The organism is Amycolatopsis sp. NPDC051102 (assembly GCF_040682815.1).
Classification (GTDB): Bacteria; Actinomycetota; Actinomycetes; order Mycobacteriales; family Pseudonocardiaceae; genus Amycolatopsis.
The window spans coordinates 1-56541 of sequence record NZ_JBFBBT010000032.1; the positions used below are offsets into that span (position 1 = coordinate 1).

At 71.5% G+C, this 56541-nt stretch carries 53 protein-coding genes (1 of these 53 only partly in view); 23 read left to right on the top strand and 30 right to left on the bottom strand.

The window, feature by feature from the left end:
- Nucleotides 1-92 precede the first annotated feature (92 nt).
- The 5 genes from AB0M93_RS44875 to AB0M93_RS44895 all read right to left on the bottom strand — a co-directional run bounded on the left by AB0M93_RS44875 (nt 93) and on the right by AB0M93_RS44895 (nt 5998).
- Nucleotides 93-2471: an excinuclease ABC subunit UvrA gene (locus AB0M93_RS44875; RefSeq protein WP_364286299.1), complete on the bottom strand. Its 2379-nt coding sequence runs from the start codon at nt 2469-2471 to the stop codon at nt 93-95.
- The gene (locus tag AB0M93_RS44880) at nt 2468-4012 is read right to left on the bottom strand and encodes an MFS transporter (protein WP_364286301.1); all 1545 of its coding nucleotides are present in this window, start codon (nt 4010-4012) and stop codon (nt 2468-2470) included. Before AB0M93_RS44880 ends, AB0M93_RS44875 begins: the two co-directional genes overlap by 4 nt.
- A 32-nt stretch (nt 4013-4044) precedes the next feature.
- Nucleotides 4045-4455, bottom strand: coding sequence for a VOC family protein (locus tag AB0M93_RS44885; protein WP_364286303.1), 411 nt, complete (start codon nt 4453-4455; stop codon nt 4045-4047).
- 10 nt (nt 4456-4465) lie between these two features.
- On the bottom strand, nt 4466-4909 hold the full coding sequence (locus AB0M93_RS44890) for a helix-turn-helix transcriptional regulator (RefSeq protein WP_364286305.1): 444 nt from the start codon (nt 4907-4909) through the stop codon (nt 4466-4468).
- Nucleotides 4910-5107: 198 nt separating this feature from the next.
- On the bottom strand, nt 5108-5998 hold the full coding sequence (locus tag AB0M93_RS44895) for a LysR family transcriptional regulator (protein WP_364286307.1): 891 nt from the start codon (nt 5996-5998) through the stop codon (nt 5108-5110).
- A 156-nt stretch (nt 5999-6154) separates the two neighbouring features.
- Between AB0M93_RS44895 and AB0M93_RS44900 the strand changes: the two genes are divergently transcribed.
- A complete protein-coding gene (locus tag AB0M93_RS44900) occupies nt 6155-7561 on the top strand; it encodes an MFS transporter (protein WP_364286458.1) in 1407 nt (468 codons plus the stop codon).
- Nucleotides 7562-7925: 364 nt separating this feature from the next.
- On the opposite strand, the gene AB0M93_RS44905 is transcribed toward AB0M93_RS44900, so the two are convergent.
- Genes AB0M93_RS44905 through AB0M93_RS44925 form a run of 5 tightly spaced genes read right to left on the bottom strand, consistent with a single transcriptional unit; the run spans nt 7926 to nt 11586 of the window.
- On the bottom strand, nt 7926-9368 hold the full coding sequence (locus AB0M93_RS44905; protein WP_364286308.1) for an FAD-dependent oxidoreductase: 1443 nt from the start codon (nt 9366-9368) through the stop codon (nt 7926-7928).
- Complete coding sequence (locus AB0M93_RS44910; protein WP_093953060.1) at nt 9361-9591, bottom strand: ferredoxin; 231 nt, start codon at nt 9589-9591, stop codon at nt 9361-9363. The genes AB0M93_RS44905 and AB0M93_RS44910 overlap by 8 nt, the downstream gene beginning before the upstream one ends.
- Before the next feature lies 1 nt (nt 9592).
- Entirely contained in the window at nt 9593-10210 is a 618-nt protein-coding gene (locus tag AB0M93_RS44915; RefSeq protein WP_364286310.1) for a ferric reductase-like transmembrane domain-containing protein, read from the bottom strand.
- A complete protein-coding gene (locus tag AB0M93_RS44920; RefSeq protein WP_364286312.1) occupies nt 10203-11003 on the bottom strand; it encodes a DUF4142 domain-containing protein in 801 nt (266 codons plus the stop codon). Before AB0M93_RS44920 ends, AB0M93_RS44915 begins: the two co-directional genes overlap by 8 nt.
- Complete coding sequence (locus tag AB0M93_RS44925; protein ID WP_364286314.1) at nt 10987-11586, bottom strand: hypothetical protein; 600 nt, start codon at nt 11584-11586, stop codon at nt 10987-10989. The genes AB0M93_RS44920 and AB0M93_RS44925 overlap by 17 nt, the downstream gene beginning before the upstream one ends.
- A 239-nt stretch (nt 11587-11825) precedes the next feature.
- Between AB0M93_RS44925 and AB0M93_RS44930 the strand changes: the two genes are divergently transcribed.
- The 4 genes from AB0M93_RS44930 (at nt 11826) to AB0M93_RS44945 (ending at nt 15833) form a co-directional block, all read left to right on the top strand.
- Entirely contained in the window at nt 11826-12383 is a 558-nt protein-coding gene (locus AB0M93_RS44930) for a sigma-70 family RNA polymerase sigma factor (RefSeq protein ID WP_364286316.1), read from the top strand.
- 7 nt (nt 12384-12390) lie between these two features.
- Nucleotides 12391-13179, top strand: a complete 789-nt coding sequence (locus AB0M93_RS44935) for a zf-HC2 domain-containing protein (protein WP_364286318.1) — start codon at nt 12391-12393, stop codon at nt 13177-13179.
- Nucleotides 13180-13449: 270 nt separating this feature from the next.
- The gene (locus AB0M93_RS44940; protein ID WP_364286319.1) at nt 13450-14841 is read left to right on the top strand and encodes a DUF1996 domain-containing protein; all 1392 of its coding nucleotides are present in this window, start codon (nt 13450-13452) and stop codon (nt 14839-14841) included.
- Between the two features lie 47 nt (nt 14842-14888).
- On the top strand, nt 14889-15833 hold the full coding sequence (locus AB0M93_RS44945; RefSeq protein ID WP_364286321.1) for an SCO0930 family lipoprotein: 945 nt from the start codon (nt 14889-14891) through the stop codon (nt 15831-15833).
- A 665-nt stretch (nt 15834-16498) separates the two neighbouring features.
- Here the strand turns inward: AB0M93_RS44945 and AB0M93_RS44950 are convergent.
- On the bottom strand, nt 16499-17563 hold the full coding sequence (locus tag AB0M93_RS44950; protein WP_364286323.1) for an AsnC family transcriptional regulator: 1065 nt from the start codon (nt 17561-17563) through the stop codon (nt 16499-16501).
- A gap of 68 nt (nt 17564-17631) precedes the next feature.
- Between AB0M93_RS44950 and AB0M93_RS44955 the strand changes: the two genes are divergently transcribed.
- From AB0M93_RS44955 to AB0M93_RS44970, 4 genes are read left to right on the top strand one after another with little or no spacing between them, the layout of a single operon-like run.
- Nucleotides 17632-18825: a M20 family metallopeptidase gene (locus AB0M93_RS44955; protein ID WP_364286325.1), complete on the top strand. Its 1194-nt coding sequence runs from the start codon at nt 17632-17634 to the stop codon at nt 18823-18825.
- Nucleotides 18826-18830: 5 nt separating this feature from the next.
- Nucleotides 18831-19028: a hypothetical protein gene (locus AB0M93_RS44960; RefSeq protein ID WP_364286327.1), complete on the top strand. Its 198-nt coding sequence runs from the start codon at nt 18831-18833 to the stop codon at nt 19026-19028.
- A complete protein-coding gene (locus AB0M93_RS44965) occupies nt 19025-20440 on the top strand; it encodes a sodium:solute symporter family protein (RefSeq protein ID WP_364286329.1) in 1416 nt (471 codons plus the stop codon). The genes AB0M93_RS44960 and AB0M93_RS44965 overlap by 4 nt, the downstream gene beginning before the upstream one ends.
- Nucleotides 20437-21639, top strand: a complete 1203-nt coding sequence (locus AB0M93_RS44970) for an amidohydrolase family protein (protein WP_364286331.1) — start codon at nt 20437-20439, stop codon at nt 21637-21639. Before AB0M93_RS44965 ends, AB0M93_RS44970 begins: the two co-directional genes overlap by 4 nt.
- Before the next feature lie 14 nt (nt 21640-21653).
- Here AB0M93_RS44970 and AB0M93_RS44975 read toward each other — a convergent pair whose 3' ends face one another.
- Both AB0M93_RS44975 and AB0M93_RS44980 read right to left on the bottom strand, forming a co-directional pair.
- Nucleotides 21654-22451, bottom strand: a complete 798-nt coding sequence (locus tag AB0M93_RS44975) for an alpha/beta hydrolase (RefSeq protein WP_364286333.1) — start codon at nt 22449-22451, stop codon at nt 21654-21656.
- 107 nt (nt 22452-22558) lie between these two features.
- On the bottom strand, nt 22559-23716 hold the full coding sequence (locus AB0M93_RS44980) for a steroid 3-ketoacyl-CoA thiolase (protein WP_364286335.1): 1158 nt from the start codon (nt 23714-23716) through the stop codon (nt 22559-22561).
- 231 nt (nt 23717-23947) lie between these two features.
- On the opposite strand from AB0M93_RS44980, the gene AB0M93_RS44985 reads away from it, so the two are divergent.
- On the top strand, nt 23948-25174 hold the full coding sequence (locus AB0M93_RS44985; RefSeq protein WP_364286337.1) for a cytochrome P450: 1227 nt from the start codon (nt 23948-23950) through the stop codon (nt 25172-25174).
- Here AB0M93_RS44985 and AB0M93_RS44990 read toward each other — a convergent pair.
- Complete coding sequence (locus AB0M93_RS44990) at nt 25146-25727, bottom strand: dienelactone hydrolase family protein (RefSeq protein ID WP_364286339.1); 582 nt, start codon at nt 25725-25727, stop codon at nt 25146-25148. The genes AB0M93_RS44985 and AB0M93_RS44990 overlap by 29 nt on opposite strands.
- A gap of 35 nt (nt 25728-25762) precedes the next feature.
- Between AB0M93_RS44990 and AB0M93_RS44995 the strand changes: the two genes are divergently transcribed.
- Both AB0M93_RS44995 and AB0M93_RS45000 read left to right on the top strand, forming a co-directional pair.
- On the top strand, nt 25763-26554 hold the full coding sequence (locus AB0M93_RS44995) for a transglutaminase family protein (protein ID WP_364286340.1): 792 nt from the start codon (nt 25763-25765) through the stop codon (nt 26552-26554).
- A 49-nt stretch (nt 26555-26603) separates the two neighbouring features.
- Entirely contained in the window at nt 26604-27626 is a 1023-nt protein-coding gene (locus AB0M93_RS45000) for a YhjD/YihY/BrkB family envelope integrity protein (protein ID WP_364286342.1), read from the top strand.
- A 28-nt stretch (nt 27627-27654) separates the two neighbouring features.
- Here AB0M93_RS45000 and AB0M93_RS45005 read toward each other — a convergent pair whose 3' ends face one another.
- From AB0M93_RS45005 to AB0M93_RS45020, 4 genes are all read right to left on the bottom strand, one after another.
- The gene (locus AB0M93_RS45005) at nt 27655-28821 is read right to left on the bottom strand and encodes a thiolase domain-containing protein (RefSeq protein ID WP_364286344.1); all 1167 of its coding nucleotides are present in this window, start codon (nt 28819-28821) and stop codon (nt 27655-27657) included.
- Nucleotides 28818-29831 (bottom strand): thiolase domain-containing protein, encoded by a 1014-nt coding sequence (locus AB0M93_RS45010; protein WP_364286347.1) that lies wholly within the window; start codon nt 29829-29831, stop codon nt 28818-28820. Before AB0M93_RS45010 ends, AB0M93_RS45005 begins: the two co-directional genes overlap by 4 nt.
- A gap of 7 nt (nt 29832-29838) precedes the next feature.
- Nucleotides 29839-30816, bottom strand: coding sequence for an OB-fold domain-containing protein (locus AB0M93_RS45015; RefSeq protein WP_364286350.1), 978 nt, complete (start codon nt 30814-30816; stop codon nt 29839-29841).
- A 90-nt stretch (nt 30817-30906) separates the two neighbouring features.
- Nucleotides 30907-31695 (bottom strand): crotonase/enoyl-CoA hydratase family protein, encoded by a 789-nt coding sequence (locus AB0M93_RS45020; RefSeq protein WP_364286353.1) that lies wholly within the window; start codon nt 31693-31695, stop codon nt 30907-30909.
- A gap of 61 nt (nt 31696-31756) precedes the next feature.
- Here AB0M93_RS45020 and AB0M93_RS45025 point away from each other — a divergent pair, with 61 nt between their 5' ends.
- Both AB0M93_RS45025 and AB0M93_RS45030 read left to right on the top strand, forming a co-directional pair.
- A complete protein-coding gene (locus AB0M93_RS45025; RefSeq protein WP_364286356.1) occupies nt 31757-33373 on the top strand; it encodes an acyl-CoA synthetase in 1617 nt (538 codons plus the stop codon).
- A gap of 13 nt (nt 33374-33386) precedes the next feature.
- Nucleotides 33387-34487 carry a nitronate monooxygenase family protein gene (locus tag AB0M93_RS45030; protein ID WP_364286359.1) on the top strand — a complete coding sequence of 367 codons (1101 nt, stop codon included), beginning with the start codon at nt 33387-33389 and terminating at the stop codon, nt 34485-34487.
- 57 nt (nt 34488-34544) lie between these two features.
- Here AB0M93_RS45030 and AB0M93_RS45035 read toward each other — a convergent pair whose 3' ends face one another.
- The gene (locus AB0M93_RS45035) at nt 34545-35351 is read right to left on the bottom strand and encodes a serine protease (protein WP_364286362.1); all 807 of its coding nucleotides are present in this window, start codon (nt 35349-35351) and stop codon (nt 34545-34547) included.
- A 124-nt stretch (nt 35352-35475) separates the two neighbouring features.
- Nucleotides 35476-36687 carry an APC family permease gene (locus tag AB0M93_RS45040; RefSeq protein WP_364286365.1) on the bottom strand — a complete coding sequence of 404 codons (1212 nt, stop codon included), beginning with the start codon at nt 36685-36687 and terminating at the stop codon, nt 35476-35478.
- A gap of 80 nt (nt 36688-36767) precedes the next feature.
- Between AB0M93_RS45040 and AB0M93_RS45045 the strand changes: the two genes are divergently transcribed.
- The 4 genes from AB0M93_RS45045 to AB0M93_RS45060 all read left to right on the top strand — a co-directional run bounded on the left by AB0M93_RS45045 (nt 36768) and on the right by AB0M93_RS45060 (nt 39640).
- Nucleotides 36768-37544 (top strand): GntR family transcriptional regulator, encoded by a 777-nt coding sequence (locus tag AB0M93_RS45045; protein ID WP_364286368.1) that lies wholly within the window; start codon nt 36768-36770, stop codon nt 37542-37544.
- 124 nt (nt 37545-37668) lie between these two features.
- Nucleotides 37669-38172: a hypothetical protein gene (locus AB0M93_RS45050; protein WP_364286371.1), complete on the top strand. Its 504-nt coding sequence runs from the start codon at nt 37669-37671 to the stop codon at nt 38170-38172.
- Nucleotides 38173-38287: 115 nt separating this feature from the next.
- A complete protein-coding gene (locus AB0M93_RS45055) occupies nt 38288-38797 on the top strand; it encodes a hypothetical protein (protein WP_364286461.1) in 510 nt (169 codons plus the stop codon).
- Nucleotides 38798-38977: 180 nt separating this feature from the next.
- Nucleotides 38978-39640: a hypothetical protein gene (locus AB0M93_RS45060; RefSeq protein WP_364286374.1), complete on the top strand. Its 663-nt coding sequence runs from the start codon at nt 38978-38980 to the stop codon at nt 39638-39640.
- A 48-nt stretch (nt 39641-39688) separates the two neighbouring features.
- Here AB0M93_RS45060 and AB0M93_RS45065 read toward each other — a convergent pair whose 3' ends face one another.
- The 4 genes from AB0M93_RS45065 to AB0M93_RS45080 all read right to left on the bottom strand — a co-directional run bounded on the left by AB0M93_RS45065 (nt 39689) and on the right by AB0M93_RS45080 (nt 45238).
- A complete protein-coding gene (locus AB0M93_RS45065; protein WP_364286377.1) occupies nt 39689-41341 on the bottom strand; it encodes a fumarate hydratase in 1653 nt (550 codons plus the stop codon).
- A 651-nt stretch (nt 41342-41992) separates the two neighbouring features.
- Nucleotides 41993-43024, bottom strand: a complete 1032-nt coding sequence (locus AB0M93_RS45070; RefSeq protein ID WP_364286380.1) for a sigma-70 family RNA polymerase sigma factor — start codon at nt 43022-43024, stop codon at nt 41993-41995.
- 289 nt (nt 43025-43313) lie between these two features.
- Nucleotides 43314-43739 carry a D-aminoacyl-tRNA deacylase gene (gene dtd, locus AB0M93_RS45075; RefSeq protein ID WP_364286383.1) on the bottom strand — a complete coding sequence of 142 codons (426 nt, stop codon included), beginning with the start codon at nt 43737-43739 and terminating at the stop codon, nt 43314-43316.
- Nucleotides 43736-45238 (bottom strand): methyltransferase, encoded by a 1503-nt coding sequence (locus tag AB0M93_RS45080; RefSeq protein WP_364286386.1) that lies wholly within the window; start codon nt 45236-45238, stop codon nt 43736-43738. Before AB0M93_RS45080 ends, dtd begins: the two co-directional genes overlap by 4 nt.
- A gap of 28 nt (nt 45239-45266) precedes the next feature.
- Between AB0M93_RS45080 and AB0M93_RS45085 the strand changes: the two genes are divergently transcribed.
- Both AB0M93_RS45085 and AB0M93_RS45090 read left to right on the top strand, forming a co-directional pair.
- Nucleotides 45267-46532, top strand: coding sequence for an amidohydrolase (locus AB0M93_RS45085; protein WP_364286389.1), 1266 nt, complete (start codon nt 45267-45269; stop codon nt 46530-46532).
- A 38-nt stretch (nt 46533-46570) separates the two neighbouring features.
- On the top strand, nt 46571-46885 hold the full coding sequence (locus AB0M93_RS45090; protein WP_364286392.1) for a DUF3099 domain-containing protein: 315 nt from the start codon (nt 46571-46573) through the stop codon (nt 46883-46885).
- Nucleotides 46886-46936: 51 nt separating this feature from the next.
- Here the strand turns inward: AB0M93_RS45090 and AB0M93_RS45095 are convergent, their stop codons facing one another.
- The 4 genes from AB0M93_RS45095 to AB0M93_RS45110 are packed head-to-tail and all read right to left on the bottom strand — an operon-like array spanning nt 46937 to nt 50126.
- On the bottom strand, nt 46937-47809 hold the full coding sequence (locus tag AB0M93_RS45095; RefSeq protein ID WP_364286395.1) for a carbohydrate kinase family protein: 873 nt from the start codon (nt 47807-47809) through the stop codon (nt 46937-46939).
- The gene (locus AB0M93_RS45100) at nt 47806-48711 is read right to left on the bottom strand and encodes a pseudouridine-5'-phosphate glycosidase (RefSeq protein ID WP_364286398.1); all 906 of its coding nucleotides are present in this window, start codon (nt 48709-48711) and stop codon (nt 47806-47808) included. Before AB0M93_RS45100 ends, AB0M93_RS45095 begins: the two co-directional genes overlap by 4 nt.
- 9 nt (nt 48712-48720) lie before the next feature.
- The gene (locus tag AB0M93_RS45105; RefSeq protein WP_364286400.1) at nt 48721-49338 is read right to left on the bottom strand and encodes an HD domain-containing protein; all 618 of its coding nucleotides are present in this window, start codon (nt 49336-49338) and stop codon (nt 48721-48723) included.
- Nucleotides 49338-50126 carry a sporulation protein gene (locus AB0M93_RS45110; protein ID WP_364286403.1) on the bottom strand — a complete coding sequence of 263 codons (789 nt, stop codon included), beginning with the start codon at nt 50124-50126 and terminating at the stop codon, nt 49338-49340. The genes AB0M93_RS45105 and AB0M93_RS45110 overlap by 1 nt, the downstream gene beginning before the upstream one ends.
- Before the next feature lie 68 nt (nt 50127-50194).
- Between AB0M93_RS45110 and AB0M93_RS45115 the strand changes: the two genes are divergently transcribed.
- A complete protein-coding gene (locus tag AB0M93_RS45115) occupies nt 50195-50437 on the top strand; it encodes a DUF3039 domain-containing protein (RefSeq protein ID WP_034284335.1) in 243 nt (80 codons plus the stop codon).
- A 165-nt stretch (nt 50438-50602) separates the two neighbouring features.
- A complete protein-coding gene (locus AB0M93_RS45120; protein ID WP_364286406.1) occupies nt 50603-51439 on the top strand; it encodes a hypothetical protein in 837 nt (278 codons plus the stop codon).
- 151 nt (nt 51440-51590) lie between these two features.
- Here AB0M93_RS45120 and AB0M93_RS45125 read toward each other — a convergent pair whose 3' ends face one another.
- Both AB0M93_RS45125 and AB0M93_RS45130 read right to left on the bottom strand, forming a co-directional pair.
- Nucleotides 51591-54734 (bottom strand): efflux RND transporter permease subunit, encoded by a 3144-nt coding sequence (locus AB0M93_RS45125; protein ID WP_364286409.1) that lies wholly within the window; start codon nt 54732-54734, stop codon nt 51591-51593.
- Nucleotides 54735-54823: 89 nt separating this feature from the next.
- A complete protein-coding gene (locus tag AB0M93_RS45130) occupies nt 54824-55969 on the bottom strand; it encodes a YihY/virulence factor BrkB family protein (RefSeq protein ID WP_364286411.1) in 1146 nt (381 codons plus the stop codon).
- A 214-nt stretch (nt 55970-56183) separates the two neighbouring features.
- On the opposite strand from AB0M93_RS45130, the gene AB0M93_RS45135 reads away from it, so the two are divergent.
- On the top strand, nt 56184-56541 hold the beginning of the coding sequence (locus tag AB0M93_RS45135) for a DEAD/DEAH box helicase (RefSeq protein ID WP_364262012.1). The gene runs 1379 nt beyond the window's last position; 358 of the gene's 1737 nt are visible here — the first part of the coding sequence; it begins with the start codon at nt 56184-56186; its stop codon lies beyond the right edge, outside the window.

A 56541-nucleotide genomic window follows, 5' to 3' on the forward strand; every position in this document is an offset into this window, starting at 1 on the left:
TTCCTCAAGGGTGGCCGCGTCTCGACCGGTGACTACGACGTCGCGCTGTTCGGCTGGTCGGCCCAGCCGTTCAAGGCGGAGTCCCGCTCGATCTAGCGCACGTACTCCGCGAGGTGCTTGCCCGTCAGGGTCTTCTTGCGCGCCTTCACCAGCTGCGCCGGCGTGCCCTCGAACACGACCCGCCCGCCGTCGTGGCCTGCGCCCGGGCCGAGGTCGACGATCCAGTCCGCGTGGGCCATCACCGCCTGGTGGTGCTCGATGACGATCACCGACTTGCCCGCGTCCACCAGGCGGTCCAGCAGGCCCAGCAGCTGCTCGACGTCCGCCAGGTGCAGGCCCGCCGTCGGCTCGTCGAGGACGTACACCCCGCCCTGCTCCGCCATGTGCGTGGCCAGCTTGATCCGCTGGCGCTCGCCGCCGGACAGCGTCGTCAGGGGCTGGCCCAGCGTCAGGTAGCCGAGGCCGACGTCGGACAGGTGCGTCAGGATCTTCTGCGCCGCCGGCAGTGCGGCGTCGCCGGAAGCGAAGAACTCCGACGCCTCGGCCACCGACATCCCGAGGACCTCGCTGATGTCGCGGCCGCCGAAGGTGTACTCCAGCACGTCGGCGTTGAACCGCTTGCCCTCGCACACCTCGCACGGGGTCGCGGTGCCGGCCATGATGCCCAGGTCCGTGTAGATCACGCCGGCGCCGTTGCAGTTCGGGCAGGCGCCTTCGGAGTTGGCGCTGAACAGCGCCGGCTTCACGCCGTTGGCCTTGGCGAACGCCTTGCGGATCGGCTCCAGCAGGCCCGTGTACGTCGCCGGGTTGCTCCGGCGCGAGCCGCGGATGCCCGTCTGGTCGACCGTCACCACACCTTCGCCGCCGGACACCGAACCGTGGATCAGCGAGCTCTTGCCCGAGCCCGCCACCCCGGTCACGACCACCAGCACACCGAGCGGGATGTCGACGTCGACATCCTGCAGGTTGTGCGTGGAGGCCCCGCGCACTTCCAGGAATCCCGACGGCGACCGCACCGACGGCTTCAGCGACGCCCGGTCGTCGAGGTGCCGCCCGGTCAGCGTGCCGCTGGACCGCAGACCGTCCACAGTGCCCTGGAACACGACTTCACCGCCGTGGCTGCCGGCGTGCGGACCGAGGTCGACGACGTGGTCGGCGATCGCGATCGCCTCCGGCTTGTGCTCGACGACCAGCACCGTGTTGCCCTTGTCGCGCAGCTGCAGCAGCAGGTCGTTCATGCGCTGGATGTCGTGCGGGTGCAGGCCGATCGTCGGCTCGTCGAAGACGTAGGTGACGTCGGTCAGCGACGAACCGAGGTGCCGGATCATCTTGGTGCGCTGGGCTTCGCCGCCCGACAGCGTCCCGGATGGACGGTCGAGCGAGAGGTAGCCGAGGCCGATCTCGACGAACGAGTCGAGCGTGTGCTTCAGCGCGTCCAGCAGCGGCGCGACCGACGGCTCGGACAGCTTGCCGACCCACGCGGCGAGGTCGCTGATCTGCATCGCGCAGGCGTCGGCGATGCTGATCCCGTCGATCTTCGACGACCGGGCCTCGGCCGACAGCCGCGTGCCGTCGCAGTCCGGGCAGGTGGTGAAGGTGGCTGCTCGCTCGACGAACGCGCGGATGTGCGGCTGCAGCGAGTCGACGTCCTTGGACAGCATGGACCGCTGGATGGCGGGCACCAGGCCGGAGTAGGTCAGGTTGATGCCTTCGACCTTGATCTTCGTCGGTTCCTTGTAGACCAGGTCGTTGAACTGCTTCTTGGTGAACTTCTTGATCGGCTTGTCCGGGTCGAAGAAGCCGGAACCGCGGAAGATGCGGCCGTACCAGCCTTCCATGCTGTAGCCGGGGATCGTGATCGCGCCTTCGTTGAGCGACTTGTTCTCGTCGAAGAGCGCGGTCAGGTCGATGTCGTTGACCCGGCCGCGGCCCTCGCAGCGCGGGCACATCCCGCCGGTGATGCTGAAGCTTCGGCGTTCCTTGATCTGCCGCCCGGCCTTCTCGATCGTGACCGCGCCCGCACCGCTGATCGAGGCGACGTTGAACGAAAACGCCTGCGGCGAACCGATGTGCGGCTTCCCGAGCCGGCTGAAGAGGATGCGCAGCATCGCGTTCGCGTCGGTCGCCGTGCCCACGGTGGAGTGCGCGTTGGCGCCCATCCGCTCCTGATCGACGATGATCGCGGTGGTGATCCCGTCCAGCACGTCGACGTCGGGGCGGGCCAGCGTCGGCATGAAGCCCTGCACGAAGGTGCTGTAGGTCTCGTTGATCAGCCGCTGCGACTCGGCCGCGATCGTGCTGAACACCAGCGAGCTCTTGCCGGAGCCCGAGACCCCGGTGAACACCGTCAGCCGCCGCTTGGGCAGCTCGACGCTGACGTCCTTGAGGTTGTTCACCCGGGCGCCGTGGACGCGGATCAGGTCGTGGCTGTCGGCCGCGTGCGGGGCGTTCTTCCTCGTGGGCTTGCTCATCGGTTCTCCAGCGTTCCGGGGCGGGCGGGTGGAATCAAGCTACGGCGGGATCCGCGGCCACTGCTTCTCGATTCCTGACGGCTTCGGCGGCCCGCCGGTAATCGTGCGGCGAAAGCCCGTAAGCGTCCCGGAACCGGCGGACGAACAATGCGACGGGCAATTCCGCCGTGGCCGCGAGCGAATCGATGTCCAGCGGCAGCGCGTGTTCGCGGTCGATGCGGTCGCGGACGCGGCGCAACAGCGTCAGCTCGCGGAAGTGCTGCCGCGCGGCCGCTTTCAGGCTGAGGCACATATGGGGTTCCCTTCCGGTGTGCGCCCGAGCACCGCCCGGAGGCTTTTGGGGGTTCCGGGTGGCGGAGCCCCCGGCCCGGGGCACAGCCCCGGCTGTCACAGGCCGCGATCGGGAGCAGCAGGAGGGTCAGCACGCCGGACACCACGAGCCCGCCGGTGCTGCCGGTCAGTTCGATGAGGGGGCCGCCCAGGGCCAGCCCGAGCGGGGCGGCCACCGTGGCGCCGGTCGTCCACAGCGTGACGACCTGCTGCTGTTCCCCGGCGGCGAGCCCGGATTGCAGGAAGCTGTACGCGACCGGCGTGAACGGCGCGTACACGAGGCCGCCCAGGCCGAAGACGAGCAGGGCCACGGTGAGGTCGCCGGTGACCGCGAGGGCGATCGGGCACAGCGCCCACAGGCCGATGATCGCGACCAGCAGCGGCCGCTGCGGCAGGTTCCGCAGCCGGCTGACGAGCGCGGCGCCGAGGAACGCGCCGGCCCCGAGCGCGCCCCACAGCACCCCCAGGCCGGACGCGCCGGCGTGCAGCGTCCCGCTCACGTACAGCGGCAATGCGACTTCGACGGGCATGTACAGGAAGTTGAAGAAGAATTCGACCACCAGCAGCCGCGCGGCGACCGGGCGGCGGCGCAGGATCCGCCAGCCCGAGATCCCGGTCCGCGCGGGCGTCTCGGCCGGCTGGGGCACGCACGCCAGCGTGGCGGCCAGCAAGATCAGGGCGCCACCCGCGTCGACGAAGAGCGCGAAGCCCGCGCCGGCGGTCGCGACGACGACCCCGCCGAGCACCGGCCCGGCGATGTAGAGCGCAAACGTCGTGTTCAGCCCGAGCAGGCCGTTGACCGAGAAGCGGCCGGCGTCGCCCGCGGCGAACGTGGCCAGCAGGCGGCGGCTGCTCGACCCGGCCAGCCGGAACGTCGCGCCGAGGAGGAGCCCGGCGACCAGCACCGGCAGTGTGAGCCGGCCGGTGATGGCCAGGACGCCGAGGGCGGCGAAGGTCAGCGAGCGCAGCACGCAGTCGGCGACGAGCAGCGTGCGCGGCGGCACCCGCACCCGGCCCAGGCCGATGGCCAGCGCCAGCACGGTGGACAGCACGAACGGCGCGGCTTCCACCAGCCCGATCGCGATCGCCTGCGGGACGCCGCCGTGCAGCGACAGCGTCTGGACGGGCATGGCGACCAGCAGCATGCCGGTGCCGACGTTGGCCAGCAGGTCCCCCAGCAGGAGCCCGGCGATCCGCCGGTCGCGCAGCACCTCGCGGTAGCCGTGCGCGGGGGCGGTCGTGGTCAGCGCAGCTCCTGGATGCGCAGCAGGTTGCCGGCGGGGTCGCGGAACGAGCAGTCGCGGATCCCGTACGGCTGGTCGACCGGCTCCTGGACGACTTCGGCGTTGCCGGCCTCGAGCTTGGCGAACAGCGCGTCGAGGTCCTCGGTGGCGAGGTTGACGCTGGCGTAGGTGCCCTTGGCCATCATCTCGTTGATCATGCGGCGCTCGTCGTCGGTGAGGCCGGGCGTCGCGGCCACCGGGGAGAGCACGATCGAGGTGTCCGGCTGGTTCGGCGGGCCGACGGTGATCCACTGCATGTCGCCGTATTTCACGTTCTGGCGGACCTCGAAGCCGAGCAGGTCGCGGTAGAAGGCGAGCGAAGCTTCCGGATCGGTGTGGGGGAGGAAGCTCGAGTGAATGGTGACGTCCATGGTCGTCACCCTAGGTGGCCGTCGACGGCCGCGCTTCTCGATTCCTGATCGGTCTGGTGACTTGTTTGGCCACGCACGGCGGCATCCCGACGGTGGCCGCGGCCTGCTGCTCGCGGTAGACGCTCGGGGGCATGCCGACCAGCTCGGCGAACCGCGTGCTGAAGGTGCCCAGCGACGAGAACCCGACGGTGAAGCAGACCTCCGTGACGCTCAGTTCACCGGTCCGCAGCAGCGCCATCGCCCGTTCGATCCGCCGCGTCATCAGGTACGAATACGGTGACTCACCGTAGGCGCGCCGGAACTGCCGGCTGAGGTGCCCGGCCGACATGTTCACGCCGCGGGCGAGCGCCTCGACGTCGAGCGGCTGCGCGTACTCCCGGTCGATCCGGTCCCGGACACGCCGCAGCAGCGCGAGGTCACGCAAGTACTGCGCCGTGGCGGCGGAGCTGGTCACGGATGAATCGTGCCACAGCGGACGTCGGCCGCGGAGACTTTCGTGTCGTCCCTCCAAGCACGCGTGTCGTCCCTCCAGCCACGCGTGTCGTCCATTCCTGCACGGCCTCCCCGTGCTCGAAGGGGCATCACTCGTGATCGGAGGGGCAGCACGTGTGATTGGAGGGGCATCACTCGTGATTGGAGGGTCGACACGGGGTCAGCGGAGTGCGTCGCGGAGCGTTTCGCGGAGCCACTGCTGGGCCGGGTCGGCGTCGAGGCGGGCGTGCCAGGACAGGTGCACCTCGAGTTCGGGCAGGTCCGCCGGGACCGGGAACCAGCGGAGGCCGAGCGCGGTGCCGTACTGCTCGGCGAGGCGCTGCGGCAGCAGGCCCACGTACGGGCTCGAAGCGATCACGAGCGCGGCGACGGCGGCGGTGGGCACGACGGCGGCGACGTGGCGGTGGAGGCCGGCCGCGGCGAGCACGTCGTCCAGCGGCCCGCGGGCCAGGCCGCGGCGGGAGGCTGAGACGTGCGGGTGCCGGCACAGCTGCGCCAGCGTCGGACGGCGGTTCCGGCCCAGCGGGCTGTCCGCGCGCACCGCGGCGACCAGGCGTTCGCGGTACAGCACGGCGGTCCGGATGTCGGGCGCCGGCGGCCCGCCCACGCCGATGTCCAGGTCGATCGAGCCGTCGCGCAGGGCGTCGGTGCTTTCACTGCCTTCGGCCACGAACCGCAGGGTGACGCCGGGGGCGGCCGCCGCCGTGGCCTCGGCCGCCGCGGTCGCCAGGGTCGCGGCCACGCCGTCGTTGATGCGGATCGTGAAGGTCCGCTCGAGGCCGGCGAGCGAGAAGTCGGTGCTGACCAGGGACGCCGCTTCCTCCAGCAGCGACCGCACCCGCGGCGCGGTGCGCAGCGCAAACGGCGTCGGGGCCAGCCCGCGCCCGGCGCGCACCAGGATCGGGTCGCCCATCGCCCGCCGCAGCCGGCCCAGCGCCCGGCTGGTCGCCGGGATGGACAGGTGCAGGCGCTCGGCCGCGGCCGTGACGCTCCCGTCCCGCAGGAGCGCGTCGAACACACGCAGGAGGTTCAGGTCGAGCTGCTCGGGCACAGTTGCAGCATACGCAAACGTCTGTTGCCGAAGTTGCGTCGCGCGCAGGAGTCCGGCTTTCCTACCGTCGGGTTCATGTCCACTCAGCTTCCGATTCGCGAACCGATCCGCGAACCGACGCCCGGCCGGGCGTCGCCGCGCGGTCTCCTCACCCTCATGTGCGCCGCGGTGGTGCTCGTCGTCGGGATGGTCGCGGCGATCAACCTCGCCGTCCCGCTGCTCGCCGCGAGCGCACTGCACCCGTCGGCGCCCGCCCTGGTCTGGATCGTCGACACCTACGTGATCGTGTTCGCCTGCCTGGTGATCCCCGCCGGGGCGGCGGGCGACCGGTTCGGCCGCAAGGGCGTCCTGCTGACCGGTCTCGGGCTGTTCGCCGCGGGCACGCTGCTGTCGGCCGCGGCACCGGACGTCTCCGTCCTGCTCGCGGGCCGGGCGCTCACCGGGATCGGCGCGGCCGCGGTGCTGCCGAACTCGCTCGCCGTGCTGCTGCACGCCGTGCCCGCCGCGTGCAGACCGGCGACGATCGCCACCTGGGCGTCGATGACCGGCATCGGCGGGGTCGCCGGCAACGTCGGCGGCGGCTTGGTCCTGACGGCCGGCTCGTGGCGCGGGCTGTTCGCCGTCGCCGCGGCAGTCTCGCTGGGGCTCGTCGCGCTGGCCGCGCGGTTCACGCCGGTGTCGTCGCGCCACGACCGCCCGCTCGGCCCGCTGGCCGCGGTGTTGCTGACCGGCGCGTCGGTCGCGCTGCTGCTCGGGATCGTCCAGGGCCCGGAGGCGGGCTGGGGCAGCGCGGTCGTCGTCACCAGCTTCGCCGCCGCTGTCGTGCTGTTCGCGGCCTGGGTGATCACCGAACTGCGGTCCGTGCACCCGCTGCTGGACCCGCGGCTGTTCCGGATCGCGGGCCTGCGCAGCGCCTGCCTCGGGCTGACCGCGATCTTCTTCGGCATGTTCGCGCTGTTCTACGTCAACGCGTCGTTCCTTCAGTACGCCAAGGGGTTCGGCGTGCTGGCGACCGGGCTGGGGATCGTCCCGCTGACCGTGCCGATCGTCCTCGGTGGACGGCACGTGGGGCGCCTGGCCGGGCGGATCGGCCTCGGCGCCACCGTCGCCTGCGCGTTCGGGTTCGTCGGGGCCGGCCTGCTCGGGCTGTCGACGAGCGACGCGGGCACCCCGTATGCCGCCTACGCGGCTTGGCTCGTCGTGACGGGGATCGGGGTGACGCTGGCGTTGCCGACGCTGTCGGGCGTGATCGCGGGTGCCCTGCCGCCGGCCCAGGCCGGCGTCGGCACCGGGCTGCAGGCGACCACCCGGGAGTTCGGCAGCGCGCTCGGTGTCGCGGTGGTCGGCACGGTGTCCACCGCGCGGTTCGCCGCCGCCTTGCCGCCGGACGCCCGCGGGGCGCACACCGTGGCCGAAGCGCTCGCCCGGACTCCCCGCGCGTCCGACGTCTTCACGGCGTTCGTCTCGGGTACCGACGCCGGGTTGCGCGTCGCCGGGGTGGCGGTGCTCGTCCTCGGCGGTCTGGTCGTGGCCGAGTCGTGGTGGTCACGGCGCAAGCAGTGAAAGACCGTCCCGGGGGTTCCCGTGCCCCCGGGACGGCCGTGCACCGGTGCTGCCTGACCGTGGCGTCCTCCCCGGCGGCATACCCTTCCGCCGGAACGATCGCCACGGCCCGTGCGCCCCGGCGGGAACCGCCGTGACGCTCGACCCCGGGCCCCCGCCCGGTGCGCCGGAAGAAGGCCACCCCGGGGGCGTCGGGTTCCCTCGGGATGACTTTCTCCTGGCCCGCCGGGCGCCACGATCCGTTCGGACGCGAGGCGGGCTGGGGGACGCTTGGGGCCGGTCACCACACCGCCCAGCCGCGGAGGGGGCGTGGTGACCGGCAAGGGACGGAGGCCGCCGCGCGCAGCCCCGCCCCGGCTTTTCTCTACCTCCCCATCGGGATGGCCATGGTCGGCAGCGCCGCCCCCGGCTGCGCGGCGAACGCCGTGGTCGGCGGGGCCGGCAGGGACTGCGCGGGGAACGCCGTCGTGGGGATGTCGTTGGCGAACTCGCTTTCGAACTCGCGCTCGAAGGCCTGGTGGTCGAAGCCGCTGTCGAACTCCGGCGGCACGTCGGCCGCCAGCGCGGCGAGCGCCGGTTCGACCGTCGGGACCTCGGGGACCTCCGCGACGGGCGCGGGCTCCGGCTCGGGCACGTAGTCGGGTGCGGGCAGCCGGCGGTCCAGCTCGAGCATCCAGTCGAGCATCGCCCGAGGCTTGTCCCACGCGGAGATGCCGACCAGCCGCCCGTCGCGGATGAAGCCGGTGATGCCGTCGGCCAGGGACACGGTGTCCTCGGCCAGCGACGGCATCCCGCACATCTGCAGCCGGGTGTCGTACAGCGTCGACCAGGCGCGGGGGAGCGGGGTGAACGGGATGGCGCTCGAGTGGCCCATCAGCAGGTTGTCCGCCGCGTGCCGGGCCGACTCGACGGCGTTGATCCAGTGCTCGACCCGCCGCGGGGTCTCGTCGAAGCGCAGGTTCGGCCAGCGCGCGATGTCGCCGGCGATGACGACGTCGGAGGCGCCCTCGGCGAACAGCTTCGAGTCGCAGAGCACGCCGTCGCTGATGTCGAGGCCGGAGCCGCGCATCCAGTCCACCGACGGGACGCTGCCGATGGCGAGCACGACGACGCTGGCGACCAGCAGCTGGTTGTTCGTCAGGTGCAGCCCGACGGTGTCCTTCGTGCTGATCCAGTGCCGGACTTCGCTGCGCATCGCCAGCTTCGCGCGGTGCTCGTGGTGCGCCTCGACGATGCCGCTGGAGACGCGGTCGCCGAAGCGGTGCAGCGGCGCCTTGGCGTGCCCGATCAAGGTGACGTCCCGGCCGATGTGCCGCATGCTCGCGGCGAACTCGTTGCCGATCAGGCCGGCGCCGATCACGACGGCCGGCTTCTTGCTGGCGTTGAGGCAGCGCCGCACCGCCATCGAGTCCTCGACCGTGCGCAGGATCCGCACGCGCGGGTCGTGCCGCGGCGCCCCGGGCAGGTGCCGGGGATAGACGCCGGTCGCGGCGATCAGGCCGTCGTACCAGAGGGATTCGCCGCCGGGCAGGTGCACGACCCGCTCGGTGGTGTCCAGGTGCGTCACGCGCGCGCCGAGGCGCCAGTGCACGTCGAGGTCCGGCAGGTAGTGCGAAAGGCCCACGTCGCTGGGCCGTTCGGTCCCCATCACCAGCGCCTTGGAGACCATGGGGCGGTGGTAGGGCCGCCGGGCCTCGTCGCCGATCAGGACGATCTCCCCGTCGAACTTCTGCTCTCGCAGGCGCTCCGCGGCACGCAGCCCGGCGACGCCCGCACCGACGATGACGATCCGGTCGCCGTCAGCCATCGAGGTCCCCTCTCATCACGACCGCCTGCATCGGGCAGCAGCGGGCGGCCATCTTCGCCTGTTCCATGGTGGTTTCGTCCAGCAGCCGCGTGTGGAAGCGCAGGCGGCCGTCCTGGCCGAGGTCGAACACGTCGGGCGCCTCCATGGCGCAGATGCCGTAGAGCTCGCACCGGTCGTTGTCGACGCTGATCCGGGGCCCGCTGCCGGGCAGTCGGAGCGGCATGTCAGGCCACCTGCTCTTCCACGAGTCCGATGCGTTCCAGGGTGCGGGCCGGCATGAACCGCAGCATCGACACCGTCACGGCCGGCACGAGCAGCGTGATGCCGCCGAGCCAGGTGACCGAGAGGTGGCCGTTGGCGATGGCGCCGAACCAGGAGTGGATCGCGATGAGCGCGACCGCCGGGTACGCGCAGCGGTGCAGCCAGAGCCAGCGCCGGTAGGAGGTGAAGCGCTGCAGGCCGGCGGTCAGGAAGATGGCGAACATGACCTCGAAGCCGATGATGCCCGCGATGTGGCGTGTCTCCTGTCCGGAGCCGAACGGGACGAACATGTAGGCGAAGCTGTACGGCGCGACCGTCAGGTAGGTGAACCCCAGTGCGTGGACGGCGCCGAAGATGATCGTCGCGGTGGCCAGCACCATGTGGGTGCTGCGCAGGCCCTTCCGGCCGGTGACCGAGCGGATCCAGCCGGTTGCGGTGAGCACGCCCCAGGTGAGCGTCAGCATCGTCGCCGCGTAGGACGTCCGGGCGGCGAAGGCCGCGAGGCCGCGGGCCGCCGGGTCGGTCTTCGGCTGGAACTGCTGGGTGAGGAAGATCGTTGCGTCGTGCCAGGTCTCAACCATGGCTACCCCCGGTTCTCGCGGTGGCCGGCCGGGACGCCCTGGCGCGGCCACGGTTGCCCTTGATCTGGCGCAGCGCGTAGAACAGCCCGCCGCCGACCAGCAGGAACAAAGCCCCCACCACGGCGATCTGGGACGTGTCGAGGCCGAGCTGGATCCCGGTGGGCGCCGCGGTGGTGGAGACGACCGGGGCGGGCAGCGCGGTGTAGTCGACCATCCCGGTGCTCTCGAGCATCGTCATGTGCCGCATGACGGCCTGGTTGCCGACGGTGGCGAAGGCCCGCACGTCGTCGTTGCGGGTACCGGCCCGCAGCTGCGCGAGGATGGCGAACACCTGGCCGTGCGCGGCCCGCAGCCGGTTGGCGAAGACGCGGTCGAACTCCGGGCCGGGGGAGGCGGCCATCTCCTCGGCGAGCCAGCCGCGCTGCTCGTCGGAGGGCTGGTCGGGGACCGGCGAGTTCAGCTTCTGCGAGAGCGCACGGGTCGCCACGTCGAGACGGCCGTGGTCCATCATGATCGCGAAGCCGACCTTCTGGACGAGCGGGCTGCCCTTCTCCATGGCCATCATGCCCGAGGGCATCTCCCACAGGCCGGCCTGGCGGACCTTGGTCAGCAGGACCGCGTCGGTGTCGGACACCGAGTTCACCGCGCCGGTCTGGGCGAGCGAGGCCGAGCCCGGCGCGAGCAGCGCCAGCACCGCGGCCAGCACGAACAGGATCCGGACCAGCGGCCGGGAGCGCTCGAGGACCGACGGGGGTTCGAACCCGAACCCGGCGAACTCAGACGCCGAACGCATCTTGCCTCCATTCGTCCTGAGTCAACGTGATCTTCTTGCCGTCCGGCGCGATCGGGTACCACGCCTGGTCGGCGCCCTGGCCGGAGGTGTCGGCCGGTTCCTGGTCGCCGGTGAAGTGGTACAGCGGCCAGCCGGCGAGGGTCAGCTGCTGGCTGCCGTCGTCGCGGGTGATCTGCCCGATCAGCGACTGGTCGACGTCGATCGGCGCCAGGTTGCCGGGCTTGACCGGGATCCACTTGGCCGCGCACGCGTCCGTGCAGGTCGACCGCGACGGTTTGGGGGTGTCGCGGTCGTAGCGGTAGATCGTGTAACCGGTTCCGTCCACGAGCAGGAGCCCGAGGTCGAACGTCTTCGCGGCCCGGAGCTGGCTCTTCGCCGGGTTGTTCGGGTCGGCGGTGATGGACTGCGGCATCGGCAGGACGACCTGTCCCTGCTGCATGCCGGGCATCTGCATGCCGGCGCCGCCGGCGGCGGCGTACCCGCCACCCGAGGTGGTGGCGGCACCGGCGGTACAGGCTGTGAGCAAGGCGAGTGCGGTGAGGCACACGGCGGCGGGGACCACCGGGCGGGGAATGCGGATCACTGCTCCTCCGTGGGGCATGACTACGCGCTGTTGCCGGTAGTGCAACGGAAAAGGGCGCGAAGGATCCACAGTGGACATTCGGTCCGGAGTGGATGCGGAGCGTTGCGGGGGACAACGCCTGGTCGGGGTCTTCGGTAGGGGATACGGACACGGTCCGGAAACGGTTCAAAAAAGTTTTGGACCGGTTCGGGGGCCCGAAGTACTGGACGTAGGCCGTCCGGCCCACCAGGATGTCCCGCGTGGGACGGCACACCCGAGCGCTGAGATCCGTCGGAGACCCCGAAGCCGTCGAGCCCGGCGACGGCTCCGACGATCTGGCGAAGGCGCTCTACCAGGAGTTCGGCGGGTCCCTCATGGCGTTCGCCCTGCGGCTGACCGGCCACGACCGGCAGTGGGCCGAGGACGTCGTGCAGGAGACCCTGATCAAGGCGTGGCGGAACGCCGACAAGCTCGACCGCCAGCCGGAGATGCTGCGTGCCTGGTTGTTCACGGTGGCCCGGCGTACCGTCATCGACGGCTGGCGCAGCCGCAGCGTCCGGCCCCAGGAGCTCGAGGAGATCGAATCCGACGCGATCGCGGTGTCCGACGAATCGGACCGGACGCTCGCCGCGATGATCGTTTACGAGGCGCTGCAGGGCCTTTCGCCGGAGCAGCGGGAGGCCATCCAGCAGACCTACCTGCGCGATCGCACCGTGAACGAGGTCGCGGCGACCCTCGGCGTGCCCCCGGGCACCGTCAAGTCCCGCATCCACCACGCCGTCCGCGCTCTGCGCCGGGCCCTGCGCGAGCGGGGGTGAACTGAGCGTGGCCGGTTCCGCACACACCGACGTCGCCGCGTACGTGCTCGGCGTACTCAGCGAGGCCGAGAACACCCAGTTCGAAGCCCACCTGATGAACTGCCCGCACTGCCAGCTCGACCTCATCGAGCTCTACCAGTTGCCGGACGTCCTCGACCTGGTGAAGCGCAGCTGGCCGGAGCCCCCGATGCCCGCGCCCGGCCCGCGCACCCTCTCCCCGGGGCCCCGGGTGCTGCGCGGCCTCATGGAAGAGGCCGCGGTGAAGCGCCGCCGCCGTCGCCGGCTCGGCATCCTCGCCGGGGCCGCGGCCGCCGCGCTCGTCGTGGCCGGTCCGCTGGTGACCCTCGCGGTCCGGCCGGCCGACGCCGTCCCACCCGCCTCCCTCGCCGCCCCGAGCGGCAAGCAGCCGCCACCGGCGACGAGCGTCGCCGGGACGTCCACCCCGCCGCCGTCCGCCCCGGCGGGCCAGCCCGGCGGCGGCCAGACCTACGGCCGCGGCAGCGGCGGGTCCGCCGTCAGCGCGCTGGTCACCGTGTCCCCGGTGGAGTGGGGCAGCCGTGTCGAGCTCGAGCTGCGCGGGATCGTCGGGCCGGTGAAGTGCCAGCTGATCGCCATCCCGGCCAGCGGCGACGAGCGCGTGGTCTCCAGCTGGTCGGTGCCGCCCAAGGGGTTCGGCATCCCCGGCTCGCCCGAACCGTTGCGGCTGCAGGGTTCGGTGTCCCTGGCGATGGACCAGATCAGCCGGTTCGAGGTCCGCGGTGACGACGGCACGGTGCTCGTCGTCGTCCAGCGCTGAACGCTTTTCCGTCCTGATGCTATGACCTGGGTGAATGCTGCCCGGTTGCGTTCCGCTTGATAACGAACAGATAACGGGCCGGTCGCTTTTGAACCTCGGGGCGCTGGGGTCCGTATCCCCCAATGCATCCCCCGATGCATCCCGACAGCCGGAACCGAAAGCATCCCCCGACCGGTTCCGAGCGGATCTCGACCTCAATTGACGGTAGTTCTTGCCCGGGCTGCCGCGCAGTTCGGCGCGCCCGGAAAAACGAACGAGGTGAACTAGTCCATGCCCCGGAATTCTCGGCCCCCCGTGACGGGCAAGCATCGTGTCGCCCGCCGAACCAAGATCGCGATGGGTGCGATCGGCCTGGCGATCGCCGTCGGCGGGCTCGCCGTCGCGGTCACCGCGGGCCGCACGGGCGAAGCCAGCGCGGACCCCGCGGACCCGTCGTTCTTCATCGACATCAACAAGGTCCCCGCCGGCAACAACGTCAACGCGGCCCTGAAGAAGAAGGGTGCGCAAGGGTCCTTCACCGTCAACTGTGGAACCAACGCCGACGGTGCGCACCAGAACCCGGACAACTTCATCGCCCAGCCCGGGATCAAGAACGGTGCCCAGCACCTGCACGACTACGTCGGCAACCTGACGACCAACGCCGACTCGAGCCTCAAGAGCCTGCTGGCCGGCGGCACCACCTGCAAGAACGGTGACAAGTCCGCCTACTTCTGGCCGGTCATCCGCATCGACCGGGAAGACAAGGCGCAGGCGCAGCAGAAGAACCAGCAGGCCCAGCAGCAGCAGAAGGGCAAGACGGGCGACGTCCAGCAGGACAAGAGCGCCCAGGACGCCCAGGACGCGCAGGAGCAGCGCAACAGCCAGGGCCAGGGTGGCGGCCGCTCGGGCAAGAGCGCCCAGCAGCAGCAGGGTGACCAGAACCAGAACCAGGACGGTCAGCAGCAGCAGCGTCGTCAGCGCAACCAGGACCAGAACAACCAGCAGGACCAGAACAAGAACCAGCAGCAGAACCAGCAGAACCAGAACAAGAACCAGCAGCAGAACAACCAGGACAAGGCCACCCAGAGCCAGGCTGCGCAGCAGGACCAGCTCGGTGGCATCCAGGGTGCGAACAAGGAAGTCGGCGACAACGACGGCACGATCATCGAGCCGGAGTCGGCGACGCTGAAGTTCATCGGCGGTGGCGCGCAGGACGTCGTCGCGATGCCGCTCGGCCTGAAGATCCTCTACGGTGACGCCAAGCAGAGCACCAACGGCCCGGCGAACGCCCGGCCGAGCTGGACCTGCACCGGGTTCGAGGACCGGCTCACCGACCTCTACCCGATCTGCCCGGCGGGCAGCAAGGTGGAGCGGATCCACAACTTCCCGAACTGCTGGGACGGCAAGAACACCGACAGCGCGAACCACCGCACGCACATCGTGTTCGCCAACCAGCAGGGCAAGTGCCCGCAGGGGTTCAAGAACGTGCCGCAGCTGCAGGTGACGCTGGTGTACAACGTGCCGCAGGACGTCCAGCAGAACGGTGAGTACAAAGTGGACGCCTTCGCCCAGGAGAAGCACAACCCGCGGTCCGACCACGACGACTTCGCGAACGTGATGAGCCGGCAGATCATGGGCCGCCTGGTCAACTGCATCAACTCCGGCAAGGCCTGCGCCGAATAACCCGTCCGCCGACCCGTTCGTCCGAGACCTGGGAAGGAGAACTTCCGATGTACCGTGCTCGCCCGGTTGCCGCTCTGCCGCTCGCCTTCGCCGGACTCGCGCTGGTCGCGGCCTGCGGGACCAACCCGTACGCCGGCTCCGGTGCCGTCCAGCAGCTGACGCTCGGCGCCCAGCAGCAGCAACCGGCGAGCGCGGTCCCGGCCGGTTCCCCGGCCGGACCGGCCCGGCTGATCACGTCCACTGTGGATGGTCTGGGCACGGTGCTGGCCGACGGTGAAGGACACACGCTCTACCGCTACGCGAAGGACGCGGCCGAGCCGTCGAAGGCCACCTGCGCCGGCCCGTGCGCGATGACGTGGCCACCACTGGTCTCCGACGGCCCGGCGCTCGCCGCCGGGGTCGACGCCGGCCTGGTCGGGCAGGTCACCCGGCCGGACGGCACCAAGCAGGTGACGGTCGGGGGCTGGCCGGTCTACCGGTACGCGAAGGACACCGGCCCGGGCGTGGCGCTCGGCCGGGACGTCAGCGCGGACTGGACCGCGATCACGCCGGCGGGGAAGCCGGCGGACGCGGGACCGGCCACCCTCGGCACCACCGACGTCGGCGGCCTCGGCCCGGTCCTCACGGACTCGGCCGGCCGCACGCTCTACCTGTTCACCAAGGACGGCAAGGGCTCCGGAAAGTCCGCTTGCGACGGAGCCTGCGCGCGGAAGTGGTCGCCCCTGCCCGCCGACGGCCGGATCACCGTCGCCGGCGGCATCGATTCCGGCCTGGTCGGCCGCATCCGCCGGCCGGACGGCACCAGCCAGGTGACGGTCGGCGGCTGGCCGGTGTACACCTACGCCGAGGACACCGCGCCCGGCGAGGCCAGCGGCCACGGCACGGGCGGCACGTGGTTCGCCGTCGAACCCAACGGCTGCAAGGCGAACCCGGCGAGCCGGCCCGACGTCCAGCAGGCCGTCGCGACCTCGCCGTCCCCCGGCGGGTACTGACCCGCCCCACGAACCCCGGCCCGGCGGACTCTTCCCTCCACCTCACCCCCCTGTCCGCCGGGCCGGTTGCTCCACCCCGAAGAAAGGCGGGATCTCCTCCCGCACCCCGAGCCCCGGTCCGGTGGACTCTTCCCTCCACCTCACCCCCCCCAAGTCCACCGGGCCGGGATTCTCCACCCCACCGACCCGGCCGAGCCGGGTCAGCGAAGGAGGAAAACGGCGGGAGTCGCTCCCGCCCGCGAGTTCCGGCCCGGTGGACCTTCCCTCCACCTCACCCCCCCCGTCCACCGGCCGGAACCCCCACCCAACCCTCCAGCCACACGAGCCGACCCTCCAATCACACGAGTCGACCCTCCAATCACGCGAGATGCCCCTCCAATCACGGGTGATGCCTCTCCAATCACGCGAGAAGCCCGCCCAGTCACACGAGTTCCGTCCCTGATCACGCGAGAACCGGCTCCCGTCACGCGAGTTCCGCTTCCGATCACGCCGGATCCGCCGCTGATCACGCGACTCACGGTCCCGATCACGCGAGACCGCTCCCCAAGGCTCCGGCCGGTGGCCGCCCCTCGGTCACCGGGCCGGCTCTCCGCCCCGAACGTCCGCCTCCCGCGGCACGTCCCCGACCCCGGTCCCGGGGGATGCTTCCCTCCACCTCACCCCCCTCATCCCCCGGACCGGTCAACGCTGCGGTCCCCGTGCTCCGGCACGGGGACCGCGGCCCAGAAGTCCAGCGGCACCCGCCCGGTACCGCGCCCGGCCGAGTCGAGGAGACGGCCCATCAGCTTGACGCTCCGCAGCGTCACGGCCCGGTCGACGACCTCCAGCCACGGCAGCTTCGCCGCCAGCCCCGCTTCCACGCCCAGGACGTCGTGCGGGGCCGGCAGCCAGACCACCAGCATCAGGTTCGCCGGCCCGGACAGCGCCGCGCACATCCGGACCTCCGGCACCATCGCGAGCGACCGGGCCGTGGTCTCCAGCTTGTCCGGCGGGACCCGCAGCCACAACGTCACCGTGACCGGCGCCGGCGACACCGACCGCGCGATCTCGCACCGGACGCGGATCGCGCCGCGGCCGAGCAGCGCGTCCAGCCGGCGCCGGACGGTCGTCGCCCCGACGCCGAGTTCGCCCGCCAGTGCCGCCGCCGACACCCGTGCGTCCGCGCCGAGCGCCAGGATCAGCGCCCGGTCCGCCGCGTCGAACCGCAGCGGCGCGCGGTTGCGGGCCGGCTTCGCGGACAGGGCTTCGCGTTGCCCCGGCGAGATCGCCCGGACGCGCCAGCGGCTGCCCTCGGTGAACATCCGCGGGGACAACGTCGTCCGCGTCCGCGTCACGCCGGGCAGCGCCGCCACCCGGCCGGCCACGTGCGCCCCGAGTTCCCGCAGGGACGGCGCGACGACGTGGACGAGCAGGTCGCACGGCCCGGCCACGTACTCGACGGTGGCCACGTGGACGTCCGCCGCCAGCGCGAAAGCGACGTCGAGCACCGCACCCGGCTCGCAGTCGACCGAGACGAAGGCCAGGGCCAGCTGCGTGGTCAGTTCCCCGCCGGCGTAGGCGGTCAGCCAGGCGTCGCCGCGTTCGACGAGCGCGTCCCACCGCCGGGCCGCCGTCACCGCGCCCAGGCCCAGCGCGTGGCCGAGCGTCGACCAGGACGCCCGCGGTGCCGCCTGGAGCGCGTCGACCAGTTTGAGGTCCTGCTCGGCCAACATGGCGGATTCTTCGCTCATCAGCCCTCGGATCGGTGGTTCTCGCGACTTTTCCCGGTCATTGTGCTCGACACTCGCATGATCGGCGGATGACGCTGCGATCCGATGCCGCCGCCCTGCTCGACGACCTGGTCGCCCTCCGCCGCGACCTGCACCGCATCCCCGAGATCGGCCTGCTCCTCCCGCGCACCCAGGAACGCGTCCTCACCGCCCTGGACGGCCTGCCGCTCGAAATCACCCTCGGCAAGAACCTCTCGTCGATCACCGCCGTCCTGCGCGGCGGCCGGCCCGGCGGCACCGTCCTGCTGCGCGGCGACATGGACGCGCTCCCGGTCACCGAGGCCAGCGGCGAGGAGTTCACCTCGACCCTCGACGGCGCCATGCACGCTTGCGGCCACGACCTGCACACCGCCGGCCTGGTCGGTGCCGCCCGGCTGCTCGCCGCCCGCAGGCAGGACCTCCCCGGCGACGTCGTGTTCATGTTCCAGCCCGGCGAAGAGGGCTGGGACGGCGCCGGCCACATGATCGACGAAGGCGTGCTGACCGCGTCCGGCAAGCACGTCGACGCCGCTTACGGCCTGCACGTCTCGGCCGCGAGTTACGCGAAGGGCCACTTCGTCGCCCGCCCCGGCACGCTGATGGCCGCCTCGGGCGCGCTGGAAGTCCGCGTGCTCGGCGACGGCGGTCACGGCTCGTCCCCGCACGACGCCCGCGACCCGATCCCGGCGGCCTGCGAGATGGTGACCGCGTTGCAGACGATGGTCACGCGCACCTTCGACGTCTTCGATCCGGTCGTGATCACCGTCGGCTCGTTCCACGCCGGCACCCGGCGCAACATCATCCCGGACGACGCGGTGTTCGAGGCGACGCTGCGGTCGTTCTCCCCGGAGGTCGCCGCGCGGGTGGGGGAGCGCGCGGTGCAGGTCTGCCGCGGCATCGCCCAGGCGCACGGGCTCGACATCGAAGTCACCTACGAACCCGAATACCCCGCGACGGTCAACGACGTCGAGGCGTACGCCTTCGTCGCCGACACGATCCGCGACGTCTTCGGCGCGGAACGCTTCACCGAGATGGCCGATCCGATCACCGGTTCGGAGGACTTTTCCCGTGTCCTGGAACGGGTTCCCGGTGCGTACCTCTTCCTCGGCGCGTGCCCGACCGACCCGGCGGGCGCGCCGGACAACCATTCGCCGCGGGCCCGCTTCGACGACAGCGTGCTCGGCGACGGCGCCGCGCTGCTGGCCGAACTCGCCGTCCGCCGTCTCGCGCTCCTGGCCGGGTGACGCGCGTGCGCAGCTACCACTGGCCCCCGCTGCTGCCCGTCGTCGCCCTGGTCCTGATGCCGTTCCTGCCGTTCGTCAACACCACCGGGCTGTGGCTCGGGCTGCCGCGGATGATCGTCTGGGGCGCGTTCTGGTGCCTCATGTTCACCCCGGCGCTGCTGCTGTCGGAACGCCTGATGCGCGCGGGGGAGGACGACGCATGATCCTCGCCTTCACCCTCGCCGGCATTCTGCTGATCGGCGTGCTCGGCTTCGTCGGCCGGCGCAAACCCGTCGCCGACCTGGCCGAGTGGACCGTCGGCGGCCGCCGCTTCGGCGCCGTGACGATGTGGTTCCTCCAAGCGGGGGAGGTGTTCACCACCTTCACCTTCCTCGGCATGGCCGGCCTCGCCTTCTCCGGCGGCGTCGCGGCGATGTACGCGCTGCCGTACGTGCCGATCGCCTACGTCGTCCTGTTCTTCCTCGCGAAACGCCTGTGGACCCTGGGCAAGGAGCGCGGCTACCTCACGCAGGGCGACTTCCTGGAGGACCGCTACTCCAGCCGGGCGCTCGGGACGCTGTCGGCGGTGCTCGGTGTCGTGTTCGTGCTGCCCTACCTGCAGCTGCAGATCACCGGGCTGGGGCTGATCGTCCGGCTGGTCACCGGCGACAGCGCGTCCGGGACGCTGAGCATGGTGGCCGGCAGCGTGCTGGTGGTCGCGTTCGTGCTGTGGGCCGGCCTGCGCGGCGTCGCGGCGACGTCCTACTTCAAGGACGGCATCATGCTGGTCGCGCTGGTGGTGCTGATCATCGCCGTGCCGGCGCACTTCGCCGGCGGCATCGGGGGTGTGTTCCGCAAGGTCGAACAGCTGCACCCCGAGAAACTGATCATCCACAGTGGACCGAACGACCACGTCTGGTTCGTGACGAGCATGCTGGTCAGCGCGATCGGCGTCGGGCTGATGACGCTGCCGCACTCGTGGCCGGCGCTGATGTCGGCGCGCGACCCGAAGGTGCTGCGGCGCAACTACGCCTGGATGCCGGTGTACGAGCTGTGCCTGCTGCTGCCGATGGTGATCGGGTTCGCGGCGATCCTGGTGGTGCCGAAGAAGAGTGACCCGAACGGCGTATTGCTGTCGCTGTCGAAGGGCGCCTTGCCTGGCTGGGTGACAGGCATCGTCGTGGTCGCCGCGACGGCCACCGCGATGGTCCCGGCGGCCGGGATCCTGATCGGCATCTCGTCGCTGGTGGCGCGCAACATCGCCCGCGTCCGCAGCGGCCGACGGCAGTTCTGGATCAACCACGGCACGGTTGTGCTCGCGAGTACCCTTGCCCTCGTGCTCGGCATCTTCCGGCCGGATCTGCTGGCCAACCTGCTGTTGCTCACCTATTCGGGGTCGGTCCAGCTGGCCCCGGCCAACCTGCTGGGGTTCCTGCGGCGCGTGCCGGTCGGCAAGGGCCCGGTGCTGGCCGGGCTGGTCGCCGGCGAGCTCGTGGTCCTCTGGCTGACCTTTGTGGACACTCATCTCGTCGGCACGGTCAACGTCGGCCTGGCCGGGCTCGGCGCGAACGTCGTCGTGCTCGCCCTGGCCGCGGTGGTGGCGCCGCGACGGACTGCTCTCGTGGAGGCGGCGTGACGCGCACGGTGTTCACCGGCGGCTCGGTGTTCGACGGCACCGGCGCCGACCCGGCCCCGGCCGACGTCGTCGTCGAGCACGGCCGGATCGTCGACGTCGGCACGGACCTCGACGGCGACGAAGGCGTCGACTGCACCGGCACGGTGCTGCTGCCCGGGTTGTTCGACTGCCACGTGCACGTCACGGTGTCGGACATCGGGCTGCTGGCGCGGGTGCAGAAGCCGTTCTCCTATCAGTTCTACGAAGCCGCCCGGAATCTGTGGGCGACCCTCGGGCTGGGCATCACGACGGTCCGCGACGCGGCGGGCGCCGACCTCGGCATCAAGCAGGCGGTGGACGACGGCCTGATCCCGGGGCCGCGGCTGCAGATCTCGGTCGGCCTGATCAGCCCGACCGGCGGCCACGGCGACTCCTGGCACCCGTCCGGGCTGTGCGTGCCGCTGCTGCTGCCGCACCCGGGCCGCCCCGACGCCACGGCCGACGGCCCCGACGAGGTGCGGCGGGTGGCCCGGACGCTGCTGCGCGCGGGCGCCGACGTGCTGAAGGTGTGCACGACGGGCGGCGTGCTGTCCCCGCGTGACGACCCGCGGCACGCGCAGTTCACCCCCGAGGAACTGGACGTCCTGGTCACCGAGGCGGCGATGCAGGGCCGCCCGGTGATGGCGCACGCCCAGGGCGCGGCGGGCATCAAGAACGCGGTCCGCGCGGGCGTGCGGTCGATCGAACATGGCATCTACCTCGACGACGAAGCGATCGAGCTGATGCTCGGCCACGGAACCTGGCTGGTCCCGACGCTGATCGCCCCGGTCAACGTGGTCCGCGCGGCGGACGCGGGCGTCGACCTCCCGGCAGCGGTGGTGGCGAAGGCCCGCGAAGTGGTGGAGGTCCACCGGGACTCGGTCCGCCGCGCGTACGCGGCGGGGGTCCGCATCGCGATGGGCACGGACAGCGGAGTGGGCCCGCACGGCACCAACCTCGAGGAACTGGCCCTGATGGCGGCGTGCGGAATGCCCCCGGGCGACGTCCTGGAGGCAACAACGTCATCGGCGGCGAGGTTGATGGGCCTGGACGGCGAACTGGGGCGGCTGGAGCCGGGGCTGCGGGCGGACGTCGTGGTGGTGGCGGGGGACCCGTACGACTTCCCGGCGCTGGCGTCGAACATCCGGGAAGTCTGGAAGGACGGTATCCGGGTCGTCTGACGCCGTGTCGTCCGTCAGAGCTCGGAGCCGAGCAGGTCCTTCAGCGCCGCGGCGAACTTCGCCGGGTTGCGCTGCGGCGCCAGGTGCGAGCCCGGCAGCTCCGTGAACGGCAACCCCAGTTCCAGCGCCAGGATCTTCGCCGGCTGGTAGTGGTACCGCCCGCGGCTGCCTTCGCCGGCCACCGGGAAGATCTCCGTGCTCGCCTTCCGCAACGCGCGCAGGTCCGGCAGGTAGTCGAAGAACTCCGTCAGCTCGCGGTCGAACAGCCGGATCCAGTCGGCTTCGTGCGGGAGGCGCAGGTTCGGCAGGTTGGGCAGGGCCGCGCCCGCGATCGCGTCCGCGAACCGCGTCACCGCCGCCATCAGCTCGCCCGAGCGGGCCAGCCGGACCTGCTCCGCCGCGGCTTCGAGCCAGCCGCCCGCGTCCGGCATCAGGTGGACCGCCGGGGGTTCGTGCGCGACCAGCGTCGTGACGCGGTCCGGGTGCCGGGCGACGAGGTCCAGGCCGATCAGGGCGCCCGCGCTCGAGCCGAACACGAGAGCCGGGCCGTCCGCCGCGTGGTTCAGGACCGCGAGGGCGTCGTCGGCCTGCAGGGACACCGGGACCGGGCCCGTCGTCGTGTCCGTGCTGCCGAAGTGGCCGCGCCGGTCGTAGGTGATCACGGTGTAGTCCCCGGACAGCTGCTTGGCCAGCGCCCGGTAGGAGTCACCCGAACCGGTGCCGCCGGCGATCAGCAGCAGCGCCGGGCCCTCGCCGCCGCGGCGGACGAGGAGCTCACCGTCCTCCACCGGGCAACGGCTCTCCGAGATCATGCATCGAAGTGAAGCACAAGGGCCGCAACCCAATGTGCGCGGTATGACGGAAACGGCGAACGATCCTGAGCGGGTTTTGCCGTCGACGCGGTGGACGCCCCGCCCGGCTAGAGGCGCTCGATGATCGTCGCGGTCGCCAGTGCGCCGCCGGCGCACATCGTCACCAACGCCGTCGATGCGTCCCTTCGCTCCAGCTCGTGCAACGCCGTCGTCAGGAGCCGGGCTCCCGTGCTGCCCACGGGGTGGCCGAGGGCGATCGCGCCGCCGTTCACGTTCACCCGGGACGGGTCCGGCGAAACCACCTGCTGCCAGGACAACGCCACCGACGCGAACGCCTCGTTCACCTCGAACAGGTCCACGTCACCCACCGTCATCCCGGTGCGGGCGAGCACGCGTTCGGTGGCGCGGATCGGGCCGTCCAGGTGGTAGTACGGCTCGGCGCCGACCAGTGCCTGTGCCACGATCCGGGCCCGTGGGCGCAGGCCCAGCGCCGTCGCGCGGTCCGCGTCCAGCAGGAGCAGGGCCGCCGCGCCGTCGGAAATCTGGGACGACGTGCCCGCTGTGTGGATGCCGTCCTCGACCACCGGCTTGAGGCGGGCCAGGCCTTCGACCGTCGTCTCGCGCAGGCCCTGGTCCCGTGCGACCAGGCGGGTCTCCCCGGTCAGCGAGTCGTCGGAAGACAGCACCGGCGCCTTCACCGGCACGACTTCGCGGTCGAAATGTCCCGCTTCCCACGCTGCCGCGGCCTTCTGCTGCGACAAAGCGCCGAACGCGTCGACGTCGGCGCGCGTCAGCCCGCGGCGGACCGCGATGCGCTCGGCCGCGCCGTACTGGTCGGGCAGGTCGATCGACCACGACGACGGCCGCGGTGACGCGCCGGCGCGGTTCGTGCCCAGGGGGACCCGGCTCATCGCCTCGACGCCGCAGGCGACGCCGGCCTCGATGGCGTCCGCCGCGATCAGGCCGGCGATCAGGTGGGTGGCCTGCTGCGCCGAGCCGCACTGGGCGTCGATCGTCGTCGCGCCCGCCGTCTCGGGCAGGCCCGCGTGCAGCCAGGCCGTCCGCGTGACGTTGTTCGACTGCTCACCGGCCTGCGTGACGCAGCCGCCGATGAGCTGCTCGACCAGCCCCGGGTCGATCCCGGCCCGGTCCAGCAGGGCGAGCTGGGCGGCCCCCAGCAGCTCGGCCGCGTGCAGCCCGGCCAGCAGGCCGCCCCGCTTGCCGATCGGGGTTCGCACGGCTTCGACGATGACCGGCACGCCCATGTCGTCCCCTTCGTCGGGAAACACTGTTCACTGGCCCAAAAACTAGAACAAGTTATTGTTTTGTGCAAGTCCGCCGAGGCTTGTCGCCTTCTTGATCTTTGCCAGGTGAGCGCGCGCTCACCTGGCCTCATCGGTTAAGTAAACGGGTTTCACCGAGGCTCTTCCCTTGGTTAACACCGTATGCTTCAATCCGACCTAGAACGTGTTCCAAGCCGAACCGTGGGAGGCAACGTGGCCGCTCCGCTCATCCCCGCCGGGTTCGACTTCACCGATCCCGATCTCCTCGCAGAACGGCTCCCCGTCGCCGAGTTCGCGGAACTCCGGCGGACTGCCCCGGTGTGGTGGAACCCCCAGAAGCACAACACCGCGGGCTACCGCGACGACGGCTATTGGGTCGTCTCGCGGCACGCGGACGTCAAGGAGGTCTCCCGCGACAGCACGCTGTACTCGTCGCGGGAAAAGACCGCCATCATCCGCTTCGACGAGAACATGACCGAGGACAACCTCGAAGCGAACCGCCTGGTGCTGCTCAACATGGACGCGCCGCAGCACACGAAGCTGCGGCGGATCGTGTCGAAGGGCTTCACCCCGCGGTCCATCTCGAAGCTGGAGGACACGCTGCGCGACCGCGCCGAGCGGATCGTCCACGGGGCGCGGAAGAAGGGTTCGGGCGACTTCGTCACCGACGTCGCGTGCGAGCTGCCGCTGCAGGCGATCGCCGAGCTGATCGGCATCCCGCAGGCCGACCGGCTCAAGATCTTCGACTGGTCCAACCAGATGGTCGCCTACGACGACCCCGAGTACGAGGTCGCGCCGCTGGAGGCGTCCGCCCAGCTCGTCGGGTACGCCTGGAACATGGCCGAGGACCGGCGCAAGTGCCCGATGGACGACATCGCCACGAAGCTCATCCAGGCCGACGTCGACGGGGAATCGCTCGGCTCCGACGAGTTCGGGTTCTTCGTCATCCTGCTCGCCGTCGCCGGCAACGAGACGACGCGCAACGCCATCACCCACGGCATGAAGGCGTTCCTGGACCACCCGGACGAATGGGCGCTGTTCAAGGAGCAGCGGCCGAAGACCGCGCCCGACGAGATCGTCCGCTGGGCCACCCCGATCGTCGCCTTCCAGCGCACCGCCACCCGCGACACCGAGCTCGGCGGCGCGCAGATCCGCAAGGGCGACCGGGTCGGCATGTTCTACAGTTCGGCCAACTTCGACCACGAGGTCTTCGACAACCCGGAGAAGTTCGACATCCTCCGCGAGGACAACCCGCACGTCGGCTTCGGCGGCACGGGTTCGCACTACTGCATCGGCGCGAACCTGGCCCGGCTGGAGATCGACCTGATCTTCAACGCCATCGCCGACGTGATGCCGGACATCACCGAGGCCGCGCCCCCGGTGCGGCTGCGGTCGAGCTGGATCAACGGCATCAAGCACTACCCGGTGAACTACGGCTGAGGAACCCGGCGACGCGGTCCCAGGTGAGCTCGGCCGCGGCCGAGTCGTGCTCGGGGCCGTCCGCGTCGGTGTAGAAGTGGCCGATGCCCGGGTAGGTGTACACCCGGGCATCGGCACCCGACCGGGCCGCGGCTTCGCGCCACGCCGCGACCTGTGCCGGCGGTGCGATCGGGTCGGGGTCGGCGACGTGCACCTGCACCGGCAGGCCCGCGCGGATCCCCGCCGGTAGCGCCCCCAGCGCGTGCAGCAGCACGACGCCGGCGGTGGCGGGCCGGTGCGGCAGCACCGTCTCGACGACGCCGGCGCCCATCGACACGCCGATGAGCACGGTCTCCGCGGGCAGCTCGCGCACCGCGTCGCGGGCTCGCCGCGCGATGGTCTCCCAGCCGACCGCGTCCTTCAGCGCGAAGCCCTCTTCCAGCGTCGACGTCGTCCGGCCGGCGTAAAGGTCGGGGGTGGTGACCCGGTGGCCCGCCTCCCGCAGCCGACCGGCGAAGGCGAGTTCGGTGGGCCGGAGCCCGAGCACGGAGTGGAACACCACGATGTCGGCCATCCGGTGATTCTGCCCGCAGGTGGCATCATGGGGCGATGGCCCCGCGAGCGACCGTGGACGTGGAGTTCGCCGTCCGCGTCACCCGGCCCGGCTCCGCGGCGATCTCGGTCGCCGCGGCGCACGCCGACACCGAGGAACTCACCGTGTCCTGGCACGGCGGGAGCGAACCCGTCGAGTTCGGGCACGGGACCCGGGCCGAGGTCTTCGACCTGCCCGCCGGGGAGCACCGCGTCACCTACCACGCCGAGCGCGTGCTGACCGAGCCCGAACCCGAGCCCGTCACGCTCGCCGACGTCGCCGTGTTCACCCGGCCGAGCCGGTACTGCCCGTCGGACCGGCTCGGCGGGCTCGTCCCGCGGGACCTGAGCAAGCTCCGGAGCACCGAAAAGCAGGTCCACGCCGTCGTCCGGCACGTCAACGAGCGGCTGTCCTATGTGGCCGGTGCGAGCCGCCCCACCGACGACGCCGTCGACACCCTGCTCGCGGGCGAAGGCGTCTGCCGCGACTTCGCGCACGTCTGCATCTCCCTGTGCCGGTTCCTCGACATCCCCGCGCGCTACGTCGGCGTCTACGCGCCCGGGCTGGCGCCGATGGACTTCCACGCCGTCTTCGAGGCCGCCGTCGACGGTCACTGGTACGTCTTCGACGCCACCCGCCTCGCGCCGCGGCAGACCATGCTCCGGATCGCCACCGGCCGCGACGCCGCCGACACCGCGTTCCTCGCCACCCTCGGCTGCGAACTCGACTTCCTCGGCAGCACCGTCTTCGCCACGACGGACGCCGCGCTGCCGGTCGACGACGGGTCGGGACTGGTCGTTCTGGGCTGACCCGCGTGTTGCCTGCGCAAGGACGGCCCCAGCTGGGTAGACAGTCTTCGTGAAGAGTTCCCCGAAGGCGCCGAGCCCCTGGGCCCGGGCGCGCGCCCGGTACCGGTGGCTGGACCACATCGCCCGCGCGACCAACCGCTACATCGACACCGGCGGCTACCACTACGTCGCCTCGATCACCTACTTCAGCCTGCTGTCGCTGGTGCCGCTGCTGATGGTCGCCTCCTCGGTCGCCGGGTTCGTGCTGGCCACCCAGCCGCACCTGCGCAACACCCTGGGGCACGCGATCGTCACCACGCTGCCCGGCGACCTCGGCGGCGAGGTCACCAAACTGCTCACCGGCTTCGTCGACCAGCGGACCAGCGTCGGGGTGCTCGGGCTGGCGATCGGCCTCTACTCCGGCTGGAACTGGATGAACGCCCTGCGGGACTCGCTGACGGCGCTGTGGGGGCAGAACCGGTCGGACCAGTCGCTGCCGCGGCTGATCCTCGTCGACCTGCTCGCGCTGCTCGGCCTGAGCGCGGCGATGCTGGTGTCGTTCACGCTCACCATCTCCGGGACCGCGCTCGGCAGCTACCTGCTCCGGCTGGTCGGCCTCGACGACACGAGCTGGGGGCACCGGCTCGTCTCCGCGTCTTCGGTGCCGCTGTCGCTGGCCGCCGACTGGCTGGTGTTCCTGTGGGTGCTGACCCGGCTGCCGCGGCAGAAGGTCGGCGTGCGCAGCGCGGTCCGCGGCGCGGTCGCCCTCGCCGTCGGGTTCGAGGCGCTGAAGCTGGCCGGCGGGGTCTACCTCCGGTTCATCAGCGACTCGCCGACCGGGATCGCGTTCGGCTGGATCATCGGCCTGATCTTCTTCATCTCGCTGGTCGCGCGGCTGCTCGTGTTCGTCACGGCGTGGACGGCGACCGGCTCGGACGCACCCCCGAAGCCGGTCCAGCCGCCGGCGCCGGTCGTGCTGAAGCCGGTGGTCGTGGTGGACCCGCCGATGGCGGTGCCCGCCACGGTCGGCGTGGTCACCGGCGTCCTCGGCACCCTGCTCGCCGTCCGGTGGCGCCGCTCCCGTCGTGAGTGATAAGGCGAGTTCTAACTCGCCTTATCACTCACGAGCCGGGCTTCTCCGAGCCGACCAGCCACATCGAGAAGTACTGCGAGCCGCCGCCGTAGGCGTGCCCGAGAGCGCGGCGCGCGCCGTCCACCTGGTAGTCCCCGGCCCGGCCCATGACCTGCTTCGCCGCTTCGGAGAACCGGAGCATGCCGGACGCGCCGATCGGGTTGGACGAGAGCACCCCGCCCGACGGATTGCACGGCAGCCGGCCGCCGATCGCCGTCTCGCCCTTCTCGGTGACCTTCCAGCCCTCGCCTTCGGGCGCGAACCCCAGGTTCTCCAGCCACATCGGCTCGAACCACGAGAACGGCACGTAGATCTCGGCGACGTCCACTTCGGACATCGGGTCGGTGATGCCCGCCTCGGCCCACAGCGCGGCCGCGGCCTCGCGCCCGGCCCGGGGGTTCACCTGGTCGCGGCCGGCGAACGTCGTCGGCTCGGTGCGCATCGCCGTCGCGTGGATCCACGCCGCGCCGCCTTCGACCGCGTCCCCGGCGGCCTCGTCACCGAGCACCATCGCGCACGCGCCGTCGGAGGACGGGCACGTCTCGTCGTAGCGGATCGGGTCCCACAGCATCTGCGACGCCCGCACCGACTCGACGGTGATGTCCGGCTGCCGCAGGTGGGCGTACGGGTTGAGCGCGCCGTTGCGCCGGTCCTTCGCCGCGACGATCGCGCCGACGTGCTCGGGCGCGCCCGAGCGGCGGATGTAGGACCGCACGTGCGGCGCGAAGTAGCCGCCCGCGCCGGCCCCGACCGGCATCTGGAACGGCGGCAGGATCGACAGGCCCCACATCGCGTTCGACTCGGACTGCTTCTCGTAGGCCACGGTGAGCACCCGGCGGTGCACGCCCGCCTGGATCAGCGACGCCGCGACCAGGGCTGTCGAGCCGCCCACCGAGCCCGCCGTGTGCACGCGCAGCAGCGGCTTGCCGGTCGCCCCGAGCGAGTCGGCGAGGAACAGCTCGGGCATCATCACGCCCTCGAACAGGTCCGGGGCCTTGCCGAGCACGACGGCATCGATGTCGGCCCACTCCACCTGGGCGTCGGTCATCGCGCGGTCGATCGCCTCGCGCAGCAGGCCCGGCATGGAGACGTCCTGCCGCTTGGCGCGGTGGTGCGTCTGGCCGGTGCCGAGCACGGCGGTGAGCTGCTTGGTCATCGGGCCTCCAGCACGGTCACCAGGTTCTGTTGCAGGGCGGGCCCGCTCGTCGCGTGCGCCACGGCCTTGCGGGATTCGCCGCTGTGGATGCGGGCCGCCGCCTCGCCGATGCGGGCGAGGCCGGCGGAGAACATCGGGTTCGCGGCGAGCGCGCCGCCCGAGGGGTTGAGCTGCACGCCGTCGCCGAGCCCGAGTGCGGTCCGCAGGATGAGCTCCTGGTGCGTGAAGGGTGCGTGCAGCTCGGCGAGGTCGGCGCCGTCGAGGTCGAGCGCCTTCGCCGCGGCCTCGGTCGACGGGCTGCGGGTCAGGTCGCGGGCGCCGAGCACGGGGGAGTCGACGCGGTGCTCGATCCCGGTGATCACCGCGGGCCGTTCGACGATGTCCCGGGCGCGATCCACAGTGGACAGGACGACCACGGCGGCGCCGTCGGTGATCGGGGCGATGTCGTGCCTGCGCAGGGGGTCCGCGAAGTACGGTGCGTCGAGGAGTTCGGTGACGTCCTTGCCCGTACTCCGCGCGGCCACCTCGGCGAGGTCCTTTTCGGACCACAGCCCGGCCTCCAGGCCCAGGCGCGCCTGGATCCCGGCGATCGACACCGAGTCCGGCCACAGCGGGGTGACGACGTACGGGTCAAGCTGCAGGGCGAGCACCCGGCGCAGCTGCCCGGCGCTGGACTTGCCGAAGCCGTAGACGAGCGCGGTCTCGACCTCGCCCATCTTGATCTTCAGCCAGGCTTCGTAGAGCGCCCAGGCGGCGTCCATCTCGACGTGGGACTCGTGGATCGGCGGGAACGCGCCGATCGCGTCGACCGCGGCGATGAACGAGAACGCCCGCCCGGCCAGGTAGTCCGACGAGCCGGAGCACCAGAAGCCGATGTCCTGTTTGGACAGCCCGGTCTGCGCGAAGACCTCGGCGAAGATCGGGACGAGCATCTCCACGCCGTTGGTGGTGCCCGGGGTTTCGCGGACGTTCGGGGCCTGCGCGAAGCCGGCGATCGCGACGTCTGGCATCAGGACCTCACAGGTGGTGGGCGAAGGTTTCGTAAGCCGCGTCGGGCTCACCGGTCGGCTCGAAGTGACTGATGTTCTCCAGCGACGTCCACCACTGCTCGCGCGGCTTCCACGCGGCGCGCACGCGCATGCCCATCTTGACGTCTTCGGCGGCGCAGCCGAGGACGAGGTGCAGGAAGGCGATGTCGGCTCCGTCGAGCAGGATGTACGCGGCGACGTAGGGCGGCTTGATCCGCTGGCCGAGGAACGGGACGTTGACGATGCAGAACGTCGTCACGATGCCGGTGTCGGGCAGCTCGACCTCGTCGGTGGTCGGCACGCCGTCGGTCGGGCAGGCCCCGCGCGGCGGGATGTAGACCTTGCCGCAGGCGGGGCAGCGCTGGCCGATCAGCTTCCCCTCGGCGAGCCCGCGCAGGTAGCGGCTCTCCTCCGGCGACGCCGAGTGCATGTACTTCAGGTGCACCGGCGTGATGATCACGCTGACCGGCGCACCCTCTTCGCGCTCGGCGACCGGGGGCGCGGGTTCGGTCGGGGTGGTGTCTTCGGCGCCGGCCGGGAGGAAGTAGGCGATGTCCCGGATGTGCCCGACGGTCTCCCCGGCCCAGCGGACGCGCACCCGCTGTCCACTGTGGATGTTCTCGGGCGAGCCGGCGTCGACGGCGTGCAGCATGGCGGTGTCGGCCCCGTCGAGCTTGACGAGCGCCCAGGCGAAGGGCCGGTTCAGCGGCTGCCCGTCGAGCGGTTCCGGGCACCACGACCAGGACACGACCGTGCCCTCTTCGCCCACGGGGACGAACTCGCCGAGCGGCTCGGCGGTCACGGGGTCGTACTCGACCGGCGGAACGTGCACCCGGCCGTCACTGCCGCGGATGCCTTCGATGCGGCGGTCGCGCAGCCCGGTGACGAACCGGCCGAGGACGGGTCCGGTGGAGCGGGTGTAGTCGAAGCCGACGTTCAGCGGTGCCGCAAGCGGTGTCTCGGTCACGTCGTTGAGTGAAACATGTTCTTGTTCTACCGACAAGGTTCCTCCACAGGCCGGTCCGATCCACAAGTAACGCGTTCTAGGCCAGCGGCATCAGCGGCCCTGGAAGTCCGGCTTCCGCTTCTCCGAGAACGCCCGCGGCCCCTCCTTGGCGTCCTCCGACGCGAAGACCTCGATCCCGTACTGCGAGTCCAGCTTGAAGGCCTCCTCTTCGTGGAGACCCTCGGTGTCGCGGATCGTCCGCAGGATCGCCCGCACGGCCAGCGGCCCGTTCGCGTTCACCAGCGAAGCCAGCTCAAAAGCGCGCGAGAGCGCGGTTCCGTCCGGGACCACGTGCCCGATCAACCCGATCGCCAACGCCTCCGACGCGGACAAGTGCCGTCCGGTCAGCAGGATGTCCGCGGCCACCGTGTACGGGATCTGGCGCGGCAGCCGCACCGCCGAGCCGCCCATCGGGAACAGGCCCCAGCGGGCCTCCGACACCCCGAACCGGGCCGACTCGCCCGCCACGCGGATGTCCGTGCCCTGCAGGATCTCGGTGCCGCCCGCGATCGCCGGGCCCTCGACCGCCGCGATCAGCGGCTTCGTCAGGCGCCGCCCTTTCAGGAGGCCCGGGATGCGCGAAGGGTCGAACTTGCCCGAGGCGAACGACTCCGACGGCGAGTTGCGGGACATCGACTTGAGGTCCGCGCCTGCGCAGAACGCGCCGCCCGCGCCGGTCAGGATGCAGCTGCGGATCGAGTCGTCGGAGTCGACCCGGTCCCAGGCGTCGACCATGATCGACATCATCTCGCCGGTGATCGCGTTGCGCGCCTCGGGCCGGTTCATCGTGACGACGAGGGTCTGCCCCTCCTGGGACACCAGCGCGTGCGGTTCACCCACGGAAACCTCCTGAAGGAGCAGTGCCATTGCCCGGAACGATAACATGTTCTACTTTGAGGGCGTGGCACTCAACATCGCGGATCTTCTGGAGCACGCCGTCGACGCCGTGCCGGAGCGCGTCGCGGTCGTGTGCGGCGACCGGCAGGTCACCTTCGCCGAACTGGACGCGCGGGCCAACCGGCTCGCCCACCACCTCGCCGCGCACGGCGTGGGACGCGGATCCCACATCGGGGTCTACTCCCGCAACTCGATCGAGGCCCTGGAGGCGATGATCGCGGCGTACAAGCTGCGCGCGATCGCCGTCAACGTCAACTACCGCTACGTGCACGGCGAGCTCGTCTACCTGTTCGACGACGCCGAGCTCGTCGCCCTCGTGCACGAACGCACCTTCGCGGACAAAGTGGCCGCCGTCCTGCCGGAGACGCCGAAACTGAAACACGTTGTCGTGATCGACGACGGCAGTGACGGCGACTACGAGCGGTACGGCGGCGTCGACTACGAGGGTGCCCTCGCGGCGCAGAGCCCCGAGCGCGACTTCGAGGAGCGGAGCAACGACGACCTCTACATCCTCTACACCGGCGGCACCACGGGCTACCCGAAGGGCGTGCTCTGGCGGCAGGAGGACGTCTGGCGGGCCCTCGGCGGCGGGATCAACTTCGTCACCGGCGAGTACGTCCCCGACGAGTGGACGCTCGCCGAGCAGGGCAAGGCGGGCAGCCTGAGCAGGCTGCCCGCCGCGCCGCTCATCCACGGCGCCGCGCAGTGGGCCGCCTTCGGCGCGCTGTTCACCGGCAGCCCGGTGGTGTTCGTGCCGCGGTTCGACGCCCACGAGATCTGGAAGGCCGTGCAGGAGCACAAGGTCCAGGTCCTCACGATCGTCGGCGACGCGATGGCCCGGCCGCTCATCGAAGCCCTGCGCGAGGGCGGCTACGACGTGTCGTCGATCGTTTCGATCTCGAGCCACGCGGCGCTGTTCTCCCAGTCGGTGAAGCAGGAGTTCGTCGAGCTCGTGCCGCACGCCTTCATCACCGACGCGATCGGCTCGTCGGAGAGCGGGTTCACCGGGATCGGCGTGGTGGCCAAGGGCACCGACCACAGCGCGGGCCCGCGGGTCACCTTCGGCCTGGACGCGATCCTGCTCGACGACGACGGCAACGTCGTCGAGAAGAAGCCCGGCGCGATCGGGCTGATCGGCCGCCGCGGGCACGTCCCGCTCGGGTACTACGGCGATCCCGAGAAGAGCAAGAAGATCTTCGTGGAAGTTGACGGCGTCCGGTACGTCGTGCCGGGCGACTACGCCCGTTACGAGGAGGACGGCACCGTCACGCTGCTCGGCCGCGGCTCGCAGTGCGTCAACACCGGCGGCGAGAAGGTCTACCCGGAGGAGGTCGAGGGGGCGCTCAAGTCGCACCCCGACGTCTTCGACGCGCTCGTCATCGGCGTCCCGGACGAACGGCTCGGCCAGCGCGTCGCCGCCGTCGTCCAGCTGCGCGAGGGTGCCGGCGCCGACCTGGCCGGGCTCCAGGAGCACGTCCGCGACCGGATCGCCGGGTACAAGGTGCCGCGGACGGTGTGGCTGGCCGGCGAGATCGGCCGCTCGCCCAGCGGCAAGCCGGATTACCCGTGGGCCCAGCGCTACGCCGCCGAGCACGAACCGGCCACGGCCCAGCCCGTCTGAGGAGGACTCGACAGTGCGGACACCCCTGTGCGACCGGCTCGGCATCGACCTGCCGATCATCGGGTTCACCCCGTCGGAGCACGTCGCCGCGGCGCTCAGCCGCGCCGGCGGGCTCGGCGTGCTCGGCTGCGTGCGGTTCAACGACGCCGCCGAGCTCGACCGGGTGCTCACCTGGATGGACGAGAACACCGGCGGGAAGCCTTACGGCGTCGACATCGTCATGCCGGCGAAGGTGCCCGCGGAGGGCACCCAGGTCGATCTGGCGAAGATGATCCCGGACGGCCACCGCGCGTTCGTCGACCGCGTGCTGAAGGAGCTTTCGGTGCCGCCGCTGCCGGACGACACCGACGAGCGCGCGGGGGTGCTCGGCTGGCTGCACTCGGTCGCCCGGTCGCACGTCGAGGTCGCGCTGAACCACCCGATCAAGCTGATCGCCAACGCGCTCGGCTCGCCGCCGGCGGACGTGATCGGCCAGTGCCACGACCGCGGTGTTCCGGTCGCGGCGCTCGCCGGCAAGGCCGAGCACGCGGTCCGGCACGTCGAGAACGGCGTCGACTTCGTGGTGGCGCAGGGCTACGAGGCCGGCGGGCACACCGGTGAAATCGCGTCCATGGTGCTGGTGCCGGAGATCGTCGACGCCGTCGACGTGCCGGTGCTCGCCGCGGGCGGGATCGGCTCCGGCCGCCAGGTGGCCGCGGCGCTCGCGCTCGGCGCGTCCGGCGTCTGGATGGGCTCGATGTGGCTGGCCACCGAGGAGTACCTGCAGACGATGGGTGAATCGGTGGCGATGCAGCAGGCGCTGGTCGCGGCCTCGTCGTCCGACACCGTGCGGACGCGGATCTACACCGGCAAGCCGGCCCGGCTGCTGAAGACCCGCTGGACCGAGGCGTGGGCCGCGGCCGACGCGCCCGAGCCGTTGCCGATGCCGCTGCAGAACCTGCTGGTTTCCCACGCCCACAACCGGATCCACGCGGCGAACGACCCGAGCGTGGTGTCGATGCCGGTCGGCCAGATCGTCGGCCGGATGAGCCGGGTCCGCCCGGTCGCCGACGTCGTCGCCGAGCTCGTCACCGGCTACGAGGAAGCACTGTCCCGGTTGGACAAGACGCGCTGAACGAACGCGGGAAGGGCCCCCGCCGCGGCGGGGGCCCTTCCTCGTGTGCGAAACCGGTTACAGCGAGGCGGCCGCGGCGGCGATCTTCGCCGCGAACGTGCTCACCTCGGTGTAGACGCCGGGGGCGTGCGGCCGGGCGCAGCCGTCGCCCCAGGACACGATGCCGACCTGGATCCAGGCGTTGTTGGCGTCGCGGCGGAACATCGGGCCGCCGGAGTCGCCCTGGCAGGTGTCGACGCCGCCGGAGGCGAGGTTGCCGGCGCAGATCTCCGCGCTGGGGATCAGGTCGGGGTAGCTGCCGCCCTGGGCGGCGCAGGTGGCGTCGTCGACGAACGGGACGGTCGCCTTCAGCAGGTAGCGCTGCTGGGAGCCGCCCTCGGTCGCCGCGCCCCAGCCCGCCACGGTGAACGTGCCGGAGTTGTACGCCGACGTCGTCGCGATCGGCATCGTCGCCAGCCCGCTGACCGGGCTGGCCAGCTTGATCAGCGCCCAGTCGCCACCGGTCGAGGTGCCGTAGGTGGGGGACTGGTAAACGTAGGTCGAGCGGATCTTCTGCGCGCTGGAGCTCTGCAGGTCGACCACGCCGACGGTGGCGGTGATCGAGGTGTTCGAACCCGTCCGGCTGACGCAGTGCGCCGCGGTCAGGACGATCTGCTTGGTGTAGAGCGCGCCGCCGCAGCCCATGGAAAGCCGGACCATGAACGGGAATTCGCCCTGGGCCGCGCGGGTCCCGCCGACGACGTCGGTGGACGGCGGCTGGGCGGCGGTGGCGATCGCCGGGGTGGCGAACGACGCGGCCGCGGCGACCGCGGCCAGTGCGGTGGTGGCGTTTCTGAGCAGGGTGAACCAGCGCTTGGGAGCCAAGGGGATCAGTCCTTCCAGTGTCCACAGTGGAGACCGTTGCCGTCGGCGGCCCCCCGACTACACCAGGTGGTCGAGACCGGGACAACCGACTTTCTTCGGATCTTTCGGGCAGTTGGGTGATTTCTCACCGGCGGAACCGGCGAACACCATAGGCCGAAGCGCCGAGCAACAACGCGGCGCAGCCGGCCAGTACCGACGGCAGCGGCAGGCTGAACGCCAGCACCACGCACCCGGCCAGCCCCACGACGGCCCGCACCTTCCCGGGCAACGTGAGCGCGGCGGCGTTGGCGATGGCGTAGTAGGTCAGGACGGCGAAGGACGAGAAGCCGATCGCCGACCGCAGGTCGATCGACGCGGCGAGCACCGCGACGACGAGCCCGACGGCGAGCTCGGCCCGGTGCGGCACCTGGTAGCGCGGGTGGACGGCGGCGAGGAACCGGGGGAGGTGGCCGTCGCGGCTCATCGCCAGCGTCGTGCGTGAGACGCCGAGGATGAGCGCGAGCAGCGAGCCGAGCGCCGCCAGCGCCGCGCCGGCGCGGACGACCGGGGCCAGCCACCCCGGGACGGCGGCGGCGATCGGGTCCGGGCTCGCGGCGAGCGCGGCCGGGCCGAGCCGGACGAGCAGCAGCACCGCCAGGGCCGCGTAGACCACCAGGGTGATGCCCAGCGCCAGCGGGATGGCGCGGGGGATGGTCCGGGCCGGGTCGCGGACCTCCTCGCCGAGCGTCGCGAGCCGCGCGTACCCGGCGAAGGCGAAGAAGAGCAGCCCGGCGGCTTCGAGCACGCCCCCGCCGCCGGGCCAGGCGACGAGCGGGCCGCCGGCGGACGGCCCGGCCGCCATCGCCACCCCCGCCGCGGTGAGCACGAGCAGGGTGCACGACACGATCACCCGCGTCGCCAGCGCCGAGCGGTGCACGCCGAAGTAGTTGACGGCGGTGAGCGCGGCGACCACCGCGACCGCGAGCACGCTCCGCCACGGCTGCCCGAGCCCCGGCGCGGCGTAGGCGACGACGGTCAGCGTCATCGCGGCGCAGCTGGCCGTCTTCCCGGTGACGAATCCCCAGCCGGCCAGATATCCCCAGAATTCACCGAGCCTTTCCCGGCCGTAAACGTAGGTCCCGCCGGATTCGGGGTGAATCGCGGCCAGCCGCGCCGACGACATCGCGTTGCAATAGGCGACGACGGCCGCGACGACCAGGGCGATGAGCAGCCCGGCGCCGGCGGCCCGCGCCGCCGGCGCGAACGCGGCGAACACGCCGGCCCCGATCATCGAGCCCAGGCCCAGGAAAACGGCGTCGGCGAGGCCGAGCCGGCGGTTGAGGGCGGTCGGACGCATCCGGGTGATCCTCCAGGTATGAGCCGTGTTGCGCACCACAGCGAACCACGGCGCGCGAGGAACCGAATAGGGTCGATTCCGTGCCCGCCCCTTCGCGTCATGACCGCCTGTCCGCCGACGGCCCCGTGCTCGACGGAATTCCCGAACACGGCCGTGTCCCGCGGTACTACGCGGTCAAGGTCGAGCTGCTGGCGGTGATCGCGGAACTCGGTGAAGGCGCGGCACTGCCCACGGAACGGGAATTGTGCGAACGGTTCGAAGTGTCGAGGGCGACCGTACGGCAGGCGGTGGGGGAGCTGGTGCTCGAGGGCAAGCTCAGCCGCCGCCAGGGCAGCGGGACCTACGTAGCCGGCCCGAAGCTCGTCCAGCCGCTGGCCCTGGTCAGCTACACCGAAGGGCTCCGGCGCCAGGGCATCCGGCCCGGCCGCAACGTCATCACGCTGGAACGCCGGCTCGCCGGCCGCGCGCTGGCCGCCGACCTGCAGGTGACGTCGGACGCCGAAGTGTTCCACCTCGAGCGGGTGCTGCTGGCCGACGAGGAACGCGTCGGGCTGGAGTCGACATACCTCCTCGTCGACCGGTTCCCTCGGCTGCTGGAGGTGTTCGATCCCGCGCAGTCGTTGTACGCGTGCCTGAGCGAGCAGCTCGGCGTGGTGTTCGACGGCGCCGAGGAGCGGGTCGAGACGGTGCTGGCGACGCCGCGGGAGGCGTTGCTCATCGGGACGAACCCGGCGCTGCCGATGCTGCTGATGCACCGGATCTCGTGGGGTCCGGACGGCATGCCGTTCGAGCGGGTGCGTTCCCTCTACCGGGGTGACCGCCTCAGCTTCACGACCCGCCTGGGCCGCAACGACTAACCGCTTGGGTGACGCCTGCTCGGGTCACCCTCGCGGGGGTGGTCCTGCTGGGCCTGGCCCGCGGCCGGGCCGCCCATCGGTGAGCGCGTGCAACCCGGCGGCCCCTCACTTCCGTCTGGCGGGTATGCGTACCACCAAACTGCTGGGCACGGGCCTGCTGCTGCTCACGGTGACGGCCTGCGCGGCGAACTCCGGCGCGGGCGCTCCGGCGGCGAGCGGTTCCGGACCCGAGACACCCACCACGTCGGCGAGCGCGCCCGGGACGGTGACCCCGACCCTGGGCCCACCGCCGTCGCAGACCGTCGGGCGGCCGACCCAGGGCATCGCGCCGGGCGATGACGTCGTCGCCGAGACGCAGGTCGACGCGCGCGGCCTGCCCGAGGGCTACCCGCGCAGTCTCACCCGCAGCCTCGACGGCCGGACGCTGACCCTGCAGGCCGAGGAGGGCGGCTGCCGCCGCGTCTCGGCGCACGTCGGCGACCAGACGGCCCAGCAGGTCGTCGTGCTGGTCGCCGTGATGTCGGCGCCGAAGGGGCAGATGTGCCCGGACTACATCCGGGAGATCAAGGTCCCCCTGGTGCTCGCCGCGCCGCTCGGCACGCGCACGGTCGTCCTCCGCCAAGGCTGACCTCCCGACGCTGGGAGGGCGCCCCGGGGTGCCCGCGGGCGCCCTCCCAGACCACGTCCGGTGCAACCCCGCGGCCCGCCCGTTCCGTCCTTGACGCATGAGGTACTTGGCGAAGATGGTCGGGACAGGCGCGTTCCTGCTGATGGCGACGGCCTGTGCCGGCCAGGACATGCCCACCAACCAGCCGAGGGGCGCCGTTTCCACGGCCCCCGCGGGCAGCTTGTCGGCGTCGACGTCGGCGTCGCCATCGGCGAGTGACCCGGTGGTGCCGCAGCCGACACCCAACCCGCCGGGCAAGCCCCGGCTGACCGTGCCCGAAGGCAGCACCCCGGTGCCGGCGGCCAAGATCGACGCGTCCGCGCTGCCCGCCGGGTTCCCGCGCGAAGTGTGGACGTCCAACGGCGGCACCATCCTCGACATCCGCGCGCAGGAAGGCGGCTGCGGCCACGCGCTCGGCGAGGCGGCCGAGCAGACGGCGGACCACGTCGTCGTCAACCTGAGCGAAACCAAGGCGCAGACCGGGCAGATGTGCACCATGGACATCCGCTACCCGGTGATCTCGGTCGCCCTGGCCGCGCCACTGGACCAGCGCACGGTGGTGCTGAAGACCACGCCGCCGAAGTGAGCCGGGAGCCGGGACCCCGGCCGGGTCCCGGCCGGTCCGGAGTGGACATTCGACGGCCAGTGGTCCGGACCACGAACGGACCGCCGTCGAAGTTGTCGAAAATTGTCAGGGCTCCCGCTGAACCGCCGCCGTGACCGGGCCGTGTCCCCGGGTGAGGTGGCGATCAGAGAGGAGGGGCCCATGCCCCGGTTGAGCAGTGGCAGGCACCGCAAGCAGGCGACCGTCGGATTGGCCGCGTTGCTGGGCGTCGCCGGCGTCACCGCGACCGCCATCGCGCTGAGCAGTCCCGCGGGCAACGCGGCCGAAGCGCCCAAGGAGAACTGCGGTGGGCTCGACACCGCGCTGCAGAACAACCTGAACTTCATCGCGGGCCAGCAGGCGAACCCGGACGCGCAGTCGGCCGCCCGGATCGCCAACCGGCAGGCGGTGGTCGACCTGATCCAGCAGCGGCGCCAGGTGGCGGGCTGCACGGCGAACGTCGCGGCGAACAACGGCCAGGCCGCCGCCGCGCCCGGCAACGCGCCGGGCAAGGCGCAGGCCCCCGGTCAGCAGAAGAAGCAGGAACAACCGGCCGCCGGGGCGGGCGCGGCGGTGGGCCAGGTCGTCTGCCCCGGATCGACCGTGACGCTCTCGGGCGAAGCCGGCGCGCCGGCCGCGTCGAGCAACCAGTTCCCGGCCGGGACGAAGCTGAAGGTCACCAACCTGGACAACTCCAAGTCCACCACGGTCGAGGTGACGTCGGTGTCGGGCAGCTGCACGCTGCTGAACAACGCGGCCTTCGAACAGGTCCGGGAACCCGGCAAGTTCCTCATCCGGCGCGCGCGGATCGAGCGCGTCGGCTGAGGGAGGAGGGGACACCGGCGGCGGGCCGGTGTCCCCTTCCCTTGTCCGCTAACGGAAGCTGATCTGCAGCACCGGATCGCCGGTGCTGGCGAAGAAGTCGTTGCCCTTGTCGTCGATGACGACGAACGCCGGGAAGTCCTCGACCTCGATCTTCCAGACGGCTTCCATGCCGAGCTCGGCGTACTCGAGGACGTCGACCTGCTTGATGCAGTCCTGCGCGAGCCGCGCGGCCGGGCCGCCGATCGAGCCGAGGTAGAACCCGCCGTGCGACTGGCACGCGTTCGTCACCTGCTTCGAGCGGTTTCCCTTGGCCAGCATGACGAGCGAGCCGCCGGCGGCCTGGAACTGCTCGACGTAGGAGTCCATCCGCCCGGCCGTGGTGGGCCCGAACGACCCGGACGCGTAGCCCTCGGGCGTCTTCGCCGGGCCGGCGTAGTAGACCGGGTGGTTCTTGAGGTAGTCCGGCATTTCCTCGCCGGCGTCGAGGCGTTCGGCGATCTTCGCGTGCGCGATGTCCCGGGCGACGACCAGCGGCCCGGTGAGCGAAAGCCGCGTCTTGACGGGCAGCTGCGAAAGCTGCGCCCGGATCTCGGCCATCGGCCGGTTCAGGTCGACGGCGACGACGTCGTCGGAGAGGTCTTCCTCGGTGACGTCGGGCAGGAAGCGGGCGGGATCGCGCTCGAGCTGCTCGATGAAGACGCCGTCGGCGGTGATCTTGGCCTTGGCCTGCCGGTCGGCCGAGCAGGAGACGGCGATGCCGACGGGGCAGCTGGCACCGTGCCGGGGCAGCCGGATGACGCGGACGTCGTGGCAGAAGTACTTCCCGCCGAACTGGGCGCCGATCCCGAACTGGCGGGTCATCTCCAGCACCTGCTGCTCGAGATCGGGGTCGCGGAAGGCGTGCCCGAGCTCGGAGCCCTCCTGCGGCAGGTTGTCGAGGTAGCGCGCGGAGGCGAGCTTGGCGACCTTGAGGTTGAACTCGGCGGACATCCCGCCGACGACGATCGCGAGGTGGTACGGCGGGCAGGCGGCGGTACCGAGGCTGCGCAGCTTCTCGTCGAGGAAGCGCGCGAGCCGCTTCGGGTTCAGGACGGCCTTGGTTTCCTGGTAGAGGAAGGTCTTGTTGGCGCTGCCGCCGCCCTTGGCCATGAAGAGGAACTCGTAGGTCGGGTCGCCGTCTTTGTGGTAGAGCTCGATCTGCGCGGGCAGGTTGGTGCCGGTGTTGCGCTCGTCCCAGAAGTTGACGGGCGCCATCTGCGAGTACCGCAGGTTCAGCTGCTGGTAGGCGTCGAAGATGCCCTCCGAAAGGGCGCGTTCGTCGTCACCACCGGTCAGGACGCCCTCGCCGCGCTTGCCGATGACGATGGCGGTCCCGGTGTCCTGGCACATGGGCAGCACACCGCCGGCGGAGATGGCGGCGTTGCGCAGCAGGTCCATCGCGACGAACCGGTCGTTGCCGCTGGCTTCGGGGTCGTCGACGATCGCCCGCAGCTGCTGCAGGTGTGACGTGCGCAACAGGTGCTGGATGTCGGTGATGGCGGTGCGCGCGAGCGTGGTGAGCGCCTGGGGCTCGATCTTCAGGAAGGTGCGCCCGGCGGCTTCGACCGTCTCGACGCCCTGGTCGGTGACCAGCCGGTATTCGGTGGTGGTGTCCTTGCCCAGCGGGAGGACTTCGGTGTGCTGAAACGTGGTGGACGGCACTGCCAGGCTCCTTTGCCAGCTCCGGGATCGGTCCACCCTACGCAGGCAGGTCGGCAACCGAACAGAAGCACCCGGCCACTGTGGGCCACCCCACGAACCACGACGCACCCCCCGCCCTCCCTGGGGGGCGTGCCCTTGTCCAGCTTATCGGGGGCGCCCGACGAAAAAGCCGGGAAAAGCGGTCGCCCGGGCTTGGTTGTCCACAACACCGCGGGGCTGTGGACAACCAGCCGGCTGTGGTGGCGGGGGAGGCATGGGTGGTCGGTTCGCGCATCTGACCTGTCGGCTGGCGTACCTGGAGAGTCGGGTCGCGAGCCGACCGTCTGTGGGCTTGGCCGGCCGGGTGCGCTGCGGGGGAGCTGGTCGGGAGGCCGGGTCCACCCCGACGGACCCGACCTCCCGGGGAAAGCTCCCGGATGCGTGCACACCCGGTCGCGAGGCCTGCGCCGGCACTTCGAGGCTGTCGTGACGCAGGTCATAAGTCAACGCCGCCGAACGGGTGCTGGCGGAGGGTTGCTACCCAGGTGGGTGAACGGCGAAACCCGGCTTTCGTGGAGAATTTTCCGGCGGGGCCGAACGCCTGGTCACCGGGGGTGCGAAGACACGAAAAAAGGGCGGGTGCCGTTCTGGCACCCGCCCCTGGAGAACTGATCAGCTGGCGTACGCGCGGAGCCGGTCCGCGCGCTCGCCCTGGCGGAGCTTCGACATGACCTCGCGCTCGATCTGGCGGACGCGCTCGCGGGACAGCCCGAAGTGCTTGCCGATCTGGTCGAGCGTGCGCGGCTGGCCGTCGTCGAGGCCGTAGCGCAGGCGGATCACGTGCTGCTCGCGGTCGTCCAGCGTCGCCAGGACACGGCGCAGGTCGTCCTGGAGCAGGCCCGAGATCACGGCGCTCTCCGCGTCCGTCGCCTCGGAGTCCTCGATGAAGTCGCCCAGCGGGGCGTCCTCTTCCGTGCCGACCGGCATGTCCAGGCTTACCGGGTCACGCGAGTGGTCGAGCAGGTCCGAGATCTTGTGCGCCGGGATGCCGGACTCGGCGGCCAGCTCCTCGTGCGTCGCGTCGCGGCCGAGCTGCTGGTGCAGGTCGCGCTTGATGCGGGCCAGCTTGTTCACCTGTTCCACCAGGTGGACCGGCAGCCGGATGGTGCGGCCCTGGTCGGCCATCCCCCTGGTGATGGCCTGGCGGATCCACCAGGTCGCGTAGGTCGAGAACTTGAACCCCTTGGAGTAGTCGAACTTCTCCACCGCGCGGATCAGACCCAGGTTCCCCTCCTGGATCAGGTCGAGCAGCGGCATCCCCCGGCCGGTGTAGCGCTTGGCCAGCGAGACCACCAGGCGGAGGTTGGCCTCCAGCAGGTGGTTCTTCGCCACGTGGCCGTCCCTGATCAGGGCGGCCAGCTCGGTGCGCCGCTTGGCCGTGAGGTCCTCGGCCGTGTCGAGCATGTGCTGGGCGAACACCCCGGCTTCGATCCGCTTCGCCAGCTCGACCTCGTCGGCCGCGCTCAGCAGGGCCGTCTTGCCGATGCCGTTGAGGTAGACGCGGACGAGGTCGGCGGCGGGGCTCTGGGCGTCGAGGTCGGCGTCGGTGAGCGCCCCCACGCTCATCGACGGCTCCTCGGACACCTGAGCCGGGATGCGCTCGCGAATCCCGCGCGACTCGCGTTCGAGAGTCTGGACTGACATTCTGCCTCCCCGGTCACGGGCTGAACGTGCTGCTGCGGTCGTCCACCGGGTGCGTACCCGCGGACCGGGGCCTGTGGAGCCCGGTACGCCGGTCCGGCCGGCTTGGCTGGACATCTGGCACAACGCTCCGGGTTCCCAAAACGTTCCCGGCTCGTCATAGGAGAAGACGGCTGCGGGAGCGATCCGGTTGCTGAACCAATGCTGAGCTTTTGCTGAGAACGTTCCGTGATGGGGGAAACCTGAGAATTCCCTATGAATCCGGCCGGAAACCGAACCGAATCGTAATGGTCTAGACCTCCACGAGAACCGTGAACGGACCGTCGTTGACGCTCGAGACCGCCATCATGGCCCCGAAACGACCCGTCGCGACGGTGGCGCCGCGCCCGCGCAGCTCGGCCACGACGGCGTCCACCAACGGCTCGGCGACCTCCGGCCGGGCGGCCTGCGTCCACGACGGCCGCCGCCCTTTCTTCGTGTCGCCGTAGAGCGTGAACTGGCTCACCACGAGCAACGGCGCATTCGCCGTGGCGCATGATTCCTCGTCGCGCAGCACCCGCAGTTCGTGCAGTTTGCGCGCCATCGTGGCGGCCTTCGCGGCATCGTCGCCGACGTGGATTCCCAGCAGCACAAGCAAACCCGGCTCGTCGATCGCGCCGACGACCTCCCCCTCGACCGTCACGTCCGCCCGCGTGACGCGGGCCGCGACCGCCCTCACCGGTCCGCCGGGACGAGCATGCCGTGGCGGACGAGCTCGCGGACGACGGGCAGCGCGGCGGCCGCCAGCTCCTCGGACGACAGGCCCTGCGCGGCCGCGAGGAGCTCGATCAGGTCCTCCAGCGGCAGCGCACCGCGGCAGCCCGCCAGCAGCCGCGTGGCCAGCTCGTCGACCTCGTGCTGCCAGCCCGGCCCGTCGGTGCGGTGCAGCCGCCGCACGGTCGTCGCCCACCCTTCGTCGCCGGGTGCTTCGACGCTTTCGAGCAGAACCGTGTCCGGCACCACGAACCGGACATCGAGCAAAGAATCACCCGATTCGCGCAGCCATTCCACCCGGTCCAGCCAGCCCGCCGCTTCCGGGCCCAGCGGGTCGTCGTAGGCCTGCCGCAGGTCCTCGCACACCACCGTGGGGGTGCGCCCGGCCGCGCGCCGCAGCGTGACGAACCCGAAGCCGATGCCCCGGACGTCGTTCGCGGCGAACCAGTCCAGCCACGCCGCCGCCTTCGCCCGGCCCTCGGGCGAACGCGGGTCCAGGCCCGCGTCCCGCAGCCACGTGCCGACGTAGAGCGCCGGATCGGCGACGTCCCGCTGCACGAACCAGGCGTCGGTCTCCGCGGGCAGCCAGCGGCTCACCCGGTCGGCCCAGTCTTCGCGCGAGGTGTGCAGCCAGGAGGCGAGCAGGTGGCCGGTGCCGCCGTCGTTGAGGAAGCCCGGCAGCTGCCGCACGACCAGCGCGCTCGCGTCGTCGCCGGCCAGCCCGGAGTCGCGGTAGGTGTAGTCGACCCGCGCCGGGCCCACCACGAACGGCGGATTGCACACGACCTGGTCGAACCGCCGCCGCGCGACCGGCGCGAACCATTCGCCGCGGACCAGCTCGACGTCCAGTTCGTTGAGCCGGAAGGTCGCCGCGGCCAGCGCGAGGGCCCGTGCGGAGACGTCGGTGGCGGTGACGCGCTGCGCGTGCCGGGTCGCGTGCAGCGCCTGGACGCCGTTGCCGGTGCCCAGGTCGAGCAGGGTGCCGACCGGACGGCGGCTCGTCGCGCGGATCAGCGACAGCGACGCGTGGCCGACGCCGAGCACGTGGTCCTCGGGCACGGTGGTGCCCAGCACGTCGGCGTCGAGGTCGGACACGACCCACCACGAGCCTTCCTCGTCACCGTGGGGCCGGATGTCGAGTGCGGCCCGGTAGCCGTCGGCGACGGCCGCCAGCACTCCCGCGGCCACGGCGTCCTCGGGCGAGAGCGGCGCGAAGGCGGCCTTGACGGCGGTCTCCGGCTCGGTGCCGCCCAGCAGGAACAGCCGGATCAGCGTGCCGAGGTCACCGGCGTCCCGGCTCGCGCGTTCGGCCGGCACCGGCTCGCCGCGGCCGAGCGCCGCGTGCGCGGCCCCGCCGAGGGCCGCCACCACGCCGTCGGCGTCGTAGGCGGTGCGCCGGAAGGCCTCGCGCAGCCGCGCGCAGACGTCGTCGGACAGGTCGGGCAATGCGCTTCGCGTGCTCACGGTGGGTAATGCTGCCACGATGGTCCCCGTGACCCTTGAACGCGTCCTCGCCCCGCTCGACGCGGCGCTGCCCGAGCTCGAAGCGCTGTACATCGACCTCCACCGGCACCCGGAGCTCTCCTTCGCCGAGACCCGGACGGCGGCCGAGCTGGCCCGGCGCCTGGAGGCCGATGGCTACGAGGTGCACACCGGGATCGCCGGCACCGGCGTGCTGGGCGTGCTGCGCAACGGCGAGGGGCCGACGGTCCTGCTGCGCGCCGACATCGACGCGCTGCCGGTCGAGGAGAAGACCGGGCTGTCCTACGCCAGCACCGCCCGCGGCACCGACGAGCACGGCAACGACGTCCCGGTCATGCACGCCTGCGGGCACGACATGCACGCCACCTGGCTGTCGGGCGCCGCCGCGCTCCTCGCGAAGGGCCGCGACACGTGGTCCGGCACGCTGCTGGTGGTGTTCCAGCCGGGGGAGGAGAGCGCGGGCGGCGCCGCGGCGATGGTCCGCGACGGCCTGTTCGACGTCGCAGGCAAGCCCGACGTCGTGTTCGGGCAGCACCTGGTGCCCGGCCCGGCCGGCTGGGTGCTCACCCGGCCCGGCGTGATCATGGCCGCCACCGACACGCTGCGCGTCACCCTGCACGGCCGCGGCGGGCACGGCTCGCGCCCCGAGACGACCGTCGACCCGGCCGTGCTGGCCGCGTCGGTGGTGCTCAAGCTGCAGACGATCGTGTCGCGGGAGATCGCCGCCACCGACTCGGCCGTGGTCACCGTCGGTTCGCTGCACGTGGGCACCGCGGCCAACGTGATCGCCGACGACGCCGTCCTGGAGGTCAACGTCCGGTCCTTCGACCAGGCCGTGCGCGAGCGGGTGCTGACCGCGGTCGAACGGATCGTCAACGGCGAGGCGGCCACGGCCGGGGCGCCGAAGCCGCCGGAGATCGAGCGGGCCGGCGCGTACCCGATCACCGAAAACGACGAAGCCGCCAACGCCGCCCTCACCGAGGTCTTCCGGGACCGGTTCGGCGCCGACATCGTGCTGCCGGCCCCGCTGGTCACCGGCAGCGAAGACTTCAGCGAGTTCGGCCGCGCGGCCGGCGTCCCCTCGGTGTTCTGGCTGGTCGGCGGCTACGACCCGCAGACGGTGATCACCGCGATGACCGAGGGCCGGTTCGAGCGCGACATCCCGTCCAACCACTCGCCGCGCTTCGCCCCGGTGCTGCACCCGACGCTGCGCACCGGCATCGAAACCCTCGTCGTCGCCGCGTTGAGCAAGATGCGTCACCCCGGTGTCGGATGAACCGCGCAAGTGGGACGATGGACAGCGGAGGTGGTGCAGTGACCATGCCCGCCAACGACTCGGACCCGGTGCTGATCACCGGGGCGGCCCCGTCGTACGAACAGCAGCTCGCCGCGCGCAAGCGCAAGTACGTGATCATGATGGGCTGCCGCATCCCGTGCCTGATCGCGGCCGGGCTGACCTACCACGTGTGGTGGCTGGCGCTGGGCTTCCTGGCGATCTCGGTGCCGCTGCCGTGGGTCGCGGTGCTGATCGCCAACGACCGCCCGCCCCGCAAGTCCGAGCACGTCTCGACCTACCAGCGCGAGGCGAAGGCGATCGAAGGCACCAGCCACCGCGTCATCGACGGCTGAGCCCTGCCGCGGGTCGTGAGTGGTAAGGCGAGTTAGAACTCGCCTCACCGCTCACGACGGCTGGGGGCCCACCTTCCCGACGGCCAGCGCGCCCAGCCGCGTGCCGTGCCGCAGGATGTCCACAGTGGACTCCCCGGCCAGCCAGCCGGAGAGCACCCCGGCGTCGAAGGCGTCGCCCGCGCCGGTCGAGTCGATGCACTCCGCCTCGACCGCGGGCACGCTGGTGACGCCGCCCGCGTCGACCCAGCTGGCCCCGCCGAGCCCGGCGGTGACGACCACCGCGCCGACCGTCCCGAGCAGCTCCTTCGCCGACGCCGGGTCCGCCGAACCGGTCAGCGCGACCAGCTCTTCGGTGTTCGGCATCAGCAGGTCCACCCCGCGGACGTCGTCGAGGAACGCCGCCGGGTCGGTGATGTGCGCGGCGGCCTGCGGGTCGACCGACGTGGTCAACCCCGCCTCGCGAGCGGCCGCCAGCGCCGCGAGACCGGCCGCGCGCGACGGCGGGTCGAGCAGCACGTACCCCGACAGGTGCAGGTGGCTCGCTCCGGCCAGCGCTTCCGGGGTGACGTCCTCGGGCGCGAACCGCTGGTTCGCGCCGCGGTCGGCCAGCATGCTGCGCTGCCCGGACCCGTCGACCATGACGACGACGCAGCAGGTGGGCGCCTCGGGGTCGACGGCGAACGCGCACCGCACACCCGCCGCCTCCAGCTCGGCCCGGATCAGCCGGCCGCCCGGGTCGTCGCCGATCCGCGCGACCAGTGTGGTTTCCGCGTCCAGTGACCGCAGCCACAGCGCGGTGTTGGCGCCCGCGCCGCCGCCGGTGAAGCGGATCTTCGCGCGGGCGTCGCCGCCGTGCGGCAACGGCTTGTCGTGCCGGGCGATCACGTCCAAAGCCGCGTCGCCGACCACCACGATCCCGCTCATGCCAAAGCCACCGCGACTTCGGTGGCCAGCTTGGCGTTGTTCAGCACCAGCGCCTCGTTCGCGTCGATGCTCACCCCGCCGCTCGCGGTGTGGAAGTGCTCCAGCAGCACCGGCGTGACGTCGGCGCCGTGCACCCCCCGCGCTTCGACGAGCGCGAGGCCCTCGGCGAGCAGCCGGTCGTGCAGCTCTTTGTCCATTTCGGACGCCTCGGGGATCGGGTTCGCCAGCAGGACGCCGGAATTCGCGTACGCGCGGTGAGCGTCGATGACGGCGGCGGCCTGCTTCGGGTCGTCGACCCGCCAGCCGACCTGGTGGCCCGAAGAGCGCAGGTAGAACGCCGGGAAGTCGTCCGTGCGGTAGCCCAGCACCGGCACCGAGTTCGTCTCCAGCACTTCGAGGGTGGCCGGGATGTCGAGCACCGACTTCACCCCGGAGCAGACGACGACGGTCGGCACCTTCGCCAGCACGCCGAGGTCCGCCGAGACGTCCCAGGATTGCGCGGCCCCGACGTGCACACCGCCGAGCCCGCCGGTGGCGAACATCCCGATCCCCGCCGCGGCGGCCAGCGCCGACGTGCTCGCCACGGTCGTCGCGCCCGAGCGGCCGAGGCCGACGGCCGGGCCGAGGTCGCGCAGCGACAGCTTGTCCAGCCCGGCGTCCGGCGCGCAGACGCGCTCGAGTTCGGCGGGGGAGAGGCCGACGACGACCCGCCCGTCGAGCACCGCGATCGTGGCCGGCACGGCACCGCCGTCGCGGACCACGCCTTCGAGCCGGCGGGCGACGTCGAGGTTGCGGCCCGGCGGCAGGCCGTGGGACAGGATGGTGCTCTCCAGCGCGACGACGGGGTGCCCGTCACGCAGCGCCGAGGCGACCTCTTCGTGCAGCGAGAGTGCGGTAGTCACGAGGGACCATCATCGGTGATCGCCCCGCGCGCGGCGCCAGTGGGTCAGCTCGGCGGTCAGGTTGTTCCGGGCGGCGCTCGCCCAGCGTGTCCGGGCGGCTTCGCTGCGGTAGAGCTCGCGTCCGAGCATGCGCTCCAGGACGGCGATACGCCCTTCGCACCAGACGTCGTCGGGGTACTTCGCGTACTCCTCGCGCACTCCGCGGGCGTACGCCGCGTACTGCTCTTCGGACGCTCCGAGGATGGCGAGGTCGGCGTCGAGGAGGGCGGTGGCCAGGAGGTCGTCCGGCGGTGCGTCGTGCCCGATGGTGGCGAGGATCAGGCCTTCGACGCGCTCGACGTGCGCTTCGGCCACCCCGGCCAGGGCTTCGCGGGCCCAGGCGGCGCTGGCGCGTTCGTCGTCGCCGGGCTTCGCGTCGTACACGACGTCGTGCGTCCAGGCCGCGACAGCGACGATCGCGCGGTCCGTTTCCCCGAGGCCCGCCGCCAGCCAGGCGGAGTCGCGCGCGACGGCGGCCGCGTGCTCCAGCGTGTGATAGCGGCGGTGCGGCTCGGCGTAGCGCGCTTCGAGCCGCGGCCAGGCGCCGGGATCGCCCCCGAGCTGGGTGACCGCTTCGGGCAGGAGCATCAGTCGAAGATCCCGCGCGGCCGCGCGACCTGGTCGAGCCAGCCCTCGAGCTGCTGCTCCCAGCGCACGTCCGGCCGCACGGTGAACATCCCGAGGAAGTCCTGGCCGCGGCCGCCGAACCCGCCGGTCTTGCTCACCCGGACCCGCTTGGTGACCTCCAGCACGACGTCCGTGCGCTCGGCCGACGTCAGGAAGGTGACCGCGACCTGGGAGAACGCGCTCACGAAGCGGGGCGAAGGCGCGAAGCGGATCTCCTGGAAGAACGGCAGCTGCTGACTGGCGCCGTCGATCCGCCCCTGCTCCAGGACGGCCTCCCGGAAGATGAAGCCGGTCCGGCTGAGCGCGTCGAGGACCCGCTTCTGCGCCGGGAGCGGCTCGATCGCGACGGCGTCGGCGTCGAACGGATCGCTGACCGCGGCAGCCAGGTCCAGTTCGGCCCGGACACCGACCGCCATGCCGGCGAGCGGCTTGGCGTAGACGCTGGTCACCGGCGTCTCCCAGGGCAGGGTGAGCTCGAACGGCACCCGGATCTGCTGCCCGGCCCGGATGACTTCCCGGCCCACCAGCTGCCGCGAACCGAAGGGGAGGTCTTCGGTCTTGTCCTCGCCCGGCACCTGCACGCGGGCCAGCAGCGTCACCGCGAGCCCCTTGATCTCCTGGTCGACCTCGCCGCCGAGCAGCAGCACCTCGCCGTGCAGCGGACGGCCGGGGGCGGCGGTCCGGTCGAGGAGACGGGCGTCGATCCGCGCCCCGCCCGAGCCGAACGTCGCGAGCACCTTCTGGAACATGCCCGGGATCCTGCCAGGCCGAGGGGCCGATCGCGGAAGGTCCGGCGGGACTCGGGCACAATGGCCGGGTGAGCACCGAGACGCTGACGAAGCCGGAAACCACGCCCGAGGGCACGGACACCACCGACGACGACACGCCGAAGATGTTCCACTACGTGAAGAAGAACAAGATCGCCGAGAGCGCGGTCATGGGCACTCACGTGGTGGCGCTCTGCGGCGAGGTCTTCCCGGTGACGAAGTCGCCGAAGCCCGGGTCGCCGGTCTGCCCGGCCTGCAAGGAGATCTACGACAGTCTCCGCCCGGGGAAGTGAGCCCGGCCTGAACCCCCGGCGGGGTGCACCCGCCGGGGCTTTCTGCTGTCCGGAAACGGACAGGTAGCCGAACAAACGTGAAAAACCTTCATTCGGTGGGTGCGCCGGGTGCGGGAGTGCTGGTAAATCCTCCGTGCCAGGTTCCCTCACCCACCGGAGTCGCACATGCGCAGAACCGGGATCGTGCTCACCCTCGTCGCCCTGCTCGCCGTGGTCTCGCCCGCGCTGGCCCAGGCGGTCACCGGCTGGACGGAGGTCGGCTCCGACAACGCCCGCGCGCTCGACGAGAGCCAGGGCCTCGCCACCATCGTGCGCCCCTCGGGCACCACGATCCGCTACACCGGGGTCGGCACGATCCCGGCCGACCTGAACTCGCAGGGCTGGAACCACGTCGGCGACCCGGGCTCGGCCCAGGGCTGGTACGTCGAGCCCTACCAGCGTGACGACCGCGGCGCGAAGCTCTTCCGCGTCCAGGCCCCGGACGGCTCGTGGGCGAACTACAAGCACAACCTCGAGTCGTGGGAAGCGAACAACAACTCCTTCGCCGCGGTGTCGCCCGACGCGCGCTGGCTGGTGGCGGGGGAGTGGGGCACCATGGACCGGCTCCTGGTGCACCCGATGCCGGGCGTGGTGGCCACGGACCCGGCGCAGAACCTCCCGTACGCGGCGGCGATCCGCCTCGACCACCCGGTCCGCGACGTCCAGGGCTGCGACTTCCAGACCGCGACCCGCCTGCTCTGCGCGTCCGACGACCCCGACGGCAGCCTCTTCGGCACGACCAAGCCGCTGCTCCAGGTCGACCTGGCCGCCCCGCTGGCCGGCTCGGACGTCACCGGCCACGTCACGTCCCTGGGCCAGCTCCCGCTCCGCAGCGGCTGCTCGGGCTCGTTCGAGGTCGAAGGCATCGACTTCGACGAGCGCGACAACACCCTCCGCGTGGTGGTCATGGCCCCGAGCATCTGCATCCTCTGGGACAGCAAGACCTACCGCTTCCGCCAGTGACGCCGACCCGGTGACGGAAGAGTCGACACGCGTGATTGCGGAGCCGGCACCCGTGATTGGAGCGACGACACGCCGGGCCTGCCGTGGCTCCGGCGTGTCGTCCTCCTGATCACGCGTGTCGACCCTCAAATCACGGGTGTCGGCGTTCCGATCACGCGAGTTCCGGGTTCAGGGACTCCGATTCCGGGGCCTGGGCCGGGGTTCGGCGGGCGTCGCGGCGGGTCTTGCGGCGTTCCTTGCAGGACTCGACCATCGTGTAGAGGGTCGGGACCAGGACCAGGGTCAGCAGCGTCGAGCTGACCAGGCCGCCGATCACCACGATCGCCAGGGGCTGGCCGATGAACCCGCCCTGGCCGGTGATGCCCAGTGCCATCGGGACCAGGGCGAAGATCGTCGCCGCCGCGGTCATCAGGATCGGCCGCAGCCGGCGCCGGCCGCCTTCGGTGACGGCGTCGGCGACGCTCATCCCCTCGGCGCGGTACTGGTTGATCAGGTCGATCAGGACGATCGCGTTCGTCACCACGATGCCGACCAGCATCAGCATGCCGATCAGCGACGGCAGGCCGAGCGCGGTGCCGGTGGCCAGCAGCAGCCCGATCGCGCCGGTCGCCGCGAACGGGATCGACACCAGCAGGATCAGCGGCTGGATCAGGCTGCGGAACGTCGCCACCATGATCAGGAACACGATCGCGATGGCCCCGAGCAGCGCCAGGAACAGGTTCGAGAACGCCTCCTGCTGGTCCTGGCTCACGCCGCCCAGCGCGTAGGCCGCGCCGCCGGTGAACGTCAGGCCGTCCAGTTTGGACTTGATGTCCGCGGTGGTCTTGGTCAGGTCGTCCCCGGTGTTCTTGGCGGTCACCGTGGTGCTCAGGTCGCCGCCGGTGCGGTGCACCGACGCCGGTCCGTCCACAGTAGACACCTTGGCCACCTCGTCGAGCCGGACGACGCCGCCCGGGCCCGGGATCGGCAGGCCCTTCACCTGCTCGGCCGTGGCCGGCGCGGTGCCGGCGCGCAGGACGATGTCCGTGCGCTGCCCGTCGACCGGCAGCTGCGTCACCGTGCGCCCGGCGATCGCCTGGTTGGCGATCTGCCCGATCGTGCTCGCCGAGAGCCCGCGCGCGGCGGCCGCGGCGTCGTCCACCTCGACCTGCACCCGCGGCGAACCGACGCTCAGGTCGCTCGAAACCTCGGTCAGCCCGGACACCCCGCGCAGCGCCTGGGCGACCTGGTCGGACGCGGGCTTCAGCGCCGCCTCCGACGGCGCGGTCACCGTCACCGAGACCTGGTCGGAGTTGAACCCGGACGCGTCGGCGCCGATCTTGATCTCGCCCAGCTCGGGCCGCGACGTCAGCTTCGACCGCAGCCGGTCCGACAGCGCGTCGAGGTCGGTGTCCTTGGCGACGGTGACGGAGATGTTCGTCGAGGTGTTGCTGCCGAAGCCGAACGTCCCGCCGCCGCCGATGCTGACCTGGTAGGTCTGCACCGCGGGCTCGGCCGCGAGAGCCTGCTCGACCGCGATGCCCGCCTTTTCCTTCGCCTCGATGCTGGTGCCCGCGGGCAGCTTCTGCGTCATGTTCAGCGTGGTGCCGCCGGACTGGTCCAGGAAGTTCGTGTTGAGCCGCGTCGCGAGCCCGACCGTGCCGGCGAAGATCAGCAGCGCCAGCAGGACGACGGTGAGCCGCCGCCGCGTCGCGAACCGGATCACCGGCAGGTAGGCGCGCTGCAGGATGCTGCGGCGCTCCTTCTCGACGGCCGCTTCGCGCGCCCGCTCCGCTTCGACGGCGTCCGCCGGGACGGCCGGCGGCTTCAGGAACCAGTACGCCAGCACGGGAACCACGGTCAGCGACACGAGCAGCGACGCCAGCAGCGCCACCGTCACCGTGATCGCGAAGGGCGAGAACAGCTCGCCGACGAACCCGCTGACGAACGCGATCGGCACGAACACCGCGACCGTCGTCAGCGTGGAGGACGTGACCGCGCCGGCGACCTCGCGGACGCCGTCGAGCACCGCCCGCTGCTTGGCTTCCCCGTAGTTCAGGTGGCGTTTGATGTTCTCCAGCACGACGATCGAGTCGTCGACCACCCGGCCGATCGCGATGGTCAACGCGCCGAGGGTGAGCAGGTTCAGGGAGAGGTCACCGGTCCACAGCGCGATCAGCGCGACGACCACCGACAGCGGGATCGACACCGCGGTGACCAGGGTGGAGCGCACCGACAGCAGGAAGAGCAGGATCACGACGACCGCGAACGCCAGGCCCAGCAGGCCTTCGACGGTCAGGCCCTGGATCGCGTCCTTGACCGGGGTGCCCTGGTCGAACACCACGTTCAGCTCGGCGCCGGTCTTCTTCGCCAGGTCGGGCAGCTTGTCCCGCACCGACTGGGAGATCGCCACCGCGTTCCCGTTCTCCACCATGGTGACCGAGAGACCGAGGCTGGGCTTGCCGTTGGTGCGCGTGATCGACGTCGGCGGGGCGAAACCCGGTTGCACGTCGGCGACGTCGCCCAGTTTCACCGGACCGCGCGTCGGGGTGCCGGGCCGGGACGCCGAAGCCGCGCTCGGCGTGAGGTAGAGGTTGCGGATCGTGTCCACTGTGGTCTGCCCGCCGCCGACCTGGACCGACAGCGTCTTGTCGCCTTCGGTCAGCGTCCCGGCCGGTACCGCGGCGCCGGCGGTCTGCAGCGTGGTCGCGATGGAAGCCGGGTCGACGCCCGCCGCCGCGAGCTTCGCGTAGTCAAGGGTGATCGTGACGCGCGGCTGCTGCACGCCGCTGACGGTCACCGTGCGGACGCCGTCGATCTTGCGCAGCTCCGGCGCGACCTGGTCGGTCAGCGCGGGCGCGAGCTTCTGCGGGTCCCCGGTGGTGCCCGCGGCGACCAGCACCACCGGCAGGTCGTCGGTGCTGCCCGCGGAGACGGCGGGCTCGGAGTTCTGCGGCAGCCGCGGCCGGACCTGGTTCACGGCCTGCTGGATCTGCTGGACGGCGGCGTCGAGGTCGGTGCCGAACTCGAACTGCGGGAGCACCAGCGAAAGGCCGTCCGACGACGTCGAGTCGATCTTCTTGAGCCCCTTGAGGCCCTGCAGCGCGCCTTCCAGCGGCTCGGTGACCTGCCGGTCGACCGCGTCCGGTGCGGCACCGGCGTACTGCGTGACGATCTTGGCCTGCGGGAACTGCAGGGACGGGAACAGCTGCTGCTTGAGCTGCGGCAGCGCGAAAGCACCGAAGCCGATGATGACCAGCGCGAGCAGGCCGATCAGGCTCCGGTTGCGCAGGCTCAGTCTGGCCAGCACGGACATGACGTGAAAACCCCCTCGGGAATGACGCGACGACCGACGTCTGCGTCAGCGACGGGGGGCAGCGTCCCACGCCCGACCTGAGGAGCGACTCAGTCTGAGGGTGGATTCCGGGTCGTCACTTCGGGTGATCCGCGACCCTGAGCTGCGCTGGGTGCCGGTTCGGGCGCGCTCGGTGACGGCGTGTCCTCTTCGGACCGCTCGGTGTCGTTGGGAGAGCCGTCTTCGGCGCGCGGGCGCCGCAGCGGCGTGGTCGAGCGGTCCCACAGCTTGCGGCCCTCTTCCGAGCGCAGCCGCTCGGACGCGCGTTCCATCTCCAGCCGCCGCCACTTGCGCCGCTGCCGCCGGGTCGCCTTGGCCGGCCACAGTTCCTGGATCGCGCTGTTGAAGTACGCGCCGCCCACCACGGCCAGCCCGATGAAGAACATCAGCAGCAGGAAGGCGATCGGCGCGGCCAGCGCGCCGTAGGTGTAGCCGGTCTTGGTGATCCAGTTCAGGTAGACGCGCAGGCCGACCGAGGACAGCAGGAACACGACCATGGCGAGCACCGCGCCCGGCAGCCCGCGGTGCCACGGCAGTTTCCGCGGCAGCGCGAGCTTGTACAGCGTGGTCAGCGCGAGGGTGATCATCGCCCCGAGCGCGGGGAAGTACAGCGCGCTCACCCACGACGTCACGGTCGGGCGCCAGGCCGCCGGGAAGAACTCGGGCAGCAGGTCCGGGCCGATCGCCAGCAGCGGCAGCCCGACCACCAGGATGACCAGGCCGCACAGGTAGAGCAGGAGCGCGAAGATCCGCTGCCAGACGTCGTTGCGGACGCCGTACTGGTCGTGCGCGACGGTGATCGCGTCCACGAACGACGACATCGCCGACGAACCGGCCCACAGCGAAATCAGGAAGCCGACCGAGACGATCTCGCCCTTGCCGACGGTGAGGATGCTGTTGACGGTCGGCTCGATGATGTCGTGGACCGCGTTCTGGCTGAAGACCGTCCGGCAGAAGCCGATGATCCGGTCGTGCACCGCGGCGACGACGTCCTGCCCGAACCACTCGCCGACGAAGCCCAGGCTGCCCAGCAGGCCGAGCAGCAGGGGCGGCAGCGACAGCGTCTGCCAGAAGGCCGCCTCGGCGGCCTCGGAGAAGATGTTGCCTTCCCATGCCTTGGCGAACGTGCGCGTGACGAGCCGCCACGGCCCCTTGCGGGCCACCTTCGTCGCTGCGGACGGCTGCACCTCACCCATGACGTGTCCAGCATGGTCCATCCGTGCTGATTTGGCTCGTCACACCCCCTGCGGCCGGGCGTGTCGGCGGACGTCACCCGTGCCGGTGCCCGGAACTGTCGGACCCGGCCGGTAGACTCGCTCCAGTGCCCTCACCGCAGTCGCCGACACCGCAGTCGCCTACCACAGTGAGGGTTTTCGCACGTCAACGGCTCAAGCGAGGGGGAGGACCGGCATGACGGAGACGCAGCTCGGGGCGCCTCCCGCGGAGAAGGACTCGACCGCGCGCCCGCTGCGGGCGTGGCAGCGTCGGGCGCTCACCAAGTACCTGACGCAGAAGCCGAAGGACTTCCTCGCGGTGGCGACGCCGGGTGCCGGCAAGACGGTGTTCGGCCTGCGGATCGCCGCCGAACTGCTGAGCGACCGCACGGTCGAGGCGATCACCATCGTCACGCCGACCGAGCACCTCAAGCACCAGTGGGCGGCTTCGGCCGCGGCGGCCGGCATCGCCATCGACTCGAACTTCCGCAACACCACCGGCGTCACGTCGTCGGACTACAACGGCGTCGCGCTGACGTACGCGCAGGTCGCGG

Bases quoted from the DNA above. Each gene is read 5' to 3' on its own strand.
- AB0M93_RS44915 (WP_364286310.1), bottom strand. From the start codon at position 10,210: ATGGTTGAGACCTGGCACGACGCAACGATCTTCCTCACCCAGCAGTTC.
- AB0M93_RS45005 (WP_364286344.1), bottom strand. From the start codon at position 28,821: ATGACCAAGCAGCTCACCGCCGTGCTCGGCACCGGCCAGACGCACCAC.
- AB0M93_RS45060 (WP_364286374.1), top strand. From the start codon at position 38,978: ATGCCCCGGTTGAGCAGTGGCAGGCACCGCAAGCAGGCGACCGTCGGA.
- AB0M93_RS44905 (WP_364286308.1), bottom strand. From the start codon at position 9,368: ATGGCTGACGGCGACCGGATCGTCATCGTCGGTGCGGGCGTCGCCGGG.
- AB0M93_RS44940 (WP_364286319.1), top strand. From the start codon at position 13,450: ATGCCCCGGAATTCTCGGCCCCCCGTGACGGGCAAGCATCGTGTCGCC.
- AB0M93_RS45125 (WP_364286409.1), bottom strand. From the start codon at position 54,734: ATGTCCGTGCTGGCCAGACTGAGCCTGCGCAACCGGAGCCTGATCGGC.
- AB0M93_RS44965 (WP_364286329.1), top strand. From the start codon at position 19,025: ATGATCCTCGCCTTCACCCTCGCCGGCATTCTGCTGATCGGCGTGCTC.
- AB0M93_RS45105 (WP_364286400.1), bottom strand. From the start codon at position 49,338: ATGCTCCTGCCCGAAGCGGTCACCCAGCTCGGGGGCGATCCCGGCGCC.
- AB0M93_RS44975 (WP_364286333.1), bottom strand. From the start codon at position 22,451: ATGATCTCGGAGAGCCGTTGCCCGGTGGAGGACGGTGAGCTCCTCGTC.
- AB0M93_RS45130 (WP_364286411.1), bottom strand. From the start codon at position 55,969: ATGGGTGAGGTGCAGCCGTCCGCAGCGACGAAGGTGGCCCGCAAGGGG.
- AB0M93_RS44990 (WP_364286339.1), bottom strand. From the start codon at position 25,727: ATGGCCGACATCGTGGTGTTCCACTCCGTGCTCGGGCTCCGGCCCACC.
- AB0M93_RS44945 (WP_364286321.1), top strand. From the start codon at position 14,889: ATGTACCGTGCTCGCCCGGTTGCCGCTCTGCCGCTCGCCTTCGCCGGA.
- AB0M93_RS44920 (WP_364286312.1), bottom strand. From the start codon at position 11,003: ATGCGTTCGGCGTCTGAGTTCGCCGGGTTCGGGTTCGAACCCCCGTCG.
- AB0M93_RS44910 (WP_093953060.1), bottom strand. From the start codon at position 9,591: ATGCCGCTCCGACTGCCCGGCAGCGGGCCCCGGATCAGCGTCGACAAC.
- AB0M93_RS44885 (WP_364286303.1), bottom strand. From the start codon at position 4,455: ATGGACGTCACCATTCACTCGAGCTTCCTCCCCCACACCGATCCGGAA.
- AB0M93_RS45055 (WP_364286461.1), top strand. From the start codon at position 38,288: ATGGTCGGGACAGGCGCGTTCCTGCTGATGGCGACGGCCTGTGCCGGC.
- AB0M93_RS44900 (WP_364286458.1), top strand. From the start codon at position 6,155: ATGTGCGCCGCGGTGGTGCTCGTCGTCGGGATGGTCGCGGCGATCAAC.
- AB0M93_RS45050 (WP_364286371.1), top strand. From the start codon at position 37,669: ATGCGTACCACCAAACTGCTGGGCACGGGCCTGCTGCTGCTCACGGTG.
- AB0M93_RS45110 (WP_364286403.1), bottom strand. From the start codon at position 50,126: ATGTTCCAGAAGGTGCTCGCGACGTTCGGCTCGGGCGGGGCGCGGATC.
- AB0M93_RS45070 (WP_364286380.1), bottom strand. From the start codon at position 43,024: ATGTCAGTCCAGACTCTCGAACGCGAGTCGCGCGGGATTCGCGAGCGC.
- AB0M93_RS45095 (WP_364286395.1), bottom strand. From the start codon at position 47,809: ATGAGCGGGATCGTGGTGGTCGGCGACGCGGCTTTGGACGTGATCGCC.
- AB0M93_RS44995 (WP_364286340.1), top strand. From the start codon at position 25,763: ATGGCCCCGCGAGCGACCGTGGACGTGGAGTTCGCCGTCCGCGTCACC.
- AB0M93_RS45120 (WP_364286406.1), top strand. From the start codon at position 50,603: ATGCGCAGAACCGGGATCGTGCTCACCCTCGTCGCCCTGCTCGCCGTG.
- AB0M93_RS45040 (WP_364286365.1), bottom strand. From the start codon at position 36,687: ATGCGTCCGACCGCCCTCAACCGCCGGCTCGGCCTCGCCGACGCCGTT.
- AB0M93_RS44955 (WP_364286325.1), top strand. From the start codon at position 17,632: ATGACGCTGCGATCCGATGCCGCCGCCCTGCTCGACGACCTGGTCGCC.
- AB0M93_RS45010 (WP_364286347.1), bottom strand. From the start codon at position 29,831: ATGCCAGACGTCGCGATCGCCGGCTTCGCGCAGGCCCCGAACGTCCGC.
- AB0M93_RS44875 (WP_364286299.1), bottom strand. From the start codon at position 2,471: ATGAGCAAGCCCACGAGGAAGAACGCCCCGCACGCGGCCGACAGCCAC.
- AB0M93_RS44950 (WP_364286323.1), bottom strand. From the start codon at position 17,563: ATGAGCGAAGAATCCGCCATGTTGGCCGAGCAGGACCTCAAACTGGTC.
- AB0M93_RS44980 (WP_364286335.1), bottom strand. From the start codon at position 23,716: ATGGGCGTGCCGGTCATCGTCGAAGCCGTGCGAACCCCGATCGGCAAG.